The 50820-nt window shown below is 60.3% G+C and carries 34 protein-coding genes (1 of these 34 cut by a window edge); 12 read left to right on the forward strand and 22 right to left on the reverse strand.

The window, feature by feature from the left end:
* The 3 genes from VGL22_RS12090 to VGL22_RS12100 form a co-directional block, all read right to left on the reverse strand.
* A protein-coding gene (locus VGL22_RS12090; protein ID WP_465267183.1) for a TonB-dependent receptor crosses the window boundary here: on the reverse strand, positions 1-3456 show its 5' portion. The gene continues 123 nt to the left of window position 1, outside the view; 3456 of the gene's 3579 nt are visible here — the first part of the coding sequence; it begins with the start codon at positions 3454-3456; its stop codon lies beyond the left edge, outside the window.
* Between the two features lie 357 nt (positions 3457-3813).
* Entirely contained in the window at positions 3814-4851 is a 1038-nt protein-coding gene (locus tag VGL22_RS12095) for a LacI family DNA-binding transcriptional regulator (protein ID WP_465267184.1), read from the reverse strand.
* Positions 4852-4960: 109 nt separating this feature from the next.
* The gene (locus VGL22_RS12100) at positions 4961-7306 is read right to left on the reverse strand and encodes a GH92 family glycosyl hydrolase (RefSeq protein ID WP_465267185.1); all 2346 of its coding nucleotides are present in this window, start codon (positions 7304-7306) and stop codon (positions 4961-4963) included.
* A 134-nt stretch (positions 7307-7440) separates the two neighbouring features.
* Between VGL22_RS12100 and VGL22_RS12105 the strand changes: the two genes are divergently transcribed.
* Positions 7441-9207: an alpha-amylase family protein gene (locus tag VGL22_RS12105; protein WP_465267186.1), complete on the forward strand. Its 1767-nt coding sequence runs from the start codon at positions 7441-7443 to the stop codon at positions 9205-9207.
* Positions 9208-9273: 66 nt separating this feature from the next.
* On the opposite strand, the gene VGL22_RS12110 is transcribed toward VGL22_RS12105, so the two are convergent.
* The 5 genes from VGL22_RS12110 to VGL22_RS12130 all read right to left on the reverse strand — a co-directional run bounded on the left by VGL22_RS12110 (position 9274) and on the right by VGL22_RS12130 (position 13761).
* Complete coding sequence (locus tag VGL22_RS12110) at positions 9274-9519, reverse strand: hypothetical protein (protein ID WP_465267187.1); 246 nt, start codon at positions 9517-9519, stop codon at positions 9274-9276.
* 420 nt (positions 9520-9939) lie between these two features.
* Positions 9940-12603, reverse strand: coding sequence for an ADOP family duplicated permease (locus VGL22_RS12115; RefSeq protein WP_465267188.1), 2664 nt, complete (start codon positions 12601-12603; stop codon positions 9940-9942).
* A 1-nt stretch (position 12604) separates the two neighbouring features.
* Entirely contained in the window at positions 12605-12934 is a 330-nt protein-coding gene (locus VGL22_RS12120; RefSeq protein ID WP_465267189.1) for a PadR family transcriptional regulator, read from the reverse strand.
* A gap of 246 nt (positions 12935-13180) precedes the next feature.
* Positions 13181-13396: a chemotaxis protein CheB gene (locus tag VGL22_RS12125; RefSeq protein WP_465267190.1), complete on the reverse strand. Its 216-nt coding sequence runs from the start codon at positions 13394-13396 to the stop codon at positions 13181-13183.
* The gene (locus VGL22_RS12130) at positions 13327-13761 is read right to left on the reverse strand and encodes an STAS domain-containing protein (RefSeq protein ID WP_465267191.1); all 435 of its coding nucleotides are present in this window, start codon (positions 13759-13761) and stop codon (positions 13327-13329) included. The genes VGL22_RS12125 and VGL22_RS12130 overlap by 70 nt, the downstream gene beginning before the upstream one ends.
* 656 nt (positions 13762-14417) lie before the next feature.
* Here VGL22_RS12130 and VGL22_RS12135 point away from each other — a divergent pair.
* The 4 genes from VGL22_RS12135 (at position 14418) to VGL22_RS12150 (ending at position 22934) form a co-directional block, all read left to right on the forward strand.
* Positions 14418-16427, forward strand: a complete 2010-nt coding sequence (locus VGL22_RS12135; RefSeq protein ID WP_465267192.1) for a cytochrome c3 family protein — start codon at positions 14418-14420, stop codon at positions 16425-16427.
* Between the two features lie 315 nt (positions 16428-16742).
* Complete coding sequence (locus tag VGL22_RS12140; protein WP_465267193.1) at positions 16743-17870, forward strand: hypothetical protein; 1128 nt, start codon at positions 16743-16745, stop codon at positions 17868-17870.
* 3 nt (positions 17871-17873) lie between these two features.
* Entirely contained in the window at positions 17874-19211 is a 1338-nt protein-coding gene (locus VGL22_RS12145) for an NAD(P)-binding domain-containing protein (RefSeq protein ID WP_465267194.1), read from the forward strand.
* 1506 nt (positions 19212-20717) lie between these two features.
* The gene (locus tag VGL22_RS12150) at positions 20718-22934 is read left to right on the forward strand and encodes a hypothetical protein (RefSeq protein ID WP_465267195.1); all 2217 of its coding nucleotides are present in this window, start codon (positions 20718-20720) and stop codon (positions 22932-22934) included.
* Positions 22935-23130: 196 nt separating this feature from the next.
* On the opposite strand, the gene VGL22_RS12155 is transcribed toward VGL22_RS12150, so the two are convergent.
* Complete coding sequence (locus VGL22_RS12155; RefSeq protein WP_465267196.1) at positions 23131-24204, reverse strand: FG-GAP repeat domain-containing protein; 1074 nt, start codon at positions 24202-24204, stop codon at positions 23131-23133.
* Between the two features lie 247 nt (positions 24205-24451).
* On the opposite strand from VGL22_RS12155, the gene VGL22_RS12160 reads away from it, so the two are divergent.
* Positions 24452-26500 (forward strand): beta-L-arabinofuranosidase domain-containing protein, encoded by a 2049-nt coding sequence (locus VGL22_RS12160; protein ID WP_465267197.1) that lies wholly within the window; start codon positions 24452-24454, stop codon positions 26498-26500.
* A 70-nt stretch (positions 26501-26570) separates the two neighbouring features.
* On the opposite strand, the gene VGL22_RS12165 is transcribed toward VGL22_RS12160, so the two are convergent.
* The 4 genes from VGL22_RS12165 to VGL22_RS12180 all read right to left on the reverse strand — a co-directional run bounded on the left by VGL22_RS12165 (position 26571) and on the right by VGL22_RS12180 (position 33879).
* Complete coding sequence (locus VGL22_RS12165; protein ID WP_465267198.1) at positions 26571-26852, reverse strand: hypothetical protein; 282 nt, start codon at positions 26850-26852, stop codon at positions 26571-26573.
* Between the two features lie 350 nt (positions 26853-27202).
* Positions 27203-29056: a tetratricopeptide repeat protein gene (locus tag VGL22_RS12170; RefSeq protein WP_465267199.1), complete on the reverse strand. Its 1854-nt coding sequence runs from the start codon at positions 29054-29056 to the stop codon at positions 27203-27205.
* A gap of 1 nt (position 29057) precedes the next feature.
* Entirely contained in the window at positions 29058-30107 is a 1050-nt protein-coding gene (locus tag VGL22_RS12175) for a tetratricopeptide repeat protein (protein WP_465267200.1), read from the reverse strand.
* Between the two features lie 112 nt (positions 30108-30219).
* Positions 30220-33879, reverse strand: coding sequence for an outer membrane beta-barrel protein (locus VGL22_RS12180; RefSeq protein WP_465267201.1), 3660 nt, complete (start codon positions 33877-33879; stop codon positions 30220-30222).
* Positions 33880-34401: 522 nt separating this feature from the next.
* On the opposite strand from VGL22_RS12180, the gene VGL22_RS12185 reads away from it, so the two are divergent.
* The 4 genes from VGL22_RS12185 (at position 34402) to VGL22_RS12200 (ending at position 38983) form a co-directional block, all read left to right on the forward strand.
* Complete coding sequence (locus VGL22_RS12185; protein ID WP_465267202.1) at positions 34402-34752, forward strand: hypothetical protein; 351 nt, start codon at positions 34402-34404, stop codon at positions 34750-34752.
* 148 nt (positions 34753-34900) lie between these two features.
* Positions 34901-36214: a hypothetical protein gene (locus VGL22_RS12190; protein WP_465267203.1), complete on the forward strand. Its 1314-nt coding sequence runs from the start codon at positions 34901-34903 to the stop codon at positions 36212-36214.
* 98 nt (positions 36215-36312) lie between these two features.
* On the forward strand, positions 36313-36852 hold the full coding sequence (locus VGL22_RS12195; protein ID WP_465267204.1) for a methylated-DNA--[protein]-cysteine S-methyltransferase: 540 nt from the start codon (positions 36313-36315) through the stop codon (positions 36850-36852).
* Between the two features lie 184 nt (positions 36853-37036).
* A complete protein-coding gene (locus VGL22_RS12200) occupies positions 37037-38983 on the forward strand; it encodes a PAS domain-containing sensor histidine kinase (protein ID WP_465267205.1) in 1947 nt (648 codons plus the stop codon).
* Here the strand turns inward: VGL22_RS12200 and VGL22_RS12205 are convergent.
* The gene (locus VGL22_RS12205; RefSeq protein ID WP_465267206.1) at positions 38960-39391 is read right to left on the reverse strand and encodes a thioredoxin family protein; all 432 of its coding nucleotides are present in this window, start codon (positions 39389-39391) and stop codon (positions 38960-38962) included. The genes VGL22_RS12200 and VGL22_RS12205 overlap by 24 nt on opposite strands.
* A 108-nt stretch (positions 39392-39499) precedes the next feature.
* Here VGL22_RS12205 and VGL22_RS12210 point away from each other — a divergent pair, with 108 nt between their 5' ends.
* The gene (locus VGL22_RS12210) at positions 39500-39901 is read left to right on the forward strand and encodes a VOC family protein (protein WP_465267216.1); all 402 of its coding nucleotides are present in this window, start codon (positions 39500-39502) and stop codon (positions 39899-39901) included.
* A gap of 7 nt (positions 39902-39908) precedes the next feature.
* Here VGL22_RS12210 and VGL22_RS12215 read toward each other — a convergent pair whose 3' ends face one another.
* The 8 genes from VGL22_RS12215 to VGL22_RS12250 all read right to left on the reverse strand — a co-directional run bounded on the left by VGL22_RS12215 (position 39909) and on the right by VGL22_RS12250 (position 48897).
* Positions 39909-41828, reverse strand: coding sequence for a CRTAC1 family protein (locus tag VGL22_RS12215; protein ID WP_465267207.1), 1920 nt, complete (start codon positions 41826-41828; stop codon positions 39909-39911).
* Positions 41829-42547: 719 nt separating this feature from the next.
* Complete coding sequence (locus tag VGL22_RS12220; protein ID WP_465267208.1) at positions 42548-43459, reverse strand: ParB/RepB/Spo0J family partition protein; 912 nt, start codon at positions 43457-43459, stop codon at positions 42548-42550.
* A 90-nt stretch (positions 43460-43549) separates the two neighbouring features.
* Entirely contained in the window at positions 43550-44395 is an 846-nt protein-coding gene (locus tag VGL22_RS12225) for a ParA family protein (RefSeq protein ID WP_465267209.1), read from the reverse strand.
* A gap of 424 nt (positions 44396-44819) precedes the next feature.
* A complete protein-coding gene (rsmG, locus tag VGL22_RS12230; RefSeq protein WP_465267210.1) occupies positions 44820-45470 on the reverse strand; it encodes a 16S rRNA (guanine(527)-N(7))-methyltransferase RsmG in 651 nt (216 codons plus the stop codon).
* The gene (locus VGL22_RS12235) at positions 45467-46222 is read right to left on the reverse strand and encodes a gamma-glutamyl-gamma-aminobutyrate hydrolase family protein (RefSeq protein ID WP_465267211.1); all 756 of its coding nucleotides are present in this window, start codon (positions 46220-46222) and stop codon (positions 45467-45469) included. Before VGL22_RS12235 ends, rsmG begins: the two co-directional genes overlap by 4 nt.
* A 50-nt stretch (positions 46223-46272) precedes the next feature.
* On the reverse strand, positions 46273-47037 hold the full coding sequence (locus VGL22_RS12240) for a lysophospholipid acyltransferase family protein (RefSeq protein WP_465267212.1): 765 nt from the start codon (positions 47035-47037) through the stop codon (positions 46273-46275).
* Entirely contained in the window at positions 47034-48416 is a 1383-nt protein-coding gene (locus VGL22_RS12245) for a bifunctional folylpolyglutamate synthase/dihydrofolate synthase (protein WP_465267213.1), read from the reverse strand. The genes VGL22_RS12240 and VGL22_RS12245 overlap by 4 nt, the downstream gene beginning before the upstream one ends.
* 64 nt (positions 48417-48480) lie before the next feature.
* Complete coding sequence (locus VGL22_RS12250; RefSeq protein WP_465267214.1) at positions 48481-48897, reverse strand: DUF2141 domain-containing protein; 417 nt, start codon at positions 48895-48897, stop codon at positions 48481-48483.
* Positions 48898-49702: 805 nt separating this feature from the next.
* Here VGL22_RS12250 and dnaN point away from each other — a divergent pair.
* Positions 49703-50820: DNA polymerase III subunit beta (gene dnaN / locus VGL22_RS12255; RefSeq protein ID WP_465267215.1), on the forward strand; the 1118-nt coding region annotated here is incomplete at its 3' end.

A 50820-nucleotide genomic window follows, 5' to 3' on the forward strand; every position in this document is an offset into this window, starting at 1 on the left:
GAGAGCGTTGAAGTAGTCCACCTGCAGTATGGCCTGGAAGCGCTCACCGAAGTAGAAGTGCTTTCGCACGTTCAAGTTTTCGTTATAGTACGCCGGGTTGCGGAGCTCGGAGTAGATCCGAACGGCGTTGCCGATGACGTACTGGGTGGGCGTAGCGGTGAAGCCGCCCGGATCGAACATTTGCGCCTGCCCGATCTTGCCCACAAAATAGTCGCGCGCCCGGCTGTAGGAGGCGGTGCTCAGCTTGACTCCCGGGTTACGGTCCGGACGGTTGTATGAGTTCGGATAGGGCGAGCCGTTTTCGCAGACTGAACTGTTGTTGCAGCCACTCAACGGAGTGCCCGCCTCATAGTCCAGGATCCACCCGACCTGCCATCCGCCCACCACATTTCCCAGTTTCTTGTTGTTGACGAAGCGCTTTCCGGGACCAATGGGGAGCTCATAAGTGCCAGTGGCTTTGAGGGTCTGCGGTTCGTCGGACTCGGACACGGTCCACTCGGGTTTCTGGTTGTACTTGTTGACTGCCCCGGCCGTGAAGGTGGAGAAGCCGCTGCTGGTGTTACTCATCAGGTGTGAAAGAGTGTAGCCCATGAGGAACGAGAGGCCGTTGGTGAAGCGCTTGTCGGCTTCGACCTGCAGGGCCTGGTAGTACGTCGTACCCTTCGCCTCGAAATTGTTGAGGATGTTCGAGTACTGCGGGTAAGGCGTGAGAGCCTGCGAGACGGTAGACGAGTCGCCGAAGTCATTTACGAAATCAGCATACGGAGTTGTGAACCCCATGGCCTGGGCCCGGCCGCTGCTGAATGTGTCCGCGAGAACGGATTGATTGGTGACCGGGTCGATGACGTTTCCGTACAGATCGTCGTACTTCGGATCCATTTGATTGATCTTGTTCAGCTGGCTAGGCAGGTGAATGACGCGATTTCCAACAAAGGCAGCGGTCACCAGGGTATTCCAGCCTACTTCGCGCTGGATGTTGACGTTCCACTGCTGGCTGTATGGAGCATAGCCGTTGTTCTTGCTGAATGCGTTGATCTGAGTTCCAGCACCGAGACGCGGGTTAAACGCGGTAGGCGCGGGGTTGGGCAGGATGTTGGTATCCCAGCTTCCGTAGGACGAGTTCGGACCGCCCGTGCTGTTTCGGGTGAACGATCCCACCAGCAGGTTGCCATAGTTGACGGCGACCTTGGCGGTGCCGTACTCATAGGCGCCGCCGTTGAGGAAGGCTACGGCAAAGCCGGCCTGCAGCACCGTCTTTGGGTTTAGCTCATAGGCAAATCCGAGACGCGGTCCGAGGTGCTTCCAGCCGATATCAGCGCGGGTGTAATTGGAACAACCGTCGCATTTGCCGAACTTGGTTGCGGAACCCGGGATAGTGGTGTCAGGGAATGTGCCGGGGTGGTCCTGATCAAAGAAGACGATCAGGTTGTTTTCTTCAGTGAACGGCACCTGAATGTCCCAACGCAGGCCGACGTTCAGAGTGAACTTCGGGCTGAGTTTGATGTCATCCTGGATGTAGGGTGAGAAGTCCCGGTTGCGGAGCCGCAGCTCCTGCGAGTTGCTGCGGTTGGCTGAGTCTGGAATGCCCAGCAGGAAGCTGGCAAAGGCGCTCCCGTATGTTCCGAAATTGGGATCGTTGGTGTTGGGAATGGAAGTGGTGCGCTGACTGAAGGCGAAGTGGCCGCCCTGGGTCTGTTCTTCGTTGTCGTCCTGGTATGACCGCCTGTACTCGGCACCGATGTTGAACGTGTTGCGTCCCTTGGTCCAGAGCCAGTTATTCACGATCGCAATGCCCAGTTTGCGGTTGATTGACCGGAACCATGCACCGCTCGTGCCCCAGCTTGTGGGCGAGTGCGCTCCATCGAAAGTAATATTCGGAGGAATGGTTCCGTCCTGGACGGCTGGCGAGCTGAACTGGGTTTCGTTGAATTGGTTGTTGACTTCGCCTATCCAACCGACACCCGCTGTTGTCACCAGTCGTGGCGAGATCGCGTTGCTGTAGTTCAGAAGGAACACGCTACCCAGCGCGGGCTCGAATTTCATACTGTTGAGTGGGTTTGGCTGGATGACGAACGGGTGATTGTCGAAGCTGTAGTTGCTGAAGCTGTTCCGCCACTGGCTGTAGTGCAGGCTCTGCCGCTCCGTGAGGTTGTGATCCACGGTGAAGCCCCAGACATGCTGGATGTGCGGATTGATGAATGGAGCGAAGCTCTTGTTGCTGTCGAGGCCGCCGGCGCCGCTTCCCGGACGGTCAGGATCGGGAAGATACTGCAACAACGCCTGCGAGGTGGGACTGATGCGGTCTGGACACATGACGTTGAGCACGCCATCGCACTCGAACTGCTTCCCTGTCTTCGGGTCGTAGATAGGGATCACCTTGCCGGTGTCGCCATCAACGAAGTCGGTGAAGTTGCCCGCTTTCTGAAGGGCGGTGGGAACCGTCGAGGTATCGGTGTCTTCGCTGTTCTGCTTGTACCATTCCTGGCTATAGAACCCGAAGGTCCTATTGCGGCCGTTGTAGACCTTTGGAATCCAGATGGGACCGCCCACGCTGAATCCGTAGTTATTCTCGTGGTCCGTCGGCGGGGAGTTTGAGCCGCCCCACGCAGGACCGTTGAAGAAGCCCACCGAATCAAAGAAGCTGTTGCGGTTGATCTCGAACAGCGAGCCATGGTAGTTGTTGGTTCCTGTCGCCATCTGATAGGTGAGCACACCCTGCCCGAGGCCAAACTGCGCGGAGAAGGTGGAACGCTCTACGCGGAACTCTTTCACCAGCTCGTACGGAGGGTTGAAGTTTGTGGTGTAGCCTTCGGTTTCAGGCTGGGGCGTGGGGATACCGTTGTAGACGATTTCCTGCTCGAAATCCACGCCGCCGCTAATGCGGTGGGAGAATGTGCTCCCCGTGGTTCCAGGCGCGCTGAACTGTAATTGGTCAACCTGTCGGCCACGCCCGGACACCTCGACGGGAAGAGCCCGAACGACAGTTGGCTCGATGGTACTGCCCATCTCGGGCTGAGTGGTGTTCAGTGCGATGTCGTCAGCTACGACTTGCACGGTCTCACTTTCCGCGCCTGTGGCGAGGGCGAAATCGATGGTGGCCGTGGTGCTGACCTCGATGGTGATGCCATCCTTGATGGCTTTCTTGAACCCCGCGGCTTCAACTGCGACGCGATACTGGCCGGGCGTAAGCCCTCTCAGCGAGTAGGTTCCGGCGCTGCTTGTGACCAGGTGGCTGGATACGGACGTCTGAACGTCAGTGACGGTAATTTTTGCGTTCGTCACCACCGCCCCGGATGGATCGGTGATGGTTCCGGTGATGCCGGCGCTGGCCTGCCCGATGGAAGGTGGGGGAGCGGCCAAAGCGGCACATGCAAGTACGAGTCCGGCCATGATGCGTGCATGGCGGATCTTCGCGACTCGCGCAAAGGTCTCCTGAAGAATTCTGAAGCGTATCACTGGGTCTCCTTAGGTTCGCTCCAAGGCGGAACGCGTTACAGCCCGTGATTTCAATTTCGTGATGCGGGGAAGAAGGGGGGAATACCTTTTTTTCATTTGTGGAATCGTTTCCATATTCAATGGAATCGATTCCATGAAGTATTCGGAAATATAGGTTCCGTTCTTTATTTGTGTCAAGCGGCGGTGAGAAAAACGCGGGCTTCAGTGTTCTGATCAAGCCGTTCCGCAGCATCAACCAGCGGGATTTCTCAGCTGTTTCAGATCTGTTGTCATGGATGGTTCGTCGCCGTGCTCGCGCGTTCGTTAGAGGTCAGGTGTACAGTCAAGCGCGGCTGAGTCCGCGCGACAGGCCAAAGCTCAGGAATGCGCGGGACAGCCACAGGAACTACGCCGGACGAGACAGTTCTCGAGGGTGACCGGGCGCTTGCCGCTGCGGCTTTTCGTTCCGGCTCGCGCACCGTCCTCAAACCTTTCGAAGAGAAGCTCCGCAGCCACTCTTCCAATGTCCTCCACAGGCTGCTGAATCACCGAGACGGCTGGACGCAGCGTAGTGGCGAGCTCAAAGTCATCGAAACCGATCAGGGCCAGCTGCTGGGGCACGGGGATGTTCAGCTTTTGCAGGACTTCGAACGCGAAGATGGTGGTGCTGTTCTTCAACGTCAGCAGCGCGTCCGGCTGATGAGCGCTTGCAAGGAGGCTCTCAATGGCATACTCGGCGGACTTGTAGTCTTTGACCGACGTGTTTATGGTGCAGGTCAAGCCGGCCTCTTCCACCGCGGCACGGTAGCCGCGCATGCGCTCCTGGATCGTGAACAGCGTGCTCTCGCCGGTGAGGCAGACGATTCGCTTGCAGCCATGCTCGATGAGGTGCTCAGTAGCACAGCGTGCACCCTGGTAGTTGTCAGTGAGGACAGCAGGAATGGTCGAGTTGAGGATGGGCCGGTCGAGAGTAACTACCGGGATCGAAATCCGCGCGGCCAGGTCACGGATCGCGTCGCTCTTGGAGTTGGCAGGAGCAATGAGCAGGCCATCAACACGATGACTGACCAGCATTTTCATGTTCTCAAGATCTTTGTGCGGGTCGTTCTGAGTCGCGGTAACAATCAGGAGCGAGTCATTTGCCCTGGCCACCGCCTGCACAGCTTCAGCGCAGCTCGAGAAAAAGGGATCGGCGAGGCTCGGAACGATCATGCCAATGGTGCGCGTGCGGTGGCCCTTGAGTACGCGGGCAGCCTGGTTAGGCCGGTATCCGAGCGCCGCGATCACCTTTTGTACGCGCGCCAGCGTCTCGGGACTGACCCGCTCTCCGCCATTAATCACGCGCGACACAGTGGTATTTCCGACGCCCGCCTTCCGCGCCACTTCACTCAGGGTTGGAAGCGAGCCCTTCTTCATCTGCCCACTTTCACGCAACAAGATGCTGTTGAACGAAGTCTATGCGCCATCGCGGAATCCAACAATACAATACGATTCGGCGGGTGGCCGTCGAACGCTGATTCCGACGTCATGCCGTTAATGACGGCGGCATGAACTTTTCATCCCTGGCGAAGCCTTTGTCCGGATCAGGTCCCAGTGTGAACACAAGATGAGCGCCGTTAGCAATGTCTTCATGTCGGATCCACAAGCGATCGTGCGGCTTGCCGTTGAGTGAGACGGACTGGATGTACTTGTCCGATGTCGGGTTCCCCGTCTGGCCTTTCGCTTCAACGACGAGCTGCTGCCCATTGCCGAGGCGCACAGTCACGCGCTCGAACAGCGGCGCCGACAGAACGTAGGTCGCGCTTACCGGATCGACTGCGTACAAACCAAGTGCGCTCATGACAAACCAGGCCGACATCTGCCCGCAGTCCTCGTTTCCGTCCAGACCGTCGAAATCGTTGCGGTAATGCGTGAGCAGGATCTCGCGGACGCGGTCCTGTGTCTTCCAGCCCTCACCGGTCCACACATACAGGTAGGCAATATGGTGGCTGGGCTCGTTGCCGTGCACGTACTGGCCGATGTTGCCGGTCATGTCCGCCACATTTTCATTCGAAACCCCAGGTTCCGCGGTGAAGAGCCCGTCGAGCTTCGCTGCGAATGCTTCGCGCCCGCCGAAGAGCTGCATGTAGCCCTTCACATCGTGCTGCACGAAAAACGTGGATTGCCAGGCGTTGGCTTCGGTGTAGTCGCGATAGCGCGATATGTGCCCCGTCGCCCTCGGATCGAAATTGGGCACCCATTCACCATTGCTCAGCCTGGGGCGAATGAACTGGATCTGGCGGTCGAAGACATTCTGATAGTTTTGTGAGCGCTTGCGCTGTATGACCGCGTCCTGCGCATGCCCAGTGGCTCGGGCCACGTTGGCACATGCCCAGTCGCAGTACCCATATTCCACGAGCTTGCCGATGGACTCCTCGACTTTGTCTGCGGGGATGTAGCCCAACTGCCGATAGAGAGCCAGGCCCATGTAGTCGTCCTCCATGTTGCGTTTGCGCATGGTCGCGTAGGCGCGTTGCCAGTCGACGCCGGCCACCTTCTTGGCGCAAGCCTCGGCCATCACGCTGGCTCCATGGTAGCCCGGCATGCAATAGGTTTCTCCGTCCTGCAGGGGCCATATGGGGAATCCATACATGCTTTGCTCGGCCATGCGGATCAGGCAGTTCACCAGCGGTGCAACCCGATCCTGCTGCCACAGCGTAAACGAAGGGTGCAGGGCGCGATAGGTATCCCACAACGAGTAGGTGCTGTAATTATGTTCGCCCGCTGCAAGCTGGTGAACCTGCTTATCGAGCCCTCGATACTCTCCATTACTGTCATCGGCCATGGTCGGCGCGCACATCATGTGGTAGAGGCTGGAGTAAAAGATGGTTTTGCGCTCGGTGCTCGCATCCTCGACGCCGATGCGGGAGAGCTCGGTCTCCCATTTTCGACGCGCCGCGACACGAGTCCCTTCGAAGTCGAATCCCGGCATTTCCGCGCGAAGATTGCCCTGAGCATTGGATACGCTCACCATGGAAATCCCGGATTTGACCAGTACCGTCGCGCCTGGTTCGAAATGAAAGACCGCCTTCAGCTTGCGTCCCTCAACGCCGCGCCCGCTGAACGGCTGGTCGTCTGAGTAGACCTGCACTCGGGAGGGCTTCACAGAGAACTCCGTGGCGAAGTAAATCTCGCGCTTGGGGGTCCACGCGGAGACATGGCGGCCGCCGGTCACGCCGGTTTCGTCGATGGAAAGCTGGGCTGCTTCCACCGGATTCTTCTCGCCGTACGCGTGATGCCAGTCAAGCAGGATGTAAGCAGGCTCGCCGGCAGGAAAGGTAAAGCGGGCAAGACCGGTGCGCTCGGTCGCAGTGAGCTCCGTCTTGATCTTTGCGCCTCCGGAAGTCTGCGTCAGGACGGAATAGTAGCCAGGCTCCCCGGTTTCGTCCTGATGCGAGAAACGCGAACGGTAGGTTCCCTGCGGATTTGAGCGTGCTTCCGGATCGTTTCCCGGCTCCAGGATTACCTCGCCCGTGCGCGGAACCAGGAGCAGGTCGAGAAGGTCGCCGCATCCCGTGCCGCTCAGGTGGGTATGACTAAATCCCATCAAAGTCGAATCGTCGTGATGATAGCCGGAGCACCAGTCCCAATCGCGAATGCCCGTATCGGGGCTGAGCTGCACGGCTCCGAACGGCACGGTAGCGCCGGGAAAGGTGTGACCATGCCCTCCGGTTCCAAGAAAGACATTGACATAGCGAAGGAGGTGGTTGGGCGCGATACTCTCCGCGCGCTCCCCGAGCTTCCCGCGGGCGGCGGCGGGAATGGCTGTTTCCATGGCGGCCGCACCGGCAGCGGCAGAGGCATAGGCGAGGAACTTCCGACGGTCGAGCATGCCATTATGGTAACGTTTCCACCCCTTTTCGCAATATGTTCATGCGGTTCAGGGCGGGGATTGCTTCTCCACGCAGCCTTTGTATTTTCGACAGCTATACTCGGCAAGGTGCGCAGACAATGAGCGGCGACTCTATGAGCAAAAGACCTCTAATTCCCAACCGGCGGACTTTTATCGCCAACTCTCTTCAGATTGGCGCCGGCTCGCTGCTGGCTGGAGCCGCAGTGGAGCGCGAGGCCCTCGCGGGCCAATCCAACTATTCAGCACCCTCCAGCAAACTGCCTCATGCGCAAGCGCAACTCCTGGTCGATCACCCCCGGTTGCCTGCACGGGTGTTTATCGAACATGAGAGCGGAGTCATCCTCGCCGCCAATCGCGAGGGTTCTGAGTTCTCCTCAAGCAAGGCGGTGGTGCGATTCGAGGAGATTCCGGATGGTGTGGCCATTCGGGTCGCATGCCCCGGCGCTCCTCTGTCCCGCGTGATTGCACGATGGGAAATGCGCTTTCCAGAGGACACGCTTTACCTCGGTGACGCGTGGGAGCGAAGCTACGGCGATCTTCAGTGGCGTTTTCTGCAGCCGGAACGAATCATGCCTTGGTATTTTGCCGCGCATCATGCTGCAACAGGGCGAACCTCCATGATCGGAGTCAAGACCCAACCCTCCTCGCTGTGTTTCTGGACAGTCGACCGCGAAGGGATCTCTCTCTGGATGGACTTCCGCAACGGTGGCAGTCCTTCGATTCCGGGTGAGCGCAACATCGACGCTGCCACGGTGATCTCACTGCACGCGAGCGAGGGCGAAACTCCGGGACTGGCGCGGTTTTGCCGTCTCCTTTGTCCGAAGCCCAGGCTCCCGGCCTGGCCGGTTTGCGGAAACAACAATTGGTATTACGCGTACGGGGAGAACTTCGACGCTGATGCAATGCGCCGCGATGCCGCCTTCCTGGCGGAACTGGCCGACGGGCAGCGCAACCGGCCGTATTGTGTGATCGACGCAGGGTGGACTCCCGGCGGCGTATGTCCCGGAGGACCCTGGACACAGGGCAATCCAAAAACATTTCCCGATATGCCCGGACTGGCGGGCGACATGAAGAGGCTGGGGGTGCGGCCCGGCGTTTGGATTCGGCCAACAGCGCTTTCCACCGTGGATAACCCGCGCAGACTCCGGCCCGGCCCGGCCAACGTTCCGGAAAAGCCACTCGATCTCACATTGCCGGAGAATCTTGCATCGGTTCATGACTCCATTGCCGGCGTGCGTTCGTGGGGATTCGAACTCATTAAACACGATTTCTCAACCTTCGATCTGTTCGGAAAATGGGGCAAGGACATGGGCGCCGAGTTCACTGAACCGGGATGGCATTTCCATGATCAGACGCTCACCAATGCAGAAATCGTTCTCCGGCACTACCAGACATTGCGCCAGGCCGCCGGCGATGCTGTGCTCATCGGGTGCAATACCATGGGCCATCTCGCCGCTGGATATTTCGAAGTGCAGCGTATTGGCGACGACACTTCCGGCCGGGAGTGGGAACGCACGCGCCGCATGGGCGTCAACACTCTTGCGTTCCGCCTGGCGCAGAACGGCTCGTTTTTCGCCTGCGACCCCGATTGTGTCGCGCACACCGAGAAAACGCCCTGGAACCTGGATCGCCAGTTTCTCGATCTTGTGGCGCGCAGCCGCACGTCCCTGTTTGTATCCGCCGACCCGCGCAAGGTCACGCCGGATCAAAAAGCCGCCTTCCGCGCCGCAATGCAGCTTGCGCTTTCGGGCGGTAACCCGGGCAACTGCGAGCCGCTCGACTGGCTCTACAACACATCGCCGGAGACGTGGCGCCTGGGCAACGAGGTTGTGAACTATCGATGGGAAGAGCCTATGGGCGTCAATCCGCTTCCGATATGAGATCCCCCAGCGGGCACCAGCAGGCCCAGCAAGCCCCGCGCTCCGTGACTGCCAAGGGGTTGCAGACTAATCGCCATCATTCCTGAACAGGGCGTCAAATGCCAGTTTGCCTGTCAGGCCAGATCCAGCTGGACGCGGACGGCGAACCACGGGATGGGCAGCCTTTTCCCGCTCCCGTTCGGCTTGCTCGGCCGACACAACGACAATCTTGGGACCGGTGGCGCCGCCCAGCGCGACGGCCGCTTTTGGTGCATGGGGCTTTGCGCCGAGCGCCCGGCTGGTGACATTCTGACGAACTCGCGTGACAGGCAATCTTTGCGCTCCTTGCGATCGCGGAACCCGACTGACCTCAGGCGCAGAAACTTTGGAAGTCGCCGGCAGGGTGGGCTTTTCTGTTTGAGCTGGCTCTGGAGCGACGGCGTTGGACTTAGCCAAGGGCTCGAGGCTGGCCTTCTCCGAACCCCGCTTACGGATTGGCTGGGCAGGTCGAGATTTGCTTGGGGGGACCGGCGGCGTGCCGACAGGAGCGGGAGCCTTCTCGCCGGGGTCGAGCTTCTTGTTCGTGCGAGGCGAGGCCTGGCTTTGTTGACCGGGCAGTGGAGCTAAGAGAAGTTGGCGAGCCTCGCGCAACCTCGAGAGGTATGCATCGATCTCAGCGATGATTCCAGTAAGGGGCATAAGGAACTATCTTAAATTCGTTCTCTGACTTCGTCACTTAGCAGGGCGTCGCGTTCACTCCGCGCGCAGGATTTCGGTGGGATCCGTGCGCAGCGCACGAAGCACGGCGGGGAGTGTGGCCACAAGCGTTGTCAGCAGAATGGCACATGCCGGCAAGGCCATTGTGTCCGCATCGGTTGCTTTGACCTGGTATAAAAGCGATCCGAAAAAGCGTGCTGCGCCGAATCCGAACGACAGGCCCGTGCCGCCTCCTATCGCGATCATCAGGAAAACGTCGAGAGTGACAATGCGCACGATGCCGGAACGAGGCGAGCCAATCGCCATGCGGATGCCGATCTCGCGGCGGCGCTGGAGCACGGAGTGATTGAGCACCGCGTAGAGTCCGATGCCGGCCAGGAGCAGCGCCACAGCAGCAAAGAAAAGCGCGAGCGTGGCTATCAGGCGCTCGCGAATGGTTTGGTCGCGGACCAGATCGAGTTGCGTGGTGATGTTCGAGACGCGAAGGCCGTTGTTGCGCCGCGCGATAATCTGGCGGAGGGAATTGGCAAGGGCCAGCGGGTTCTGTGTGTCCGTGTGAATGGTAAAGGTGGCGAAGCCAACGGGCGTGGGGAGGGTTTTGTCGTCGGTTTCGTCGAATGGGACATAGAAGATGGGGCGGTCAGGCTCGCGCAGGTCATGGTAAGGGACATCCGCGGTGACGCCGACGATCTTGTTGAGAGGTTGATGGGCGCCCCGCTCAAAGGTGCGCCCGATCGGGTCCTGGCCAGGGAAGTAGGTCTTCACGAAGATTTCATTGACGATGGCGGCTCCCGGCGAGGTGTCTTGAGGGCGGAAGGCGCGCCCAGAGGTTAGCGGGATCTTCATCGTCGAGAACCATTCCGGGGAAACGTTCAAAAACCAGGCGGGAGTCGGACTGGGCGGGGCGCCGTTGATGGAAATTTCACTATTTATCATGATGCGTCCGACAAGGGGCCAACCCGAGATGGCAACCGAGTCAACGCCAGGTGTCGCGCGCAGCGCCTCGGCGGTTTGGTTCCAAACCACTGGGAGCCGGCCTTTGCCCGCCACGGTTTCGAGCAGCAGGAGACGGTCTGTGGAGAAACCGAGAGGCCGGTTCTGCAGGCGCTGGAACGACCTGACGAACAGCGAACACATAAAGAGCACGAGGAAACAGAACGCGACCTGAAGAGCGATCGCTCCCCGCATCAGCCGCCGCGGCGAGTGCGGGTCCTCACCACCCTTGAGAGCGGCCACGGGCCGCACGGCAGAGGCACGGAGAGCGGGAAGCAAACCAAACAGGAGAACGACGAGGACAATGAGTCCGAAACCGAAGAGAAGCACACGCCAATCGGCGGGCAGCGCCAGGCGGGCAGGGTTGTCGGGTGGATTGACGAGGCTGAGCACAAACGGCGCCGACCAGGCGGCAAACATGGCGCCAAAGAGAGAAGCCAGCACGGCGAGCAGCGCGCTCTGCGAAAGGATGAGCTGGATGAGACGACGGCGGCCTGCGCCGATCGAAATTCGGAGAGCCATTTCCTGAGCTCGCGCCGAGGCCTGTGCGGTCATCAGGTTTGCAACATTCAGGCAGGCGATGAACAGGATAAGAGCCGCTAAGAGACCGAGGATGCCAAGGTATCGTCGATAGTCCTTCTGCAGATCGGAGACGCCCGCGCCGGCGGAAGAGATGACAAGCTGCTGATTGAGAAAGCGGTCGATGTCTCGCTGAGTTGCGCCGTGGAAGCAACTGGAACAGCTGACCTGGAAGGCGTGGTTTATTGCGGAGAGATGCTGGCGGAGCGGCTCTATGGCGGTGGCCTGCTTAACTCCGGGTTTCAACATGAGGAAGACGCGGTGCCAGGTCATGCTCTCCTGGCTGGCCGACTTGTTCATGCTCAGAGGCAGAAACACATCTGTGACCGTACCCTTTTCGGTCCCGCTGAAATTGCGCGGGCCGACGCCGATGATTTCAAAAGCCTGGTCACCGATGTGCACCGAGCCGCCCAGGACATGGGGATCGCGGCCGAACCGATGACTCCAGTAATCCCAGGAAAGGACCGCGTAGGGCTCGGCGCCAGGACCGCGGTCATCGGCTGGGGTGAGCAGGCGGCCGAGCGCGGGCTCAAGGCCGAAGACGGGGAACAGGTTGCCGGAGACATAAGCGACGTGGGCCTTCTCCACTTCGTCCGATCCGTCCATGGCCCAGGTGACGTCCGTCCGGTCGGCGTCGCTGATGGCGATCAGGTCGCCCTGCTCCTTGACAGCATCGTGCATGAGCTTGAACTCAGGCGTTGCCCAGTGGCCGTCCTCGACCGGCCTGCCGTACAACCCGATCATCTTGCGGGAGAGAACGTAGAGGTTGCTGGAATTGGAAATGGGCAGCGGGCGCCAGAGCAGGGCGTCGATGAGACGGAAGGCGGCGACACAGGAGCCAATGCCGACAGCGAGCGACAGCACCGCGGCGGCGGACGTCACCTTGTTGCGACCGAGCTGCCGCCAGCCAAAACGTATATCGGCAAGAATCGCCTCAAGCCATCCCGCTGCTCGAATGCTGTGGCTCGCCTCGCGGCGCCGAAGCATCGAGCCGAATGAACGGCGCGCTTCCCTCGGATCGCGTCCTGAGGCAATGGCTTCTTCGATGTGGGCCTGCAACTCTTCCTCAATCTCACGATTCAAGCGCTCACCACGCATGGCATTCAAGACCCGCGACCACAAAGACATCTCATGCCTCCCGGAGAACCCGGTTGATAGCCAGGCTGACAGACCGCCAACGCGACTCCTCCGCCCCTAGTTGCTTCTTGCCGGCGGCGGTAAGTTCGTAGACACGGGCGCGGCGGCCGGTATCCTTCTTGATCCACTCGGCGCGAATCCAGCCCGCTTCCTCCATCCGATAAAGCGCTGGGTAGAGCGAGCCTTCCTCAGCGCGCAGCACTTCGCCGGATGTATCGCCAATGGCAGCCATGATGGCGTATCCGTGAAGCCGTGGGCGGCGGGACAGTATTTTGAGCACCAGCAAATCGAGGGAACCTTGCAGAGCATCCGTCTTAGCCATACAGAGATGTCTTTATATAGACATCTGAGCAAGATTGTCAATGGGGATCGCGGTCGCGTCAGAGCGGTGAGTACACATCATCAGTATGCGGTCACTGCTATAAGCCGGCTGCGAAGCGCACTCACTGCCTGTTGGGATTGTTTGTCGCTACAGCGCTGTTTTGGCACGACTCTGCAGCGCACCAGTTGCAACTGAACTGTAACTCGCCACGGTACGTGCATTGCCGGAACACCCGTGCGCCGTGACTTAACGCGCCAAAGCCAGAACCGAGCCGGCGACCGACTGTAGAGGAAGAACCTTGTCGACGCAGTTCAACTTGATGGCCTCCTTAGGCATGCCGAAGACCACACTCGTCGCTTCGTCCTGCGCGATGGTTATTGCGCCGGCCTGCTTCATTTCCAGCATTCCGCGCGCGCCATCGTCGCCCATGCCGGTGAGAATGATAACTCCGCAAAACTGCAAGATGTTCCAGAATGCCCGCATCGGCCAGGGACAGAGAAACTGCCTCCGGAATTTGGCCGCTTATACTCACCCCCACCGGAGCGTTCAGCTTCCCGCTGAGCGGCCCAAAGCAACTGAACCGTGGTCACGTCCAGACTGGTCACACCGTCGAGCGCTACTTGCACAGGCTTGCCTCGCAGCAGAGCCTCCACCAGCACGGCCTTCAGTTCCGCCGCGTCCGCAATGTCAATTGAGCCTTCAAGCCGCACCAAGCTCGAATCTTCGCCACTGCAGCGGTTTACACCCGTCTCTGGTTGCTCACTTTCGACGGTCCTACCGAACTTGGCGATTGCCCGACGTCGAACTGTCTCGACGTCCGCACCCACTCACCGATCGAGCCGCACGATTGTTTCATCGGCATGGAAAGAGCAATTCAGGGTAGAAAAAGGAGGCGCCAGGTTGGAAGTTTCTGAGGCTGGCTTCCCAACTTCTTCTTCCGCGCCAGGCCGGCTGGGCGCTGCCATTTGTCTGAAACCCCGCCTAACAGTTCGATATCCGGCCGCGTGTGTTCGCCGCTGGAATTCAAAGAGCTGCTCGGTGGGCACCTGAGCCGCTATCGCATGGCGAGTCAGACGCCTTACCACCTCGAATCGCACTCGATTGCAACGTGGCGGGCCAAGCTTCGCCAATAGTCGGCGGACCCTTGGAACAAGTTCATTGAATGCTTTTCACAGAGGCGGGTGATCGGTGCGCTGTTTTACACCGGTATCCAGTCCAGCGCGCTTAGAACCCGTGGCGGCCGCGGAGGTGTCGACTTGGCGGCCTTGGGCTCACGGTGGCATACTCAACTTAGTACTTCCCCTTTCGGTTCATAACTCAGAGCACGAGCTTAGCTCCTGCCGTACGTAGTCTGTCCCGCTTGTTGTCTGTCGCCTGCTTTCCTGTCTTGGTTTCTGCTGGCTCGTCATCTCCCTCTCTTTGCACACGAGCTACACAGTGAACCCTTAACTGGCTAAGGCAGTAAATCAGGACGAAGACAACGATGAGCGCGTGCAAGGCCCTGTCGAGCAAGAAGGGCACGCCGGGTAACACATCGCTTGCGAGTGGCCCTTTCCATCTCCTGGACATTTTCGCGCGCCTGGCAATTGCGCTCGCCTTCGGGGTCGCCGCACCCGCGCATGCACAAATCTCGCCTGGACCACTGGCAAGAGTGCACCAGGACTTGAACGGCGGTACAAACTGCGTCAAATGCCACGAACTCTCGCCCAGCGCGCCTTCGTTCCGCTGTCTCGAATGTCACCAGGAAATCGCCGCCGAACTGCGGCAGAACGAGGGGCTTCATGCCACGTTCCCTCGATCGAGTTCGGCCGGTTCTGCATGCGTCAAATGCCATTCGGATCACAACGGCGAAAATTTCCAGATGATCCACTGGACACCAACGGCGTCAGGCTTCGCCCACACCGCCACTGGATTTGCGCTCGACGGCAAGCACGTGGGGATCAGTTGCCGGGCGTGCCACAGCGCGCAACGCATTCCGGCTGCCGCGAAGGCGCTGCTGAGGGGCAAAGACCTGAACCATACATGGTTGGGCCTCACGCCAACTTGCGGGAATTGCCATGAGGACAAGCACCAAGGTCGCTTCGGTACAGATTGTGCGCGCTGTCACTCCACCATGGATTGGAAAGCGGCCAGTCAGAATCTCGATGCGAAGAACTTCGATCACTCGACGACCCGCTATCCGCTGATTGGTGCGCATCGTTCTGTCTCCTGTATGAATTGCCACAGACCGGGACCGGACAGCCAGCCGCAATACACGGGCCTTCACTTCAACTCTTGCGCCGACTGCCATCGCGACCCGCACAAAGGAGAGTTCAAGCAAACCTGCGAGTCCTGCCACAGCACCTCGAATTGGAGAGATTCGCCCTTTGTGGCCAAGTTCGATCACGCCAAGACCGGCTTCCCGCTCGCGGGAAAGCACCTGGCGCTACAGTGCCTCTCCTGCCATGAGGGGGCGGATTTCAAATCGCCGGTTCCCCATGCAGCATGCGCGGATTGCCACGAGCCAGATCCCCACGCAGGCCAGTTCGCCAGCCGTCCTGACCGCGGAAAATGCGAGAGCTGCCACACGGTGAACGGCTGGACCCCTTCCACATTCTCGACTGCCGATCACGCGAGAACCGGATTTCCGCTGATCTTCCCGCATGCCGCTGTGAAATGCGCCCAGTGCCATACTCCCGCAGGTACTGGGACGAAATTCAAGATCAGATTCGCGCAGTGTGTGGAGTGCCACGAAGATGAACACCAGGGCCAGTTCTCTGGCCCACCCTGGCTCAACGGCTGCGGGAAGTGTCACACCGGCGCTACCTTTGAAAGGTCCAACTACAACCTGAAGTCACACAGCGGCTCTAACTTTCCGCTAACAGGCGCACACGCCGCGGTGGAATGCAGCGCGTGTCACAAGCCGACGCCCGGTGCGAAACTCGTCCTGTTCCATTTCAGCCAGGTCTCCTGCGCCACCTGCCATCAAGACGTTCACCAGGGGCAGTTCGCGCGCCGAATGGCGGTGCGCAATGCGCAGGGAAAATTGCTCGGATGCGAGGCATGCCATTCCACCAGGGAATGGAAAGATCTCATAGGATTCAATCACGCCCAGACAAGCTTCCCGCTCCTCGGTTCACATCAGGCCGTCTCCTGCGTCGACTGCCACAAGCCACCGGAAGGAGACCTGACGCTGGCGCATGTGAACTTTGCGAGCGCGCCTGCAAAGTGCAGTGACTGCCACAACAATCCGCATGCCGATCAGTTTGAGAAGCAGGCGCTTGACTGCGCCTCCTGCCATAACACCAATCAATGGCGTCCTTCGCTGTTTGATCACCAACGGACGCAATTCTCTCTCAGGGGTGGCCATGAACACGTTCCGTGCGCGGTATGTCACACGCTGAATAAACAGGTGAACGGAAGAACAGTGCTTTTCTACAAGCCGGTCCCGCTCGCATGCGAAGCCTGTCACCGATCCACCGTTCCTGCATCCTCCGATCATGCACGTATGTGATCGGCATGATGGTTCTCCTTCCGTAGAACATGAAAGGAAGTGTTCTGATGGGCAGCACGGCGAATGCTTGTACTTCGACCGCGGGGTCATGTATGTTGAGACAATAAGCCACTTTCCTCAGGTTCTAACTGCCAGGTTTCAGATGGAAGATTTATAGCCTCTTTCATCTTCTGTTGCCCGACTAAGATCGCGAGTCGTTGCCCCTTCTCCGAGGGCGGCGCACGCGATTCCCCTGGAGCCGGCTTAGGCCTCCATCGATGAGAGAAAGTCAAGCCGCAGAATGACTCTGAACCAGCTTGCTTCTGCCTTGGTTATTTGAGCTTCGTCTTTCATGTTGTGAGCCGCTGCATCGCTCCGCATAAGCACGAGGAGGTTCGGCGATCGCTACCACTGGTGCGGGCTAACTCGACCGATAGTTTGGGTCCGGTTCGCGCGCGCACCTGTCGAAGCGTTGCTCACCCCGAAGGAGAAACAGTGAATTCAACTCTATTGCAAGGCATTGCGGGCGCTACGTCTTCTGCGCGCAGGGGACACAATCCCTCCGTCCCTCATCGAATTCGCATCGCAATCGCAGCAGCTGCAGCTGTCGCGCTCGTCGCTTGCCTCTCCATCTACGGGGCCGGATATTATTTGCTCCCTCTTGACCTGAGACCGTACTCCGCCAAACATGAACTGCTTAAGCCTGGAGGAAGCATCGGGCTGAAGCTCGGCATCCTGGGCACATCCCTTTTCGTCCTGATCTTTCTATATGCGCTGCGCAAGGTCGTACCCTTCCTTCGTCGAGGATCCGCACGTCACTGGATGGACTTCCACATCCTTGCAGGCGTCTCCGCTCCTGTTGTGATCGCGTTTCACGCGTCTTTCAAATTCCGCGGCATCGCAGGGGGCGCCTTCTGGATCATGGTCGCCGTTGCGATCAGCGGCGTCATTGGCCGCTATCTCTACACCCAGATTCCACGCTCGATGAACGCGGCCGAGCTATCTCTGGCCGAGATTCAGAGCACGGAGCGCGAGCTATGCCACGAACTCATGCAGCAATCTCTCTATTCGGCCGAACGCCTGAATCGCATCTCACGCATGCCTTCGAAAATGCACGTTCGCGATGTCGGAGTCCTGCGTGCTGTCGGTGAAATGCTCCTGTTGGACATTACCCTTTCGTTTCGCATTGCAAGTCTGCGGCGCTCCTCATGCGACTTAGGAAGAGCCGCCCTGTCGCTGGGCGGCATTTTCCCCATCGCCAACCCCGAAGTGGAGCAGGTCGTCCGCCTGCTGCGGAAGAAGTCGTCGCTTTCCAAACGGATCGTCTTCCTGGATCAAACACACCGGGCGTTTCATCTCTGGCATGTCGTTCATCGGCCCTTCAGCTACGCCTTTGCTTTACTCGCAATCCTTCACATCATGGTCATCATGGGCCTGGGTTTCGGAAAGCTGGGGCTGCACTGACCAATGGAGACATTGCTTACCTGGCTGATTGCTGGAAGCGTCCTTGCTTTCTTCCTGATTCGGTACTGGCGCATACACAAGCGCAGGGAGTCGGCTGTCCGTGCTCGCCTTGAGCAAGGCCCCCTCTTTTCCGAAGGGCCCAAGGCGCAGCATCCAAGGATCAACATTGATTCCTGCATAGGGTGCGGCGGATGTGTCTCAGCGTGTCCTGAAGGAGACGTCCTGGGGGTTGTCGACGGCAAAGCTGCCATTGTGAATGGCCATAAGTGCATCGGCCACGGCCTGTGCGCGGAGATATGCCCCGTGGGCGCGATCCAGATGGTGATGGCAAAGCCTAGCGCCGGCGCTGATCTTCCTGTGCTCACTGAACACAACGAGACGAGCGTGGAAAACCTGTTCATCGCAGGCGAGCTCGGAGGACTGGCTCTCATCAAAAATGCCGTAAACCAGGGGCGTGACTGTGTGGATGAGATCGCCCGTCGCATGCAGGACCGCGTTGCCACAGAAGTTTGCAGCGACATCTACGATGTGATCATCGTAGGCGCCGGACCTGCCGGCATCAGCGCGTCCCTTCGTGCCACCGAGCGTGGCCTCAAGGCGCTCACGCTTGAACGGGAACAGGTGGGCGGAACGGTGTCAAAGTATCCTCGTCAGAAGCTGGTAATGACCAGCCCCGTCGAGTTCCCTCTTCATGGAAGGTTTAGTAAATCAACCCTTTCAAAGGAGGATCTGCTCGCGTTCTGGGAAAAGGTCATGGCGCGCGCTGACCTGAACATCCACGCTGGCGAGGGTGTCGATGCGGTCTCGAAGAGCACCGAAGGCCTGTTCTCGGTTCGCACTCCGCTCAGCGAATACTGCGCCCGCGCCGTCGTGCTGGCGCTCGGGCGCGCCGGCACACCGCGCAAACTGGATGTTGCGGGCGAGGATATGCCGCATGTGTTCTACCGGCTCATCGAGGCGGATCACTACGTCGGGAAGAACATCCTGATCGTCGGCGGTGGCGACAGCGCCGTTGAAGCGGCCATGGGACTTGCACGCCAGCCCGGCAACAAGGTCACGCTCTCCTATCGCCGCGGTGAGTTCTTCCGCCTCAAGGAGCGCAACGCCAAAAGAATTGCCGAACACATGGAATTGCAGAAAATGGACGTTCTGTTTAACTCCTCTCCCACCGAGTTCCGGCCTGGAAGTGTATCCATCGAAGTCAATGGAGATCTCCGGGAATTGCCTAATGACTTTACTTGGATATTGGCCGGTGGGACGCCTCCATGGGACTTCCTCAAAGCGGCTGGGGTCGCCTTCGGTTCTATGGATACCCATGAACGGCACACCCACTCGACGTAGAAGGTTCGTTCTTGTTGCAGGACCCTGCAGTGCACGCACAGCCCTGCTCGGTAAAAGCAATGAGTAGTCGATGACTTACAAGGAACAATTTACGTTGCATTGCAACTTTTACATTATTTTACATGCGGGAAAGTTTGAGCCCACATAGGGAGCAATTGAATTAAATCGACTTACCTCTCGTTGTATTTGGCCTGATGCGTGCAAGGTCGGGGATAACATCAAACAAATGGCACAAGTCAGACGGATTTCGCTCTGGCCATAAGCCACGGTATCGACGATGCAGCCGAGGATGACTCCCCAGTCCGCGGCCGGGCCCATCACCAGTCGTTACTTCGGCCGCCGCGCTGTTACAAGCGCTTAGGATCGGCCGTTTTCCATGATTTTATTCGGACGTGTGGCTTAAGCCACCTTGCACCCTATTCCACATGGAAGGAACGTACAATCATGACTAATAGGGACCTCTGCCCTTTTGTCTGTCCCGCCGCGCTTTCCCATTCGGCTACCCCTCTCGCGGCGCCACGCTTAGCCCTAAGGCATCATTTTGCCGATAAACTGGGGCTTCTCAAACACTTCGGATTCAATGTTTCCCCGCCATCCTAAACTCCTCCTCGTAACCGGAATTGGAACAGAGTACCCATCGCGCGCTAAGTGCATGTGCGTGCTGTACGCATGCGCCGAGGCGTAGACGGGTGACTTTAGAACCGCCGCGTATCTAATGCGCCGGCGTGATCGCCCCCGCGTGTCGCTCAAGCGGATAAGCGTCACGCAAGTAGGCCCCACGCACGCCTTGTCGTGGAGGTTACGGGAGCGTGCGCCGCAATGGCCCCATGTTTGCGACGCTCGCGCAACGAAGGAGCACGATGTACGTCATCATTCGATCTATTGTCGCATTTGGACTTTTCTGGAGCATGGCCGGCGCGCTTCCGGCGCAATCAGTGCGTCCAAAAGCATTGACCCAGAGCCCGCATGGTTCACTGGATATGTCCTGCGGCGCCTGCCACTCCGTGAATAGTTGGAAGGTTCTTCCCGAAAAAATCAGATTCGATCACGCGCGCACTGGATTCGCCCTGCGCGGACGCCACAGCAAAGTTGCATGCCGGGATTGTCACTCAGATCTCGAATTCGCAAACACTCCCAATAAGTGCCAGGATTGCCACGCAGATTTGCACCGCAGAAAGAACGGGGCCGAATGCGAACTTTGCCACAACACTAACGGCTGGCAGGTCTCTATCCATAACATCAACGAGCACCAGGACCGGTTCCCCTTGATAGGAGCACATGCGGTTGTCGACTGCTACGCGTGCCACAAAGTGGGCACGGTTGGACAGTTCAACCGATTCGGTCTGTCGACCGAGTGCTTCTCCTGTCATTCCACTGCGTTCAACAGCGCCATGGCGCCGAAGCACAGAGCGCTCGGATTCAGCACTGACTGTCGTGAGTGCCACATGTCCATGGATAGCTGGGCCGGAGCGACCCTGACTCCCAACCATAGGTGGAGGTAAGCAAGTGCCAAAGAATGCGTTACGCTGTGCCCTGTTGACTGCCGCGAGTGCGGCCTTTCCCTTCGCTTCCGGAATGGGCGAGGACCTGAAAAAAATTGACATTGTGTCCAGTCAGGATGGCACCTCAATCACGGTCGTGCTCTCCTCGCTCGCCCGTTCGGCCGTAACAACGTCAAGCGATTCAAGCGGAATCACCATCTGCTTTCCGAATAGCTCATTCGGTGGGGAGGTGTACAAAAGCCTCTCCAGCGGAGACGGTATTCGAGACATCCGGATAGATGAACATTGCGGGCAGCAACATGGGACCAGCATCGCCGTGGGGATCGAGTCAACACGTCCTTATCGCATCGTTGAATCCGGGAATGTATTCTCGCTGCGCTTCGCACCTGTTGAGCACGAGAGATCCGACGACGGCGAATCACCGAATCATGCTGCGAATGGCGCACAGGCGACCGGGGCAACCGGAGTATTCGAGCTTGCCGCGGATGCGCATACTCCTCCGCTTGAAGTCGAGTCACCGCCGATCAACGCGGCCATTGACGAAACACCGCGCGGGAGTGAGCCAGAACTCCGCCGGCGTTTCAAAGTTAAATTCGTGGCTGCGAACAACGCCTATATCGACGGCGGTTCGAGCTCTGGCTTGCGGATGGGAATGAATCTGGATGTGCTGCGCCTCCGGCCGCCGGTATCTGGCCAGCAGGGTGCAGTCGAGATGGTTGCAGGCAGCGCACATGTTGTCGGCGTCGCGGCAAACTCGGCTGTTCTCGAATATTCCACAGTGAGAGATGACCTAAAAACCGGCGATTTGGCGGAACTGAGTTCATCAGATGCCACTACAGTCGCGCGCGATGTAACTCGGGCTCAGAAGGATGGGCCGCAAGGCCCGACTCTAGCGCGCTTGCCGACCTCGAACGTGATTGCCGCGAGCACCCGGTGGCCAGCGAACGGACCCGCGACTATTAGCACGCGTATGAGCGGCCGGATAGGGTTCGACTATGGCGGCATAACTGGCAGCGGTTCCACCTTCGGAAGCAGTGCACAGATGGGCGTTCTCCTGGAAAGTAACATGCAGCACATCTTGGGAACTCATTGGAACCTCGAAGGTTATTACCGGAAGCGCGTCAACCAACACTCGCAGTTCCAGGAGAGAACGATTGAAGAGACGTTGAGCAAGACCTACACCATGCAGCTTTACTATGACAATCCCGACTCAAAGTGGGTCGCGGGCCTTGGACGCCTCTATCTCCCCTGGGCAGTAAGTCTTGACACCGTCGACGGCGGATACTTGGCACGCAAGAACCGTTTTGGTATGACCACCGGACTGTTTGCAGGATCTACACCCGATATCAGCTCCTGGCACTACAGACCCAATCAGCGCATCGGCGGCCTGTTTACCGGTCTGCAGTGGGGGTCTTATGAAAAAATCCATGTCTCCAGCACTGCCGGCGCCGCGCTCAGTTCGATCCGATGGAAGCTGGATCGCCCCTTCTTGTTCTTTGAAAACGAGATTTCCTACAAGGGAACTATCTCCATCTATCACTCCCTTATCCTTGACTCGCCGCAAGGGGTATCCACCGGGGGAGTAAGACCCGGCGCAGGCGTAAGCCACAGTTACTTCACGTTGCATTACCAGCCTTTTCATGCACTCGGGCTTGACCTATACCAGAACTTTTTTCGCGATATTCCCACAGCTGTCACAACCGCAATCGCGACAGGCACCGTCGACACAATTCTCTTTCAGGGAACCAGCGCGGGAGCGCATTGGAAGCCGTCCCGACAATTTGCGCTGTATACCAACATGGGCATCAGCGACAGATCGGGTGACTCACATCGGTCGTTCAACCGCATGTTCGGCGCTACATGGTTTGATCTTGTGCGGAGCGGCGTGCGTGCCGACTTCCACTACTCCAAATTCAATAGCAATTTCGGAAATGGCGAGTACAGTGCGCTTACATTCTCTCGCCAGGTCACAAGCCACATGTTCTCTAACCTTCAGTTAGCGAACCAGGATCTGCATTCAGAACACTCCACCAACGATCATTCCAGATTTATTTCTGATTCCCTCGATGTGAATCTCGGGCGGCACACCTACATTCAGAGCGGATACACCATCGTCGATGGAGCAACTCTGAACTACCGGCAATGGTACGCCAGCCTTGGATACCGCTTCGATACCGGCAAGACCAATCCCGAATTTGTCAAAACGCTCAACCAGCATTGAGTGGAATCAGGTTGACGGTTCTCGCTCAGCTCGATGACCGTCTTTCAACGTCACCTGGCGTATTGGCGCGTCGCGTGCCTTAACCTTGTGGGTCATTCAACCTGAGCCTGATTCTGCGCGGGATGGTAGGCGCAGGAACGCCGCGAGAGCTGGCCAATCGCCTTGCAAAGGGACCCCGGGCTCGACAGCCTGGGCATTAGTGCAGCGGCGTGCTGAACGTGAGCCGGGAGCCTCCCAGCGCGACCGCGAGACCATCACCGGAATAGCCGATAACATCAGGGACGCCATCGCCATTCATGTCGGCAATGGCGACCGGAGCCTGGAAGGTGCCGAACCCATCGAATTCCGTCGCGTGATGCCCGAACGTCTTCTTGGCAATAGGTGTGGTGTTGAATGACCCATCCGCGTTGCCATGCAGGATGATGAGATCGGAGGCCCCCGTGATGTCACCGGTGGTGGTCTCTTCATCGCCGCAGATCGCGTCCAGATGTTTGTCCCCGTCCATGTCGTGAAATGCGCACACGGCGGCGTAGTAGCTGTCGGCGGCATAGCTGGTAATGGGCCCAAATGTGCCATCGCCCTTTCCCAGCGCGACTTCCGGGCCGAACGGGAATAGAAGGTCCGGAATTCCGTCGCCGTTCACATCTGCGGCGACGGTGGGCAGGTATTCATTGATGGCGGTCCCGAGGGGAAGAAGCGCGTTGAATCCTCCTTTGCCGTCGCTCAGCATGATCTGCGCATGCCAGTTCTGAGCGTCTTCTTCGAATAGATCGGCAAAGCCGTCGCCGTTCAGGTCTCCCACGATGTTGAATGCGGGAATTCCCCACGAAGATGTGTATTGGAAAGTGGCGTCGGTGGCCACCGGCGACTGGAACGTCCCATCGCCATTTCCCAGGAAAACCTCAATTGTGGATGTGAACTCATTCGCGCTGGAGCAGACCAGATCGAGCCGGGTATCGTTGTTCAGATCACCGATCTGGCACGTTGCGCCGCGGGTCAAAGGCACAGGGTAGGTGATACTCTCCCCCGGCAGCCACCCGCCGTGGGGCTGTGACAGCAGGACATTCAGCGTGACCGGACTGGTAGTTCCGTCCAACCAGACAAAGTCGGCAACGCCATCGCCGTTGAGGTCCCCTGCCGCCACCATGCCCGGGTCGACGGGCGTAGGAATGCGGTAAGGATTGCGGAAGCTTTCCGCGATCGTAGCCGGTGCGGTAACCAGCAGCCACACCACTACGCAGAAACACCAGAATTGCCGGGTGATGGTCATGCACTCTGCCCAGGGATTTATGTACGAGAGATTTGCGGTTCAGAATAGCAGGTTTCGGGCGGAGGGTAACACGGCCACGCCGTCTTTCTACCCATCGGTAATGCCGCCCGCACCGCCCTCGCCTTTCACCATCGCCTACTCAGAAGCGCGTTTCCGAACGCCATAACAACCTCCCCGCTACGTTTACTAACTAATAACGTACCGCTGGCTCGCGGTAGCATGGACTGATCTCCTCCGAGGCCCTGAAATGAGACCTTCCAGCCGCCGCCGCTTCCTCCAGCAATCTGCCTTTGTCACCGCCGCCGCTGCCCTCGGCACCCCGCGTCTCAGCGCCCAGCCCCCCTCCCCAGCCCCGATCCGAACCCGCACCCCATTGCACCCCGGACCCTATACCCCCCTCCCCCTCGGCTCCATCACACCCGCCGGGTGGTTGAGATCCCAGCTCCAGATTCAGGCCGACGGCCTGTCCGGCCACCTCGACGAAACCTGGGCCGACGTTGGCCCCAACTCCGGCTGGCTCGGCGGCGCCGGCGAATCCTGGGAGCGCGGCCCCTACTTCCTTGACGGCCTCATCCCCCTCGCCTGGCTCCTCGACGACGCCCGCCTCAAAGCCAAAGCACGGAAATACATCGAATGGACCCTCACCCACCAGCAGCCCAACGGCATGATCGGCCCTGCCTCCAACGACGACTGGTGGCCCCGCTTCGTCATCCTCAAAGCCCTCACCCAGTACTACGAAGCCACGGCAAGCGAATCCAACCCCGACCCGCGCGTCCTCCCGTTGATGGACAAGTACTTTCGCCACCAGCTAGCCGCCCTCCCCACTCGCCCTCTTCGCGACTGGGGCAAGTTCCGCTGGCAGGATGAAGCGCTCTCCGTCCTCTGGCTCTACAACCGCACCGGTGAGCCCTACCTCCTCGACCTCGCCAGACTCCTGCATCAGCAGGGCTACGACTGGATCGCCGAGTTCGCGAACTTCCCCTACAAGCAGAGGATCACCGCCGAATACATCAAGCTCAACGAGGGCGGCGGTCTCAAAGACCTGGCCCTCGCCACCCATGGCGTCAATAACGGCCAGGCGCTCAAAACCGGCGCTGTCTGGTCGCTGGTCTCCGGCTCTGAGTTTGACCGCACCGCCACAGCCCGGATGCTCGCCGAGCTCGACCGCTATCATGGCCTCCCCAACGGCATGTTCTCCTGCGACGAGCACCTCTCCGGCCGCGATCCCTCCCAGGGCTCCGAGCTCTGCACCGTCGTCGAAACCATGTTTTCCCTCGAGCAGGCCCTGGCCATCAGCGGCGATCCCGCCCTCGGCGACCGCCTCGAAAAGCTCGCCTTCAACGCGCTCCCCGGCACCTTCACGGATGACATGTGGGCCCACCAGTACAACCAGGAGCCAAACCAGGTGGAGTGCAGCCTTCACCACAAACCATGGGTCTCCGACGGCCCCGAGTCGAACCTCTATGGACTCGAGCCCAACTTCGGCTGCTGCACCGCCAACTTCCATCAGGGCTGGCCCAAATTCGCCGCCAGCCTCTTCCTGCTCTCCGGCTCTCAGGAATCCGAAGATGGCCTGGTCTCAGCCGCCTACGCACCCTGCGAGCTCCGCACCCGCATCCGCAGCGTCGCCGTGCACGTGATCGAAGAGACCGACTACCCCTTCCGCGCTACCGTCCGCTTGACCGTCAATCCGGCCACGCCCATCGCATTTCCGCTCAGCCTGCGCATCCCGGCCTGGGCTGAAGGAGCAAAGCTCAGCGTCAACGGCGAACCAGAACCTGCCCCCACCCCCGGCGCCTTCGCTCAGGTTACCCGCACCTGGCGTCGCGATGACCGCGTTGAACTGACCCTCCCCATGCAGGCCCGCCTCTCGCGCTGGTTCAACGATTCGGCGGCCATCGAACGCGGGCCGCTCGTCTTCAGCTATCCCATAGGCGAGAGCTGGGTCAAACTCCGTGATCGCGGCATGACCGCCGATTGGCAGGTGTTCCCCACCACCAATTGGAACTACGCCCTCGATTCCAGTTACGCCTTGGATCTCGGTAAACGCGACGCAGCAAAAATCATCGAAGTGTCCGAATCCGAAGTCGGCCGCGAGCCTTTCAGCCGTAAGCACCCGCCCGTCACCCTCAAGGTCAAAGCACGCCGCCTCCTCGACTGGCGTGCCGACGACGGCGCAGCAAATCCCCTGCCGCAAAGCCCCGTTGCCACAGCCGAGCCGGCGGAAGACCTCACCCTGATCCCCTACGCCGCTGCAAAACTCCGCATCACCGCCTTCCCGGTTGCTAAGTCCTGACCGTTTCGCCTGGCACACACAACAAGGCCCGCGCTCACCTTGAACGCGGGCCCTCGAGTTGAAAAACTAGCTAAGCCACAGCCGAGTACTGCTCGGAATTCCGCCCTGCGTCGGACCCGTGCTGCTTCACCATCTTGTTGTAGATACCCAGTAGCAGGAACGGAGCCGCCCACTGTCCCACAAACAGCGACTCGTGCTTGCGCCCCGCCGCCATGAAGCCGACGGAAACAGCCATCGATCCAAGTGCCAGTCCCAGAAACAGGCTGGAGGGAGCCTTCGAGGTCACCTTTTCGATCCCTGCCGTCAGTTGATCTTCGTTGGAGTCGCCTCTCGCCACACGCAAATCCGCCATACATCTTCTCCTTGTGCGATGTCCATCGCTCCGGACTCAGATGCAGCCCCCTCGAAGGCGGCTGTCGCGCCGTAGTGTCGGAACTGCCTGCTAAGTCGTTATTTCCTGCCCAAGCTCATACCGCAATTGAGGATGCGCAAATCCTCGCGCTCAATATTCACACGCATGAACATAACTTGGCTGCCCAAGCCGGGTGCCTCAGCCTCGCCGCGTCTTTGTTCTTGCCGCTAGGCTGGCGAACCTCAAACCCGCCCCTGCCCAGACCCCGGTGAGCGAAGCGCGCCCACAGCCCACCGTTATCTATCACGGACAACGAGTTCGACCGCCCGGGTGGTGACTCTACACGCGGCCTACTTCTGCCCGCCCAGATCCGCCGCCTTGGCCCGTTCCGCCGCCGCCTCCTGCACCCGCCCCTGGCGGTCGTACGCCTGCGCCAGTTGACTGTGCGGCTCAGCGAAAGTCCCGTCCGCTGCAATCGATTCCTGGTACCGCCCGATCGCGTCCGCGATCTGCCCCTTTAGGAGAAGCTGATTTCCCGCATTCAGCAGGAAGCTCGCCCGTTGCCGGTTCACCGCCGCCTGGCTCAGCTCCGCCCCTTCCTTGCGATACCCGGCTGCCTGCGCCCGCAGCGCCTTCATCTCCGCGCGTAGTTGCTCCGCCTTCGCCTGATCCCCTCCAGACTCCGCCGCCTCCGCCTCGGGTCCCAGCTTCGCGGCCATCTCTGAGAGCACCCCGGCCAGCGTCACCATCGATCCCGGCTGGCCCGGCTGCAGCGCAATCGCCTTCTCCAGAGCCTCCTTCGCCTCCGGCAGCCTCTCCGCCTGCTTCAAAGTGCTTCCCAGCAGCGCCCAGGCGCTCCCGTTGTCCGGCCGTAACAACACCGCCTTGCGCAACTGCGTCACCGCCTCATCCATCTTGCCGAGCTGCATGTAGAGAATGCCCAAGGTATACGGCGGGTCCTCGAGCTGCGGATCCATCTCCCCCGCCCGCGCCAGTTCCACAACCGCCTCGTCCATCCGGTCTTTGAGCTTGTACGCCAGCCCCAGGTCGTAGTGCAGTTGCGGGTCGCTCGGATCCAGCACCAACGCCGCTTTGAAATCCTCAATGGCGTCGTCGAATGCCGCCAGCTGCACATGCGCCACACCGCGGTCTTTCACCACCGTAGCGTCGTTCGGAGCCGCCGCCTGCGCCCGGTCGATGTATGGAAGCGCCGCTTTGGCCTTGCCCGTTATGGTCAGCGCCAGACCCAGATTTGCCAGCATCGACGCGTTGGTTGGTTCCACCGCGATCGCCTTCTCGAACCACGGAATCGCCTCTTGCTGTCTGCCCAGCCGCTGCAGCGTCATGGCGAGATCGCCCGCCACTCCCGCCAGATTGGGCCGCAGGGTCACAGCCTGCTGCAGCGCTGCCGCCGCGGCTTCATCCTGCCCTGCATCGGCCAGCGCGCGGCCATATTCTGCCAGCGCCGCTGCATCCGGCGGATCCGCCTTCGCCGCTGGTTCAAGCACCGCAATCGCCGCATTCAGATCGTGCTGCTGCCGGTGAACGGCGCCCAGATGCACCCGCGCCTGCACAAACGCGCTGTTCTCACGCAGCGCCCGCTCAAAGGCCGCCCGCGCCTCGTCCCACTGCCCCATCTGCGCGTGCACCGTTCCAATGGCATCCTCGATCTCCGCTCGCGGACCCGTGATCTGCTCCTCAGCCGCAAACTGCTTCAGGGCATCTTCGCGCCGGCCCGCCCCCGCCAGGGCCCGTGCATAGGCATCGAGAAATGCCGGATCCTGCGGACTAACCCCCAGACGCAGCGCCGCCTCAAAGTGCGGAATCGCTTTCGTCCCATCCGCGGCCCGCCATAGCGCGATCGCCAGGTTGCCCTCGATCACCGCATCGTCCGGTTTCAGTTGTACCGCCTTTTCGAGCTCCGGCACGGCCTCGGCCGGCCTGTCCAACGCGATGAACGCCGACCCCAGCGCCTCATGCCCCTCGGCAATCTGCGGCGCCAGCTTCACCACCTCGGAGAACCGGGCCCGCGCTTCCTCATAGTGCCCCTGCTGCGAAGCCGCATAGCCGGCACGGAATGCCGCATCGGCTTTGCGTAGCCCCTCGGAAGCTGGGTTAGCCGCCTGAGCGGCAAAGAGAGTTCCGGCCGTGACCAGCAATGCACTCACCCCGGCTCGCCACACCAGCCTGCGGTCGGTCCTCATCCTACTTCCCCGCCGGCTTCGGATCGTCTCGATGCTGCAGTTCCACCACCATCTTGAATTCACGGTTCGCTTCCGACAATTGCCCCGTCGCCTTGTAAGCCTGCCCCAGCAGGTTGTGCGTAATGTAGTTGGACGGGTCCATCTTCACCGCGCGTGTCAAATAGCGCAGCGCCTGGATTGGATCCTTTAACTTCAAAAACGCCTCTCCCAGCAGGATGTAAGGCCCCGTGGACATGGGGACCAGCAGCACCGCGCGGTTCAACGCCTGCTGCGCCTGCTCATACTGGCCGCTGCGCAGATAAGCATCGCCCAGCCTGTCATACAGGTCGCCGTCGAGCGGGTTAACTTCTCGCTCGGCCTCGAGTTCCTTCACCGCTGTCTCAGTGTCGCCCCGCGCCAGCGCCGCCTCGCCTAGAAGCTGGTGGGCCAGTGGCAGCTTCGGATTGAGCTCCAGTGCCTTCTGCGCCTGCGTCGCGGCCTGATCGCGCAGTTCCCGCCGCAAAAACAACCGCCCCGCCAGCAAATACGCCTCCGCCGAATCGGGTGGAAATCCATATTGCACAGCAAACGCATGGCGCGCATCGTCGTATCGGCCCACGTCTGAGTAGGCCAGCCCCAGCACGTACTGCGGGTCGACGTTCGCGTTCTGCACTGCGGCGTGCGCCTTTTCGAGAAACGGCAGCGCCTCCTTCGGCTTCCCCAGCCGGAATAGCGTAACCCCTGCCATCTCCGTCGATTCGCGGTCGCTCGCATCCTGCGCCATCGCCTTCGAAAACGCCTCGGCTGCCTCCGTAAGCTGGTCTCGCTGATAGAAAATAATGCCCCGCAGGCGCTCCACACCGGGCGCCTCCGGCGTCTGCGCCGCAAGCTGATTCAGGACGTTCATCGCCTGATCAACCCGGCCTTTGGCGGCGAGTGCCTGCGCGTCTTCGAACGTCCATCGCTGCGCCGTGGTGTCTCCCACGGCGATCCCCGGCTCAGGCGCCTGCGCGCTGGCAGACAGAACAGACAGACAACCCAGAACAACTGCGGAAACCCAAATGCGTTGCATAGAAACCTGCAATCCAGTGTATTGCCACCCGCCGCGCCCGTTCCAATCCAGCTGGCGGGCACAGCAAAGGGGAGCCGAAGCTCCCCTCGCTGTTTGCGGCTCCTTCGCCCTGCTAGAACTGCAGGTGAAGTGAGAATTCAAGCTGACGGGGCGTGTAGCCCTGTGCACCGCCACCAATCGTTCCCTCAGACTCGATGTTGCCGCCCGGATTTCCGGGGCTGATGTGGTTGAAGGCGTTGTAGGCATCGAACCGGAACCGCGCCGCGAGGCTCTCGTGGAACGTCACCGTCTTCGAGAGAGCCAGGTCAGAATTGAAGAACCCGGGTCCGAAGTAGGTGTTTCTCTTCACGTTGCCCACATGATCCAGTCCCGGATTCTTGAAGATGCCATTGCCGGGATCGGTCAGCAAACTCGTCGTCTGCGCGGTGTAATAGGCCCTGTGCCCGGTTCCGTTCGAACCCGGAACGAACCCGGTCAGGTTCGTTTTCAACCTGCCAGCACCCGTGTAGCTCGGATAATTCGGCGCGCTGCCGGGAATGTTGACGCTCGAGTTGTTGTAGTTAAGCGAGAAGGGCAAGCCACCCGCCCAGTTCAAAGTGCCGGCCAACTGCCAGCCGCCAATGATCGCGTTGGTCACACCGTTGACTCCGGCTCCGTACATCTTGCCTTTGCCGAACGGCATGTCATAGGTGCCAAACCAGGTCAACTGCTGCCTGCGCACAAAGCTGTCACGCCCGTGAGCAACATGCCTATCCCAGCTTGCGTACTGCGTGCTGTCGTTGAAGGCGCTCGCCCACTGATAGTTTGCCGTGTAGTTCAAACCCTTCCACACACTCTGTTGCAGGGTGACCTGCGCGGCGTTGAAGTTCGTGTTCAGGTTGTCGCTGTAGTAGGTGATGTCGCTCGTCCACCCGCAGGCGCCAGCTCCCAATGTCGGATCCGGCTGCGTGTAGTTTCCATCGGTGCACGCCGGAAGTGAAGAGTAGTAGTAGCGCCGCAGCTGATTGTAGTTGCCGGTCTGGCCTGTGGCTGACGGTGTCGACCCAGTCCAGCTCGGATCCCAGTGAAGTGTCTGGCCTCCCGGTCCAAGCGAACCAGGAAGAACGATGGCCGCTTCGTTCGGGTTGATCGTGTTGCCGCTGCTGTCGCCCAGTGTGTAGGTGCCCTTGTTGCCTACATAGGCCAGGGTCACAGACATGGTGGGAGTAATGGAACGCTGGTAGGCCAGGTTCCACGCATCGATCTCGGGGAAACGCAACGGGTTGGGACGTGCGCGCGAGTTAACCAGCGCGCCGGGGTTCGGCAGCAGACCGCTGTCCGGTACCGTGGGCGTCGTGGGTGCGTCAGGACCGACGTTGAGCAGGAATGCGGGCGCGGTGGTGGAGGGTGCGTTTTGGCTCTGGTTGGTCAGTACCGGAAGGTTCTGAGTTGCGGCGTGACCGAAGATCGAACCGAACACGCCGATGTCGAAGCTGCGGCCATATCCAGCGCGGATCACAGTGCGGTCGTTCCACTGCCACGTGAAGCCGACCCGAGGCGCGAAAAGGTTCTTCTTCTCGATACCCCAGTTCATCGCCATATCGTGCTTCCCATAACCGGCCACGTGCAGATAGCCGTCGCTCAGGTTCAGCAGCGAACCATTGCCCTTGCCATTCACGGTCTCAGGGAGATAGAGCTCCCAACGCAGACCGTAATTCAGGGTCAGAGCGTGGGTCACGCGCCACGTGTCCTGGCCATAGAAGAACAGCCGTTTCTGATTTTCCTGGGCGTTGGTCGACGCCGAGTAGTAGCGCTGGAAGCTGGACACCTCACCCAGAAGGAAGGTGGCATATCCAAGTCCGCCTTCAGAGCCGTTCGATGTCTGCCCCGTAGCGAAGTTCAGGATACCGGTGCGATTGTTGTCCGACGGCACGCGAAGATTGTTCGCAAACCGCAGGTCCACACCCACCTTCGCCGTGTGGTTGCCGAAGAGCTTCGTCCAGTTATTCACGAACTGGTACTGGTGCTCCTTCTCCGTCAGCGGGCAGTTGCAGCGGTTGACGTTGAGACCATCACCGTAGTTGTAGTTGTTGCCATCCACCGGCGTGCCGCTTCCGCCGGCCAGCTTCGTAATGTTGAACGTGGGAGAACCGCCAGTATAGTAATCGCCGGTGTTCAACCCTGGAATTCCAAGCTGGTTCGCAAATTCGGTGGACTGATCCGACTTGTGCGTGAGGATGTTATAGCGGTAGTAACCGAAGCGCCAGTCGGTCAGCAGCGCCGGGCTCAGGGCAATGTCCATGCCGGAAGCCAGGCTGTCATTGGCGCCTTGCGATGTTCCGCCGTAGTTGCCGATGCCGAACCCAGGACCGCCGGCGACTCCAAACAGCTGCTTGCCGGTCAGTGTGTCGGTGAACCGCGAGAACCGGCCAAACACGTGGATCTTTTCGGTCGCGTTGTAGTCTCCGCGAACCGTCCACTGGTCGCTGTTCAGTGACCCCGTGCCTCCGCCGTGATAGTTGTTGTCAAGGCCGTTCAGGTTTCCTGCGCTCCCCAGACCAATACCCTTGGTATAAGGCTCCAAAAGCGTGAGCAGCGCAAGGGCCGGAGCTGATGAGGGCTGCTGCAGCGTGGCTCGCGGAATGACGTTGCCCGGGTATGCGGTGCCGCTCTTGTCGTAAATGATCCCGGCGCTTCCCAGTTGCGTCTTGTACTCGCTGAAGTCCGCGCCCGGTATTCCGCTCGGTCCAACGATGTTGCCCAGCGCGGTTTCGGTCAGGAGGCTGGTCGGAAGCGTATCCGAGGCGATCGTGCCGGTCTTCTGGCGTTGACCTTCGAAGTTGCCGAAGAAGAAGATCTTGTTCTTCAGAACCGGGCCGCCGACAGATACGCCGAAACGGTTCTTGAGACCGCCCGGAATGGACGGAGCGAGGCCGTTGGCGTTGGTGTACGACAAGGGCGCCTGGCTGAACGGATCGCGGGCCAGGTTCGCGTTGCTGGTCCTGAAGTCGTAAACGCTGCCGTGGAGTTTGTTCGAGCCCGACTTGGTCTGCGCCGTCACAACCGCGGAAACCGCCTTGCCCAGTTCGGCGTCGAAGTTCTGCGTCGTGATCTTGGTTTCCGTCACCGCATCCATGGTGGGGTTGATGACGATGATTCCCAGAATCGGATCCTGATTGTCGGTGCCGTCCAGCTCAAACGCGGTGCCCGCGAATGCCTGGCCATTCACCATGATCTGCTGCGAAGCCTGCGGGTTCTCCGACGCGGCATGCGACCACCCCAGCTTCTGCGCGCCCGGTACCAGCAATTGAAGGTTGGTGAAGTTCTGGTCGCCAACCGGCAGATTGGCCACCTGCTGCTGATCGAATACGGTTGCCACATCGGCGCGGTCCGTCTTCAGCATCGGTTCCTGGTCGGCATTCACCTGCACGGTTTCTGAAGCGCCACCCACATCCATTGTGGGGTCGATGCGGGGCGATGTGTCGGCCAGCACCTGGATCGCCTTGGCTTGGAAGCTCTTGAATCCCTGCGCCTCAACCTTTAGGTCGTATACGTCGGGGGTGAGGTGGGCTACGCTGTAATCTCCGGATGCGTTGGAGGTCACGGTGACTACCGTGTTCTTCGTCTCGCTTGTGACTGAAACCGTGGCATTAGGTATCGCCGCGCCACTCTTGTCCGTCACTGTGCCGAAGATCGATCCGTAGACCGACTGTGCTCTAGCGGGAGCTAAGAGCACAAAGCTCACGCAGGCGAATAACGCCAGCGCAAGGGCTGTGCGAATCATCTTGTTCATGCGGTCTCCTGAAGTTTCTTGCGTTTTGTTTTTATGTGAACTTGTGTGGTTTCGTCGGCCGGATTCTCTCCCGCCGCAATACAAGGCTCGCCTGTCGCGATTGGCAGGTTCGCTCAAAGTCTGGGGAAAGCTCCTCAAAGCACAACTCAGACTGAGGCCTGAAATTTACATTCCCCAAAGCAAAGCGAAACGATAGCAATGTCGGATGGCCATGTCAACGTGCAATTTACCTGCGAAATCAGATGGTAACGAGGGCTGCATTTGAAAACGGTTACAGTCAGTTTCCAATTGATTTCGTTGACTTTGCCAGAACTGCCCCTCACCGGTATCAACCCCTCCGCATAAAGCGATTTACTCACCCTTCAACCCCTCCCCCCCGCCTCCAGCCGGCATCCGGACCGCGAATCGCTGAAGACGTTTTCAGATGCCCAGCCTTCCACCCGCTCTGAACACGCCCGCAAGACTGACTTGGAATAGAATTGGTCAGCGCCGGCCAGATCGGCCGCCGCGGGGGTAAGGCCCGTGCTTCTGGAACTGGGCAAAGCCGCCTGCTTCTTCTTCTGCATCGCGTCCCTCTACGAGGCGGCTATCTGCGCCTTCTTCGTCCCCGGCGTGAGCTGGGACGAACGTATCTTCCTGGTGTGCCTGCGCTTAGGATGGGCTGCCTACGTCTGCTTTATGAGTGGACTGCTGTTCAAAATGCCGCTCCGCGGCAATCCCGACCGTGGCCGGAGGCTCACCGCTACCCTTCCCGTGCAACTCTTCTTCTGGTCCTCAGGGTGCATCGTGGTCCTGTTCCTTACCTCCTGGTACCTGTCCGATTTAGGACAGGATGCGGCGGCATTCATTTCCAGCCGGTCCCACACACGATGAACCCCTGCGGTAACGCTCAGGCCGCCCGTTCATCGAATCACCATTTATCACAACACTCCGTGACAAGCCCCGGAACCGCCAGCCCCCTCCCTCCGTACCTTCTCGAGACATGAAGCGGATGGCCAGCAGCGATTGGGTCGGGCTCCAGGTGCGCCTCGCCCTCGACGAGTGGACTCGGGCCGCTGGGCCCTGGGCAGGCTCCGGTCCCGTTTATTCCGCCCGCGAACACAAGCAGCGCGAGAAGGCTTACGACCATGCCGTCGATGAGGTGCGCCGCAGTTGCCGCAAGCAAGTGCCCGACCCCCGCGTGGCCGAGGAACGCCTGACCCAGTCTTTCGCGCGATTCGCGGCCGAAGCGCTCGATCTCGGTCCCGATGCCATCCAGCTCTTGACCTCCGGCTTCCTCCCCGTCGGTAAGCAGTTGGCCCGCTGGGCCCATCGCTTCGACCCAGCGCTCAGCCATGCCGCCGTCACCCAGGCCGCGCGCAATGCGTGGACGGCCTGTGGAATGCAGCCCCTGTTTGGAGCCCCCCTGCGCCTGACCCCCTCCATACTCGGTTACAGCCTGCTTTACCCCTACACCGACAACTTCCTCGACCAGCGCATCGTCAGCAGCGCGGACAAGGTGCGCTTCAGTCGCCGTTTCCGCGAACGGCTGCGGGGACAACCGCTGATTGCAGAACCTCATGAGTCCAGGCTTTGGGAGATGGTTCGCCTGATTGAAGAAGAATTTCCTAGACCGGGCCATGGGGAGGTGTTCGACGCCCTGCTGGCCATCCATGCCGCGCAGGAGGAGAGCGTGCGGCAGCTCCACGAGGCCGGCCGGCTCACCGAAACCGAGCTGTTGCACATCACTTGTGCCAAAGGCGGAACCTCCGTTCTGGCCGATGCCTGCCTGGTCCGCGGCACGCTGAATTCTCAGCAGAGCGAGTTCGCTTTCCTGTGGGGCGTGCTGCTACAACTCGGCGACGACCTCCAGGACATTCGCGAAGATCTGGAGCTCGGCTCGGACACCCTGTTCACACGCGCCGTTCGTGCTGGCCAACCGATCGATGCCCTCGCCGAGCAGTTGCTGAACTTCGCCAACGTCGTCGGCGCCAGGATGGATGCGCTGGGCGATGCGGAGTCACCGTCCCTCAATCACCACAAGGACCTTTTGCGCATGAGCTGGCGTTCGCTGATCCTGATGACCATCGGCGACGCCCACACCCGGTTCTCCCCGCAGTTCCTCGCCCGCATGGAGCCCTATTCGCCTTTCCGCTTCGCCTTTCTGCGCAGGAGACGCGAGAAACTTGCCGGCGATCACGGCGTCTTCGAACGTATCTTTGAGCTGGTACTGAACCGCGACGAACCTCACGACAACCGCTTACCTCTGCCGCAAGAGCGGAGAACAGCGGCACAGATACGTCAGCCCCTGAACTTCCCCGTCGCCGCGGACCAGACCAGCTTCTCCTCGATGTAAGTTGGGCCATCGGCCCTTTCACTTGCGGCCCTGATCGAAAGTGAAGCAAAATACTCTCTCGCAGCACGGGTTGATATCAACCGAAGGGATGAGGACGAATGAATGGCATCCTGTCATTGTGGGTTGACCGCCTCCCCACCCCGCTTGGCGAAATGCTGATTGTCTCCGACGATGCCGGGTGTCTGCGCGCGACTTTCTGGTCGGAGAAAGATCGGCTCATGCAACCCTTCCTGAAACGCCACTACGCCCCCATGCAACTGCGGCTGGCCCCGGCACGCGATCCTCATGGCCTTACGACTGCCATCGCGCGTTATTTCGACGGCGACGTGCACTCCATCGACAGCCTGTCCGTGAAGACTGCTGGCACGGATTTTCAGCGCCTCGTATGGCGGGCGCTTCGCAACATCCCCTGCGGCAGAACCATCTCCTATGGGGAACTCGCTCGCCGCATCGGCCGGCCGCAAGCCGTGCGCGCCGTGGGACTGGCCAACGGTGCCAACCCCCTCGGCGTGGTCGTTCCCTGTCACCGCGTGATTGGCGCCAACGGATCTCTCACCGGTTACGGCGGCGGAATGGAGCGGAAACGTTGGCTGCTCGATCATGAAACCAGGTTGAGGCTCCCTCTCGTCTACACTTGACAGAGATCGTTTCAATCATCCAAAGTGACCTGAACTGAATCATGCTGCACAGTCCTGGTTGACTTCCCCAGAAGTGCGGGGTTGCAGAAATCTTCCCTGCGCCTCTGTAGTTTTGCCGTTCTTGTGGTGGGAGCTAGCGCTTCTGTCCGGGCCCCGTAAGTCCAAATACCCCCTGGGACGCCGAATGACCCAAACGGTGGATGAATCGGTAAACAGACCACACCTGGAAAGTGTTGCGTCCATCGCAGCATGGGTGCTGGTTGTCATCTCCATCGTGGCCCTGACCGGCTGCGCGCTCAACCTGCCGCCACTGGAAAGTTTCGTTCCCCAGTCCGTGGGCATGAAGGCCAACAGCGCCGCCTGCCTGCTCCTTGCAGCAACTTCTTTGTTGCGTCGCCGGCATCGCGACATGCCGGTCTATGCCCTTTGTGCGGCCCTGCTGGGCGCGCTCACCCTGGCTGAATACGGTTGGAACCTGAGCCTTGGCATCGATGAACTCCTGCTCCGCGACCCTTCTTACTTCCAATTCCCCGGACGCATGTCGCAGTACACAAGCTTCGGGTACGTGCTTCTTGGCCTCGCAGCTTCCTCGCTGCGGTCGCGCCTCTGGATGGTTCGCGAGTTGTCCCGCGCATTCGCGCTCTGTACCGGCATGCTCGGCGCCATCGCCCTGATCGCGCACCTCTATGACACGCACCTGCCCAACACCATCAGTCCGCAGGCTAATATGTCGGTTCCCACCGCACTTGGTTTCGTCATTGCTTGCATCGGTGTGCAATATGCGCATCCGCGGGAAGGGCTGGTGCGCCTGCTGCATGCCGGCAACGAGGGAGGAGCTGCACTGCGGCGGCTGGTGCCTGCCGGGCTGGTGGGCTCAGTGTTGGTCGGCCTGGCAGTTCGCAACGCCCAGCAGCAGTTGCGTTGGGAGTCAGGGTTCTCTCTCGCCCTGGTCGCGGCAGGTGTCACGCTTTGCCTGATGGTCGTGATCGTGGTCACCGCAGCCGGCCTGGAGCGCGAAGAGCTCGGCCGCCGCGAAAGCGAACTGCGGTTCAGGCTGGCCGCCAACAACGCCCCGGTAAAGATCTGGATGTCGGGTACCGACATGCTCTGTACCTACTTCAATGACACGTGGCTGCAGTTTACCGGACGCACTATGGAGCAGGAGGCGGGGGACGGCTGGGCAGAAGGCGTTCACCCGGAAGATCTGGAACGATGCATGTCCACTTATGCGGGTGCGTTCGAGCGGCGGGAGAATTTCCAGATGGAGTACAGGATGCGGCGGCACGACGGCGCATACCGTTGGCTACTCGATACCGGGGTACCGCGCTTCAGCGAAGGAGTGTTTGCCGGCTACATCGGGTCGTGCGTAGATATAACCGACCGGAAAGATTCGGAAGAGTCGCTGGCCGATCTCGAGCGAAAGCTGCTGCAGGCTCAGGAGGAAGAGCGATCGCGGATTGCCCGCGAACTGCACGACGACATCGTACAGCGCATTGCCATGCTCACATACCAGGTGCGTTCTCTCACCCCCAGGATCGCCCCGGATGCAAAGACGCGCACCGCGTTCGAGGCCATCGCTGACCATCTGAGACAACTGGGCACTGACATTCAGTCCATATCCCACCGGCTTCATTCGTCCCACCTCGAGTTCCTGGGCCTGACGGCGGCGGCGGCCGTGCTGTGCAAAGAGATTTGCGCCCAGAAGCAGGTCGAAATCAACTTGAGTTGTGATGGAATCCCCTCCGATTTGCCAAAACCTGTCGCGCTCAGCCTGTACCGCGTGCTGCAGGAAGCACTGCAGAATGCCATAAAATACAGCGGCACCAAGCGATTTCAAGTGAAGCTGGAGAGAAGCGGGGACGAGGTCCGGCTGACCGTGAGCGATCATGGCGTGGGATTCGAGGCGCACCGGGCCGACAAGCAGCAAGGCTTGGGACTTATCAGCATGCGCGAACGCATGCGCATGGTAGGTGGTCGGTTTTCGCTCGAATCCGCACCCGGAAAAGGTACAGTGATTCGCTGCGTCGCACCGATCAAACCCGTGACAGCGCGATCGATGGCGCCCGACGGAGTTCACATGGTGCCAACTGGGCCGAACACGGAGACATCAGCCGGCGCGCACCAGCCATGACTTCATCGTGTCCGCATCGACCAGGCCTGCCTGCTGAAACTGCAGCGTGCCGCCCGCAAACACCGCAAAGTTGGGAATCCCCTGCACGCGATAGCGCCCCGCGAGATCCGGATGACGCTCGGTATCGACCTTAAGCACAACCGCGCGGCCGGCCAGATCGCGCGCCGTCTGCGTCACGTGCGGCGCGGCCATACGACAAGGCCCGCACCAGGCCGCCCAGAAGTCGACCAGCACCGGCACCTTGCTGTCGCGAATAATCTCATCGAACTCGGCCACGCCCACCTCAATGGGTTCAGCCACCGCGGCGAGCGGCCCTTTGCAGGCGCCGCAGCGGCCCGCGTCGGCCAGATGGCGCGCCGGAATCCGATTCGGTTTGCCACACGTCGAACAGTTGCGGATAACAGGCATCGCGAAGTCCTCTCTCCGGTCAGGGTTGATGCGAAAATCAGTGCAAAGGATTCGCCGCACGCCCTGACGCGGGTTCCGTCAACTCGGATTGAGCGTAAAGTGGGCAACATGCTGGAGCAACTTCCCAAGGCAGTGCCGGAGATTCCCGTCGCGAATGTCGAGGATGCCGCCGCATATTACGTGGACGTGCTGGGGTTCCGCTTCGACTGGGGTAACAACCAGGGTGGAATCGGAGGTGTCTCACACGGCGAGTGCCGCCTGTTTCTCACCAACGCGGCATTCCGGCAAGGCTGGGGAAATGGCGGGCCGCCAATCGTAATCTGGCTCAACCTCGACAGCAAGGCCGAAGTGGACGCCTTGTTCGCGCGCTGGAAGGCGGCGGGAGCCCGCATTCTGTCAGAGCCCGAAGACATGCCATGGCATCTGCGGGAGTTCAGAGCGGCAGATCTGGACGGAAACCAGATCCGCGTGTTCTACGACTTTCGCTGGGAGTTGCCGCAGGACGGGTAGGCAGGCATCAGGTGCGCTTTCTCGCCGGCGTCAGCCGCTCGTTCTTGAGCAGCTTGCCGCCTTCCTGAATTACGTACAGCCGATTCACATCCAGTTCCCTCAATGTATCAACCGCGCCCGACGGCCAGCGGATCTCGACTGCATCGACCTTCTTCGCTTCGTTCAGCCCAAAGTGGTAGCGGAGATCACTGGATGAAAAATAGCCGTTGGACGAACGGACCTCTTCGATCTGCGTGAGAGCCGTGCCCGCTTGTCCCCCCGCGGCGGCCTTGGCCGTGAGAGTCGGAGAGCCGGTCTGCGCGACAACCTTGATCTTCGCGCCTATCCCGGTCCGGTTGGATTGCACGCCCACCAGGCGAATCTTGATCCAGGAGCGATTGAGTTCCTGCCCGGGAGCAGCATCGCAGCGCAGAAGCTGCGGCACGGCATTCACGCAGTTCACCACCGCATCCATATCCCCATCGTTGTCGAAATCGCCGATCGCAAACCCGCGCGCTTTGGCCTCCGTGGTAATGCCCGTGCCGCCCCTCATGCTCACGTCTTCAAACTGGCCGTTGCGCATGTTGCGGTAGAGATACTTCCGCTCCGCATAGGCAGCGTCCACTTGCGTGCCGTCAACTTCGGGATACACATGCCCATTGGCGACAAGAATGTCGAGCCACCCGTCGTTGTCCATGTCGATGAAGCTCACTCCCCACCCCAGCAGGCGCGTGTTCACTCCCAGGCCCGCTTGATATGTGCGGTCGTCGAACGATCCATCCCCCAGGTTCAGGTACAGCGAATCCGTGTCGCCGGCGAAATTCGTTTTCACGATGTCCGGCATTCCGTCGCGGTTGAAGTCGCCAATGGAAACGCCCATGCCTGCCTGCGGCTTGCCGTCAGGGGAATAGGCCACACCCGCTTCGATCGCCTGGTCCTTGAATGTGCCGTCTTTCTGGTTGATATAGAGCGTCGCTGAGGTCGAGTCATTGGCCACGTAAATGTCGGGCCAGCCATCGCCGTCCAGATCCACTGCCGCGCAGCTCAGCGCATACGTCCCCAGTGTGCCCCACATGCCCGCCTTCTGACTCACGTCGCGAAAAGTGCCGTCGCCGTTGTTGTGATAAAGCAGATTCTTGCCGCCATCAAGCCCCGGCGGTCCGCACGCAACAAGGATGCCCTTGTAAGTGCAGTTAGCCTCTTCTGGCTTAGGCGTCGTCTTCAGATCCAGATCGATGTAGTTGCCCACAAACAGGTCGAGATGTCCGTCCTTGTCATAATCAAGAAACGAGCAGCCGGCGTTCCAGCGAAGGCGGTCCTGCATCAGCCCCGCATCCTTCGTCACGTCCGTGAATTTACCCTTGCCTTCGTTGCGAAAAAGCGCGTTCTGCCCGTAGTAGCTGACGAAAAGATCGTTCCAGCCATCGTTGTTGTAGTCGCCTACGCAGCACGCCTGGCCCCAGCCCGTCTTGTGCTCCAGACCCGAACCGATCGTCACATCCGTGAACGTCCCGTCACGATTGTTCTTGAAAAGATGGCAGATGGGCTCTTTGCCTTTCGCAAAACCTTCCAGACGCCACCCATTCACAAGAAAGATGTCAACCCAGTCGTCCTGATCGTAGTCAAAGAACGCCACGCCGCAGCCGGTCGTCTCGAGCAGGTACTTGTTGCGGTGCTCGCCCCCAAAAATGGTCTCAACGTTGAGGCCGGCATCCTTCGCCACATCCACAAACTGCACGCTCAGGGGCGTCCCCGCAACGGGCGATGCCGCTCCCTTCGGCGCAGGCCGGCTTTCCGCCGTGTACGACTGACGCGCGCTGCCTGCGGGCTTCTGCTCCACCGCCTGCTGGCCGTTGGCAGGGCCCACCAGCGAGAGCACGTCTTCCAGCGACAGGACAAGGGCGGTCCGCGAAAGCGACTTCAAAAATCCACGACGGGAAGACGGCAAGACAGCTCTCTCCAGAGACATTCGCTGTTCTATAGACTGCGATTCTGCCTGAAGAGCGAGTATATCCGCCCTCCGCCTGCACGCGAAGGCGACGCAGGCACGATGTTCACAGCGCGGAGTCTCGGCAGCATGGGTGTAAGTTGCGCACGCCCCGCGGCGCGAAAGCGATGCCTTGCTGGGAGCCTACTCTCTCGGATCGGTTCTATTCCCCTTCTCGGATTCGTCGTCCCTCGTCTCGATCACATACGAAACGCGCCGTTTGGGCGGGGGCATGCCTCCTCTGGCCGATCGCTTGGGTCGGAAAACCCTGGCGTCAACTCCAAAAGTGGCCATTGCCAGCAAAAACACGGCGACCGCCGCCATCGCTACTTCTTCAGCTCTCGTGATCACCATCGGCCACCTCAGAGCGTTTCTGCCCTGGATACAAGAGCGCGACATCACCGGCCGGGGTTGCATTCGAAAATGGGTCTGCTGCACTCCTATGCCGCCGTCAGCACCCCTGCACCGTCCCCGACCCTGCCGGTCGCCATTGGGCAAGGCACGTGGGCATAAAGCTCAGGCGGAAGAAGCAGGCCAGAAACACAACCATGCCCACGGCAGCGGCCCGCACCGCGCGCCTGTCTGTCCCGGTCATGGCTCCATCGGTTATACCGGTCCGCTCAGGACGCTAGACCCCGTCACCGCTCGCCGTCAACTGGGAGATCAGCCAGTTGGAAAGCTCAGACCTCAGCGCCCGCCAGCTGCTCGAGCAGGGTATCGAAATCCTCCAGCTTGCTGTACTCGATGATGACCTTGCCGCGGCCATTCTTGTCCTCAATGCTCACCTTGAGGCCAAGAGCCCGTTGCAGCCGATCCTTCACTTCGCGCACATTCGGATCGACAGCCGCCTCCGGCTTAGGCTCTTTCTTTTCAGCCTTTTCCGGGTTCAGAATGCCCTGCACCATGGTTTCCGTCTGGCGAACAGAAAGCGAAAGTGCGGCCACCCTCGCGGCCATCTTCTCCAGGTCGGGACGGTCCCCCAGCGCCAGCAATGCGCGAGCATGGCCAAATGTGAGCTCGCCGCCCTCCACGCGGTTCTGCACCGCGGCTGGAAGCTTCAACAGGCGCAGAAAGTTTGCGACCGACGTCCGGTCTTTCCCAGTCCGCGTTGCCATCTGCTCCTGCGTCATGTGGAACTCGCGGGAAAGCCGCTCAAACGCCCGTGCCTGCTCCATCGGATTAAGATCGGCGCGCTGCAGGTTCTCGACAATCGTGATCTCCATCGCCTGCTCGTCGGAGACCTGGCGGAGAATAGCCGGGATCGTCTTCTTGCCCACCTGCATCGAAGCCCGCCAGCGCCGCTCTCCCGCAATGAGCTGGAATCGGCCATTCCCCTGCGGGCGAACCAGCACCGGCTGCACCACCCCATTAGCCGTTATCGAGGCAGCAAGCTCCCCCAGCTGCGCGTCATCGAACCTGGAGCGCGTTTGAAATGGATTGCGGTCAATCAGATCGACGGAGATCTCACGTGGCTTGCCGCCCTCCTGCTCGGCAGCAGCCGCGCTCGGTGGGGCAGAGGGTTGTACGCGGGGAAGGAGAGAATCCAGGCCTTTGCCGAGCGCCCGGCGCTTGTTGTCAGTGGAGGTAACCATCGGAAAATCCTCTAAACCAAACTTTCAAAGCAGTGACTCGGCAAGATCTCAATGTGTAAGGGGTTCAGGCTCAGGCAGCCGGCAAATCCCTTAATGGTATGGCCAGAAGCGAACCGCCCGCGTGGGCTGCTGCGAGGCAGCGGCCTTCCGAGCCTTCGCGCGCGGACTCTCCATGTTGTTGCGCGCCAGAAATTCATTAGCCAGCTCGAAATATGCCTCGGTCCCGCGAGAGCGCACGTCATAAAGCGCCACCGGCTTACCGTGACTGGGCGCCTCGGCCAGCCGCACATTGCGAGGAATGACCGTCTTGTAGAGCCGCTCCTTGAAGTACTCGCGCAACGTATGCGTAACCTGCTGCGCCAGATTGGTGCGGTCGTCGTACATGGTCAGCAGCACGCCTTCGATCGTGACATCCGGGTTGTATGCGGCCCGCACCCGCTCCAGCGTGGAAATCAGCTCGGAAATACCCTCCAGCGCGAAGTACTCCGCCTGCATGGTGACGATGAGAGAGTTTGCTGCGCTCAGCACATTCAGCGTGAGCAGATCCAACGCCGGCGGACAGTCCAGGAAGATCAGGTCGTACTTGCTTTGGATCCCCTCCAGGGCGCGGCGCAGGCGAAGAGCACGGTCTTCGGCATTGACCAGTTCAACCGTCGCTCCTGTGAGGTTCTTCGAACCGGGAAGAACGCTCAGGTTTTCAATCTCCGTGGGCAGAATCACCTGCTCCGCCTGCGCCTGACCGACAAGTACGTCATAGACCGAGTGCCGGTCATCGTCGCGCGCAATGCCAAGACCGGAAGATGCGTTGGCCTGAGGATCGCAGTCCACCAGAAGCACACGTAGCCCCTCCAGCGCGAGGCAGGCAGACAGGTTGATGGCGGTGGTAGTTTTACCCACACCACCCTTTTGATTGACGATACCGACGATTTTCGCCATGAAGTTCCAGACTAATCGGCGAGGGTGGCCGGGGGCCTCTGTGCGGGCTGTGGACAAATCGTAAAACCTGTGGAAACCACGAATCGCCCCGCAAAGAGCCTTGCTCCTAAACTGCTGTGCCGAAAAGTTTTACTGCTCATCAACGGCATTTCCACGCGGGCACACATCGAGGAGGCCTTCGGTGGAAAACTGCCCGTTGAAGCGGCTGCAACAGCCCATTCCCCAAGTGAAACGCAGCGTCGGCTCTGGTGCCTATGCGCCTCTTGTTTCAGCGCACAGCGTGCCTGGAGGGGGACCGCGCGGAGACAGTGTTCCACGTGGAACATCCTGATTCACGGCAACCATCCAAACCGGAATATCGGCAGTGTTCCACGTGGAACATAATCCATCGCCTGATCAGCAGTGTTCCACGTGGAACATTCCCCTAATCCCGCTCCAGCACTCGACGGCCAAGAAGCAAGAGGCGATCATCCCCGCCCGGCAGCGCAATCGCTCCTCCCCACTCGAACCCAGAGCCGGCCAAACTTCGAACCCGGTCCGCCTCCCCGACAGTCGTGAATGGAGCCAGCCATCCACCCGGGCTGACCCGGCTTGCCGCCACAGGCATCGCGGCTTCCATCCTGTCCACCGCCCGCAACGTGACGCAGTCAAAGGAGGTGCTTAAATCCTCGGCCCGCCCCGCATGGACCCTTACCGAAACCCCCAGCACCCGTACGGCCTCGCGAAGGAACGCCGCCTTCTTGCCTTGCGATTCCGCCAGAGTCACCGAAATATCTTCACGACATAACGCGATCGGGATCCCAGGCAGCCCCGCCCCCGAACCAAAATCGAGGAGCGAGCCAGGATTTCCGGGAAGCGCACGCGCCGCTGCGATCGACTCCACAAAATGACGACGCAAAATACCGTCCTCGTCGCGAATGGCAGTCAGATTTGTGCGGGCATTCCAGAGCAGCAGCAGCTCCAGATATCGCTCGAATCGGCGAATAGTCCGCGGAGGAACTTCGGGCTGTCCCGCTTCCGCAAGCAGTTGCACCAGCTTGCGGCCAGCCTCGCCCAGGCCCTCCGTCTCACTCATGCAGGGACCGTAGCGTCGGCACGGCACGTTGCCCAGGACTGCGCCTCATGCACCAGGGCCGCAAAGATTGCACGCGACAACGCACTCGACCCATACGTTCTCTCCGGATGCCACTGCACCCCCAGCACAAATTGATCCTGAGACCTCAGCTCGATCGCCTCGATCACTCCGTCATCGGGACAGGTTGCGCAGATACGCAGATTGTCCCCCGGCACCTTGATCGCTTGGTGGTGGCTTGAATTGACATGAACCGGCGCCGAGGTCGGCGGCGCAACCTCCGCCAGCCGTGACGAATGCTCAATGCGAATCTCGTGCGCGTGCTCAACCTCTCGCCCCGCCGCGTGATTGATCGCCCTCCTGCCCGCCGTCGGCAGGTCTTGCACCAATGACCCGTTGCGCCAGACATTCAAAGCCTGCATCCCCCCGCAGATCCCGAGCAGCGGCTTCCTCAGGTTGAACGCATCCTGCAGAAGCAGCTCATCCGCCGCCGTTCGCGCCGGATCGGATTCATGACACGCCGGGGTGCGCACCTCCCCGTACACTTGAGGGTCGATGTCAAACTTGCTGCCAGGCAGCAGAACTCCGTGCACCGTCGCCAGCAGCCGGGCAACTCGCGCCGGTGTCTCCTGCAGCGCTACCAGAACAGGCACAGCACCCGCAGCCTGCAGAGCCGCGATGTACTGAGGTAACGCACCGCTGTTGTAGGAAACGTCCAGGCTGGTGGGTTCCGGAATGGCGATTCGTAAGCTCATGGAAACACCAGTGTAAGCCAAGCGTCCCAAGCTTGGGAGCAAACCAGAGGCTACGCCGAGGCGCACTTCCTGGGCGCTGACTCCAGCATCCGTGCAATCTCACCGCGCAGGCGCTCCGTCAATTCGTCCACCTGTCGCGGCGTCATCCCCGACGTGTCGATTGGCTCCCCGGCCATCAACGTGACGCTGCACGGATAAAAATGCGAATTATGGATCGGCAGCAGATCGTAAACTCCGCTCAGCGCAACCGGTACCACCGGCACCTGGGCTCGAATGGCAAGAAACGCCGCCCCGGCAAGAAAGGTCTTGAGTTCACCGTCCGGGGTTCGTGACCCCTCCGGAAAAACAAACAGCGGCATCCCGGTGCGCAACGCCCTGACTCCCGCGCTGAGGCTCGACAGCGTAGCCCGCCGGTTATCCGTGTCCACCGGAATCTGCCCTGAGCGGTTCAGGTACCAGCCAATAAATGGCATCGACCAGAGTTCCTTCTTCGCCAGAATTCTGAATTGGAACGGCAGAGCCCCAAAGATCACCGGCGTATCCATATAAGAGGTATGGTTGGCTGCGTAAACCGCCACCCGCTCCCGCAACAGATTCTCGCCGCCCCTCACGGTCAACTTCGCGCCCGAAATCCATAGGCAGGAGCGCGCCCACACCTGGGCTATCCGATGCTGCGTCCTCCCCGTCTTCGCCCAAACCGACGCAATCAGGGCCAGCGTGCCGAAAAACGCGGTCATCAGAAAAAACCACGGAGCCCGGAATACGTTGCTATGCCATCGCTGGTACAAACTGAGAGGGACCGGCCGTCGCGTCATGTCTGAGCGCTCCCTGACTCGTCCGGCTCACCCCACCCCGCTCGGTGCCCCAGCAGCACGGCGCGCGCCTCTCCCACCAGGTAAACCGATCCCGACACCACTACCATGCCGCCATCCTCCGACACTTTATGCTGCAGTGCAGCATAAACCGAAGAAGCCGCCTCCGCCGCCGTTCCGGTCGCCGCTGCGGCCGCCAGCAACGTATCCACAGGCGTGGCGCGCGGGCTGGCGATCGGCGCGAACACCACGCGGTCGAACAGCGGAAACAAAATCTGCGCCAGCTCCCCCACCGGCTTGTCTTTCAGGCAACTGAACACGAGAGTGCGCGCCCTGCCCGCCGCGGCTTCCCTCTCCAGCAACTTCCGCAGACTCGCGCGCAACGCCCATGCGCCGGCGGGATTGTGCGCCACATCCAGCACCCACGTGGTTTTGCCGCGTTGCAGCATTTCCATCCGGCCTGGCCACTCTGTAGTGCGGATGCCGCGTTCGATCGCCGCGGCCGTGATAGCCAGCCCATGATGCTCCGCCAGTTCCACAGCAGCCGCAACAGCCAGCGCCACGTTGCGCTGCTGATGCGTGCCGAACAGCGGAGAAGCGGCTTCAATCGCATGGCCCAGTACGCTGAGCCGATAACCCGCCCCCGGCTCGAGCTCCGCCGCCGGCCCCAGCGACGGCACGTACTCGACAGCATTCACTCCGCGAACCTCAAGCTCCGTAGCCACCTCGCCAATCGCCTGGTTGGCTTCGGGATGCTGCGGCAGCGTCACCAGCACCCCATGGCGTCGAAGAATCCCCGCCTTCTCCTTCGCGATCGCCGCAATGGTGGGGCCCAGCCACTCCGTATGGTCCAGCGAAATATCGGTGATCACCGAGATCAGCGGGTCCACAACATTGGTGGCGTCCAAACGTCCGCCCATCCCCACCTCGAGCACCGCGAGCTCCACGCCCGCCGCCTCGAAGTGGAGGAACGCCATAGCCGTCAGGATCTCGAAGAAGCTGGGTGTCTGCTGAAGTCGCCCGCTGATCACCAGCGCGTCCGCCGCCTCCGCAACCCGGAGATACCGGCGCGCAAAATCCTCGTTGGCGATCTCCGCGCCATTCACCTGGATGCGCTCGTTCGGCCGCTCCAGATGTGGCGATGTATAGAGTCCGGTGCGCAGGCCCGCTTCCCGCAGAATCGAAGCGAGCGTCGACGCTGTAGAGCCCTTCCCATTCGTCCCCGCAATCAGCACGCTGCGGAAACTCTGCTGCGGATTCCCCAGCTCCTCAAGCAGAACAGCAATCTCGGCAAGCGAGAACTTGCGCCGCGCGCGGCCCGGAGCTGTGTAGAGTTCCGGCGCCAGCGCGTTCAGGGCTTCGATGGCCGCCGCGTAGGACATGAAGATTCAGTATAGAAGCCGTGCCCGCTCAAGCCACAGCCGGCCTCAGCCGCACCACACCCATCTACTTGCGCAGCTGAATAACGGCATTCCCCACGTCTTTATCAATCGCGGAAGAGACATCCCCGAACCGCGGCTTGCGCCAGGCATGGAACGCGCGCCAGAACCCGCTCGGCTCCTTGGGCCCGAACATGCCCATATCGAGTTTTCCGTTCTCGTTCTCGTCCTCATAGGCGCTCACCGCCCAGTTTCCCGGCGGAACCCGAAAACGAAACTCAACGCTCGCGTGCGGTCCGATCCGGACCTGCTGATATGGATGAGCCAGAAATCCCGTAGCATCCCACAACGCGATGTACACCGGATGATTCCCGCTCGCGCCCTCCACTCTGCCCGCGATCGTGAAGGTCGCCTGCTGCGCAAACCCGGCCACAGCCGAACAGCTCCCCGCACTCAGCAAAACAACACCGCGAAGAAAAAACATGAGCCTGGTCATCCCATCCTGCTTTCGCGGCCCATCGCCCCTGAACCAACTCCATACCGCCACATCCCACCCATTCCCCCCCTCAGTCTCTCTCTTCTCTCATCACTCGGCCCCGCAAGGCGCCATTCCCCCCCGGATTTCCGCATCCTCCGCCCCCGACTGTGGAAGCCGTGGAAAGCACGTCCGCTGTGGGAGACCGGTCTCTCCCAACCCCCCTGTCCATGCGGGTTGTGACGCCCTTCCCACAAATCCACCCTGCTTTTCACAGGCCTGTTCGAGGCCGCTGTTGAAGACGTGGGAAACTCGGTGCGCTTCTGGACCATTTCCCTCCTGTTTTCCATTTTCCCGGAATTGCACAGTCCCGTTTTAGAAAAGTGGACACGTGCCTAATCCCATCGGCATGTACATCTTGGGAAGAATATCCACTTTTCCTGCCACAACTACGGAGAGTACGGGAAGTAATTAAGCCTTACACACACAGAACGTCTCCCCCGTCGCACCTTCACGTCCCAGCCGGCCTGCCACCCGCGCGCGCTTCCGCTCCCGACCCCAGGCCCGCATCTCCTCCCCATCCATCCCAACCTGCCCGCCCCGTCTTTCCGGCCATGAGGATTCCGCCTGTGTTTCCACGCTTCTGTGCCGGTTTTCCACTCTCGCGCGAAGAGTGCAAACATGAATACAATCAGGAGCAAGCAAGGACAGCCGTATCCGCCAAGCGCTAAGCTGATGTACAGTGTGGCCAGCGTGACGCCGCGTGGAATGCTGTGGCCGTCTGCCCTCAGCGGATGGAACGAGAGGTGGGTTTATGTCGATCGTCGAAACTGAAGTGGAGAAACCGGCCGCGCAGGGGGCAGCGATGGAAATTACCGTAAGCCGCCAGGAACTGGTGAAAGAGCTCACCGCCACGCAAAGCGTGGTCGAGCGCAAAACCACCATTCCCATCCTCTCGAACTTTCTCATCGAAGCCGATGGCGACCGGCTCAGCATCACCGCAACCGACCTGGATCAAGCCATTCGCACCAGCGCCGCGGTGAAGGTCAAGAAGCCCGGCTCCTGCACCATCCCCGCCCGCAAGCTCTACGACTACATCAAGCTCCTGCCCGACGGCGAAATCTCCATCAAGCTCCTCGACAACCACTGGGTCCAGATCCGCAGCGGCCGCTCCAACACCAGGATGGTCGGCATGGCGCGCGCCAACTACCCGCAGGTCCCCGAATTCCCCGCCATCGCCGTCACCAGCATCGCGGCCCCCGCCCTCAAGACCCTCATCTCCCGCACCATCTTCGCCATCTCCAATGAAGAATCGCGCTACACCCTGAACGGCGCGCTCATGGTTCTCAAGGCCGAGTCCATCGCCATGGTCGCCACCGACGGCCATCGCCTCTCGTTCGTAGAGAAGACCGGAGAAACCCTCGACGGCATCAGCGGTGAAAAGCGCGTCCTCGTTCCACGCAAAGCCCTGCAGGAGCTGCAGACCCTCCTCGCCAACTCTGACGCCGAGAAGGTCGAATTCGCCGACGACGAGCACACCCTCTTCTTCCGCGTAGGCCACCGCACCCTCAGCTCGCGCAAGCTCTCCGGCCAGTTCCCCAATTACGAAGCCGTCATGCCGCGCGATAACACCAAGTTCGCCATCGTCCGCTCCAGCGAGCTGTCCAGCGCCATTCAGCGCGTCGCCCAGTTTGCCGATGAGCGCAGCGGCGCCATCCGCATGCGCCTTGAAGGCAACGAGCTGAAAATCAGCTCCCAGTCCACCGAGTCAGGCGAGTCGGAAGACACCATCGATACCCCCTACTCCAGCGATCCCATCATGGTCGGCTTCAACTCCACCTACATCATCGACTTCCTCAAATCCCTCGGCAATGAAGGCGAAGTACGCCTGGAGTTCAAAGACTCGCAGTCCGCCGGCCAGATCCGCCCCGA

The organism is Occallatibacter sp. (assembly GCF_036502485.1).
Classification (GTDB): Bacteria; Acidobacteriota; Terriglobia; order Terriglobales; family Acidobacteriaceae; genus Telmatobacter.

Coding starts and splice junctions, on each gene's coding strand:
- VGL22_RS12195 (WP_465267204.1), top strand. CDS start 36,313: ATGAATGGCATCCTGTCATTGTGGGTTGACCGCCTCCCCACCCCGCTT.
- VGL22_RS12205 (WP_465267206.1), bottom strand. CDS start 39,391: ATGCCTGTTATCCGCAACTGTTCGACGTGTGGCAAACCGAATCGGATT.
- VGL22_RS12115 (WP_465267188.1), bottom strand. CDS start 12,603: ATGTCTTTGTGGTCGCGGGTCTTGAATGCCATGCGTGGTGAGCGCTTG.
- VGL22_RS12180 (WP_465267201.1), bottom strand. CDS start 33,879: ATGAACAAGATGATTCGCACAGCCCTTGCGCTGGCGTTATTCGCCTGC.
- VGL22_RS12095 (WP_465267184.1), bottom strand. CDS start 4,851: ATGAAGAAGGGCTCGCTTCCAACCCTGAGTGAAGTGGCGCGGAAGGCG.
- VGL22_RS12120 (WP_465267189.1), bottom strand. CDS start 12,934: ATGGCTAAGACGGATGCTCTGCAAGGTTCCCTCGATTTGCTGGTGCTC.
- VGL22_RS12250 (WP_465267214.1), bottom strand. CDS start 48,897: ATGTTTTTTCTTCGCGGTGTTGTTTTGCTGAGTGCGGGGAGCTGTTCG.
- VGL22_RS12105 (WP_465267186.1), top strand. CDS start 7,441: ATGAGCAAAAGACCTCTAATTCCCAACCGGCGGACTTTTATCGCCAAC.
- VGL22_RS12240 (WP_465267212.1), bottom strand. CDS start 47,037: ATGACGCGACGGCCGGTCCCTCTCAGTTTGTACCAGCGATGGCATAGC.
- VGL22_RS12175 (WP_465267200.1), bottom strand. CDS start 30,107: ATGCAACGCATTTGGGTTTCCGCAGTTGTTCTGGGTTGTCTGTCTGTT.
- VGL22_RS12170 (WP_465267199.1), bottom strand. CDS start 29,056: ATGAGGACCGACCGCAGGCTGGTGTGGCGAGCCGGGGTGAGTGCATTG.
- VGL22_RS12160 (WP_465267197.1), top strand. CDS start 24,452: ATGAGACCTTCCAGCCGCCGCCGCTTCCTCCAGCAATCTGCCTTTGTC.
- VGL22_RS12245 (WP_465267213.1), bottom strand. CDS start 48,416: ATGTCCTACGCGGCGGCCATCGAAGCCCTGAACGCGCTGGCGCCGGAA.
- rsmG (WP_465267210.1), bottom strand. CDS start 45,470: ATGAGTGAGACGGAGGGCCTGGGCGAGGCTGGCCGCAAGCTGGTGCAA.
- VGL22_RS12155 (WP_465267196.1), bottom strand. CDS start 24,204: ATGACCATCACCCGGCAATTCTGGTGTTTCTGCGTAGTGGTGTGGCTG.
- VGL22_RS12135 (WP_465267192.1), top strand. CDS start 14,418: ATGAGCGCGTGCAAGGCCCTGTCGAGCAAGAAGGGCACGCCGGGTAAC.
- VGL22_RS12220 (WP_465267208.1), bottom strand. CDS start 43,459: ATGGTTACCTCCACTGACAACAAGCGCCGGGCGCTCGGCAAAGGCCTG.
- VGL22_RS12165 (WP_465267198.1), bottom strand. CDS start 26,852: ATGGCGGATTTGCGTGTGGCGAGAGGCGACTCCAACGAAGATCAACTG.
- VGL22_RS12145 (WP_465267194.1), top strand. CDS start 17,874: ATGGAGACATTGCTTACCTGGCTGATTGCTGGAAGCGTCCTTGCTTTC.
- VGL22_RS12210 (WP_465267216.1), top strand. CDS start 39,500: ATGCTGGAGCAACTTCCCAAGGCAGTGCCGGAGATTCCCGTCGCGAAT.
- VGL22_RS12100 (WP_465267185.1), bottom strand. CDS start 7,306: ATGCTCGACCGTCGGAAGTTCCTCGCCTATGCCTCTGCCGCTGCCGGT.
- VGL22_RS12200 (WP_465267205.1), top strand. CDS start 37,037: ATGACCCAAACGGTGGATGAATCGGTAAACAGACCACACCTGGAAAGT.
- VGL22_RS12235 (WP_465267211.1), bottom strand. CDS start 46,222: ATGAGCTTACGAATCGCCATTCCGGAACCCACCAGCCTGGACGTTTCC.
- VGL22_RS12225 (WP_465267209.1), bottom strand. CDS start 44,395: ATGGCGAAAATCGTCGGTATCGTCAATCAAAAGGGTGGTGTGGGTAAA.